This is a genomic window from Croceivirga lutea (assembly GCF_014235875.1).
In the GTDB taxonomy this organism is placed as follows: Bacteria; Bacteroidota; Bacteroidia; order Flavobacteriales; family Flavobacteriaceae; genus Croceivirga; species Croceivirga lutea.
The window spans coordinates 173,014-230,684 of sequence record NZ_JACJUK010000005.1; the positions used below are offsets into that span (position 1 = coordinate 173,014).

Annotated in this window: 48 protein-coding genes and 2 tRNA genes (2 of these 50 only partly in view); 25 read left to right on the plus strand and 25 right to left on the minus strand. The window is 34.3% G+C overall.

Going from position 1 to position 57,671, the window contains the following annotated elements:
- The 3 genes from H5V42_RS10820 to egtD all read left to right on the plus strand — a co-directional run.
- A protein-coding gene (locus H5V42_RS10820) for a sensor histidine kinase (protein WP_185783186.1) crosses the window boundary here: on the plus strand, window positions 1-1,003 show its 3' portion. The gene continues 491 nt to the left of window position 1, outside the view; only the last 1,003 of its 1,494 coding nucleotides appear in the window; the start codon falls outside the window, past its left edge; its stop codon occupies window positions 1,001-1,003.
- 63 nt (window positions 1,004-1,066) lie between these two features.
- The gene (egtB, locus tag H5V42_RS10825; protein ID WP_185783187.1) at window positions 1,067-2,227 is read left to right on the plus strand and encodes an ergothioneine biosynthesis protein EgtB; all 1,161 of its coding nucleotides are present in this window, start codon (window positions 1,067-1,069) and stop codon (window positions 2,225-2,227) included.
- Window positions 2,228-2,236: 9 nt separating this feature from the next.
- Window positions 2,237-3,208: an L-histidine N(alpha)-methyltransferase gene (gene egtD / locus H5V42_RS10830; protein ID WP_185783188.1), complete on the plus strand. Its 972-nt coding sequence runs from the start codon at window positions 2,237-2,239 to the stop codon at window positions 3,206-3,208.
- 40 nt (window positions 3,209-3,248) lie between these two features.
- Here the strand turns inward: egtD and H5V42_RS10835 are convergent, their stop codons facing one another.
- Window positions 3,249-3,545 carry an isoamylase early set domain-containing protein gene (locus H5V42_RS10835; protein ID WP_185783189.1) on the minus strand — a complete coding sequence of 99 codons (297 nt, stop codon included), beginning with the start codon at window positions 3,543-3,545 and terminating at the stop codon, window positions 3,249-3,251.
- A 140-nt stretch (window positions 3,546-3,685) separates the two neighbouring features.
- Window positions 3,686-4,783 (minus strand): aminotransferase class V-fold PLP-dependent enzyme, encoded by a 1,098-nt coding sequence (locus H5V42_RS10840; protein ID WP_185783190.1) that lies wholly within the window; start codon window positions 4,781-4,783, stop codon window positions 3,686-3,688.
- Between the two features lie 43 nt (window positions 4,784-4,826).
- Here H5V42_RS10840 and H5V42_RS10845 point away from each other — a divergent pair, with 43 nt between their 5' ends.
- Together H5V42_RS10845 and H5V42_RS10850 are read left to right on the plus strand one after the other, a co-directional pair.
- Entirely contained in the window at window positions 4,827-5,216 is a 390-nt protein-coding gene (locus H5V42_RS10845) for a 2TM domain-containing protein (RefSeq protein WP_185783191.1), read from the plus strand.
- Complete coding sequence (locus tag H5V42_RS10850) at window positions 5,213-5,707, plus strand: dihydrofolate reductase (protein ID WP_185783192.1); 495 nt, start codon at window positions 5,213-5,215, stop codon at window positions 5,705-5,707. Before H5V42_RS10845 ends, H5V42_RS10850 begins: the two co-directional genes overlap by 4 nt.
- Here H5V42_RS10850 and murI read toward each other — a convergent pair.
- The 8 genes from murI to H5V42_RS10890 all read right to left on the minus strand — a co-directional run bounded on the left by murI (window position 5,704) and on the right by H5V42_RS10890 (window position 13,746).
- A complete protein-coding gene (murI, locus tag H5V42_RS10855) occupies window positions 5,704-6,489 on the minus strand; it encodes a glutamate racemase (RefSeq protein ID WP_185783193.1) in 786 nt (261 codons plus the stop codon). The genes H5V42_RS10850 and murI overlap by 4 nt on opposite strands.
- Window positions 6,490-6,560: 71 nt before the next feature.
- The gene (locus H5V42_RS10860; RefSeq protein WP_185783194.1) at window positions 6,561-7,070 is read right to left on the minus strand and encodes an OmpH family outer membrane protein; all 510 of its coding nucleotides are present in this window, start codon (window positions 7,068-7,070) and stop codon (window positions 6,561-6,563) included.
- Between the two features lie 47 nt (window positions 7,071-7,117).
- Window positions 7,118-7,951: an OmpH family outer membrane protein gene (locus H5V42_RS10865; RefSeq protein WP_185783195.1), complete on the minus strand. Its 834-nt coding sequence runs from the start codon at window positions 7,949-7,951 to the stop codon at window positions 7,118-7,120.
- A 95-nt stretch (window positions 7,952-8,046) separates the two neighbouring features.
- Window positions 8,047-10,695 carry an outer membrane protein assembly factor BamA gene (gene bamA, locus H5V42_RS10870; protein WP_185783196.1) on the minus strand — a complete coding sequence of 883 codons (2,649 nt, stop codon included), beginning with the start codon at window positions 10,693-10,695 and terminating at the stop codon, window positions 8,047-8,049.
- On the minus strand, window positions 10,667-11,407 hold the full coding sequence (locus H5V42_RS10875) for an isoprenyl transferase (protein ID WP_185783197.1): 741 nt from the start codon (window positions 11,405-11,407) through the stop codon (window positions 10,667-10,669). Before H5V42_RS10875 ends, bamA begins: the two co-directional genes overlap by 29 nt.
- A gap of 3 nt (window positions 11,408-11,410) precedes the next feature.
- Window positions 11,411-12,100, minus strand: a complete 690-nt coding sequence (gene porG / locus H5V42_RS10880) for a type IX secretion system protein PorG (protein WP_185783198.1) — start codon at window positions 12,098-12,100, stop codon at window positions 11,411-11,413.
- 106 nt (window positions 12,101-12,206) lie between these two features.
- Window positions 12,207-13,088, minus strand: a complete 882-nt coding sequence (locus H5V42_RS10885) for an NAD kinase (RefSeq protein ID WP_185783199.1) — start codon at window positions 13,086-13,088, stop codon at window positions 12,207-12,209.
- A 1-nt stretch (window position 13,089) separates the two neighbouring features.
- Window positions 13,090-13,746 (minus strand): CBS domain-containing protein, encoded by a 657-nt coding sequence (locus H5V42_RS10890; protein WP_185783200.1) that lies wholly within the window; start codon window positions 13,744-13,746, stop codon window positions 13,090-13,092.
- A gap of 91 nt (window positions 13,747-13,837) precedes the next feature.
- On the opposite strand from H5V42_RS10890, the gene H5V42_RS10895 reads away from it, so the two are divergent.
- From H5V42_RS10895 to clpX, 7 genes are all read left to right on the plus strand, one after another.
- Window positions 13,838-14,551 carry a pyridoxine 5'-phosphate synthase gene (locus tag H5V42_RS10895; RefSeq protein ID WP_185783201.1) on the plus strand — a complete coding sequence of 238 codons (714 nt, stop codon included), beginning with the start codon at window positions 13,838-13,840 and terminating at the stop codon, window positions 14,549-14,551.
- Window positions 14,551-15,321: an alpha/beta fold hydrolase gene (locus H5V42_RS10900; protein ID WP_185783202.1), complete on the plus strand. Its 771-nt coding sequence runs from the start codon at window positions 14,551-14,553 to the stop codon at window positions 15,319-15,321. The genes H5V42_RS10895 and H5V42_RS10900 overlap by 1 nt, the downstream gene beginning before the upstream one ends.
- Before the next feature lie 126 nt (window positions 15,322-15,447).
- On the plus strand, window positions 15,448-16,968 hold the full coding sequence (locus H5V42_RS10905) for a G-D-S-L family lipolytic protein (RefSeq protein WP_185783203.1): 1,521 nt from the start codon (window positions 15,448-15,450) through the stop codon (window positions 16,966-16,968).
- A 52-nt stretch (window positions 16,969-17,020) separates the two neighbouring features.
- On the plus strand, window positions 17,021-17,371 hold the full coding sequence (locus H5V42_RS10910; RefSeq protein ID WP_185783204.1) for a phage holin family protein: 351 nt from the start codon (window positions 17,021-17,023) through the stop codon (window positions 17,369-17,371).
- A gap of 91 nt (window positions 17,372-17,462) precedes the next feature.
- Window positions 17,463-18,785, plus strand: coding sequence for a trigger factor (gene tig, locus H5V42_RS10915; protein ID WP_185783205.1), 1,323 nt, complete (start codon window positions 17,463-17,465; stop codon window positions 18,783-18,785).
- An 85-nt stretch (window positions 18,786-18,870) separates the two neighbouring features.
- Entirely contained in the window at window positions 18,871-19,551 is a 681-nt protein-coding gene (clpP, locus tag H5V42_RS10920) for an ATP-dependent Clp endopeptidase proteolytic subunit ClpP (RefSeq protein ID WP_185783206.1), read from the plus strand.
- 44 nt (window positions 19,552-19,595) lie between these two features.
- Complete coding sequence (gene clpX / locus H5V42_RS10925) at window positions 19,596-20,831, plus strand: ATP-dependent Clp protease ATP-binding subunit ClpX (RefSeq protein WP_185783207.1); 1,236 nt, start codon at window positions 19,596-19,598, stop codon at window positions 20,829-20,831.
- Between the two features lie 53 nt (window positions 20,832-20,884).
- Here clpX and H5V42_RS10930 read toward each other — a convergent pair whose 3' ends face one another.
- Both H5V42_RS10930 and H5V42_RS10935 read right to left on the minus strand, forming a co-directional pair.
- Window positions 20,885-21,424 (minus strand): hypothetical protein, encoded by a 540-nt coding sequence (locus tag H5V42_RS10930; RefSeq protein ID WP_185783208.1) that lies wholly within the window; start codon window positions 21,422-21,424, stop codon window positions 20,885-20,887.
- A gap of 141 nt (window positions 21,425-21,565) precedes the next feature.
- Window positions 21,566-23,095, minus strand: a complete 1,530-nt coding sequence (locus tag H5V42_RS10935; protein WP_185783209.1) for a GH3 auxin-responsive promoter family protein — start codon at window positions 23,093-23,095, stop codon at window positions 21,566-21,568.
- Window positions 23,096-23,160: 65 nt separating this feature from the next.
- Between H5V42_RS10935 and H5V42_RS10940 the strand changes: the two genes are divergently transcribed.
- Entirely contained in the window at window positions 23,161-23,955 is a 795-nt protein-coding gene (locus H5V42_RS10940; RefSeq protein WP_185783210.1) for a DUF2797 domain-containing protein, read from the plus strand.
- Window positions 23,956-23,976: 21 nt separating this feature from the next.
- Here H5V42_RS10940 and H5V42_RS10945 read toward each other — a convergent pair whose 3' ends face one another.
- The 3 genes from H5V42_RS10945 to sppA are packed head-to-tail and all read right to left on the minus strand — an operon-like array spanning window position 23,977 to window position 29,211.
- Window positions 23,977-26,694, minus strand: a complete 2,718-nt coding sequence (locus H5V42_RS10945; RefSeq protein ID WP_185783211.1) for an AsmA-like C-terminal region-containing protein — start codon at window positions 26,692-26,694, stop codon at window positions 23,977-23,979.
- Window positions 26,695-26,730: 36 nt separating this feature from the next.
- Window positions 26,731-27,438 (minus strand): queuosine precursor transporter, encoded by a 708-nt coding sequence (locus H5V42_RS10950; protein WP_185783212.1) that lies wholly within the window; start codon window positions 27,436-27,438, stop codon window positions 26,731-26,733.
- Window positions 27,439-27,450: 12 nt separating this feature from the next.
- A complete protein-coding gene (sppA, locus tag H5V42_RS10955; RefSeq protein WP_185783213.1) occupies window positions 27,451-29,211 on the minus strand; it encodes a signal peptide peptidase SppA in 1,761 nt (586 codons plus the stop codon).
- A 68-nt stretch (window positions 29,212-29,279) separates the two neighbouring features.
- Between sppA and folK the strand changes: the two genes are divergently transcribed.
- A complete protein-coding gene (gene folK, locus H5V42_RS10960) occupies window positions 29,280-30,431 on the plus strand; it encodes a 2-amino-4-hydroxy-6-hydroxymethyldihydropteridine diphosphokinase (protein WP_185783214.1) in 1,152 nt (383 codons plus the stop codon).
- Window positions 30,432-30,520: 89 nt separating this feature from the next.
- On the opposite strand, the gene H5V42_RS10965 is transcribed toward folK, so the two are convergent.
- Window positions 30,521-31,063, minus strand: a complete 543-nt coding sequence (locus tag H5V42_RS10965; RefSeq protein ID WP_185783215.1) for an RNA methyltransferase — start codon at window positions 31,061-31,063, stop codon at window positions 30,521-30,523.
- Between the two features lie 124 nt (window positions 31,064-31,187).
- Here H5V42_RS10965 and mutS point away from each other — a divergent pair, with 124 nt between their 5' ends.
- The 4 genes from mutS (at window position 31,188) to nhaA (ending at window position 35,948) form a co-directional block, all read left to right on the plus strand.
- Entirely contained in the window at window positions 31,188-33,770 is a 2,583-nt protein-coding gene (mutS, locus tag H5V42_RS10970; RefSeq protein ID WP_185783216.1) for a DNA mismatch repair protein MutS, read from the plus strand.
- A gap of 70 nt (window positions 33,771-33,840) precedes the next feature.
- A tRNA-Gly gene (locus tag H5V42_RS10975) sits at window positions 33,841-33,913 on the plus strand.
- A gap of 35 nt (window positions 33,914-33,948) precedes the next feature.
- Window positions 33,949-34,033, plus strand: a tRNA-Leu gene (locus H5V42_RS10980).
- 154 nt (window positions 34,034-34,187) lie between these two features.
- The gene (gene nhaA, locus H5V42_RS10985) at window positions 34,188-35,948 is read left to right on the plus strand and encodes a Na+/H+ antiporter NhaA (RefSeq protein WP_185783217.1); all 1,761 of its coding nucleotides are present in this window, start codon (window positions 34,188-34,190) and stop codon (window positions 35,946-35,948) included.
- Here nhaA and H5V42_RS10990 read toward each other — a convergent pair.
- Window positions 35,938-36,948, minus strand: coding sequence for an alpha/beta hydrolase (locus tag H5V42_RS10990; RefSeq protein WP_185783218.1), 1,011 nt, complete (start codon window positions 36,946-36,948; stop codon window positions 35,938-35,940). The two genes, nhaA and H5V42_RS10990, sit on opposite strands and share 11 nt — an antisense overlap.
- Window positions 36,949-37,080: 132 nt before the next feature.
- Here H5V42_RS10990 and H5V42_RS10995 point away from each other — a divergent pair, with 132 nt between their 5' ends.
- Both H5V42_RS10995 and H5V42_RS11000 read left to right on the plus strand, forming a co-directional pair.
- Entirely contained in the window at window positions 37,081-38,277 is a 1,197-nt protein-coding gene (locus H5V42_RS10995; RefSeq protein WP_185783219.1) for an NRAMP family divalent metal transporter, read from the plus strand.
- 69 nt (window positions 38,278-38,346) lie between these two features.
- Window positions 38,347-38,538 (plus strand): hypothetical protein, encoded by a 192-nt coding sequence (locus tag H5V42_RS11000; protein WP_185783220.1) that lies wholly within the window; start codon window positions 38,347-38,349, stop codon window positions 38,536-38,538.
- Between the two features lies 1 nt (window position 38,539).
- Here H5V42_RS11000 and H5V42_RS11005 read toward each other — a convergent pair whose 3' ends face one another.
- From H5V42_RS11005 to H5V42_RS11035, 7 genes are all read right to left on the minus strand, one after another.
- Entirely contained in the window at window positions 38,540-40,486 is a 1,947-nt protein-coding gene (locus tag H5V42_RS11005) for an OmpA family protein (protein WP_185783221.1), read from the minus strand.
- 12 nt (window positions 40,487-40,498) lie between these two features.
- Window positions 40,499-41,473 carry a PorP/SprF family type IX secretion system membrane protein gene (locus tag H5V42_RS11010; RefSeq protein WP_185783222.1) on the minus strand — a complete coding sequence of 325 codons (975 nt, stop codon included), beginning with the start codon at window positions 41,471-41,473 and terminating at the stop codon, window positions 40,499-40,501.
- Window positions 41,474-41,476: 3 nt separating this feature from the next.
- Complete coding sequence (locus tag H5V42_RS11015; RefSeq protein WP_185783223.1) at window positions 41,477-46,654, minus strand: Calx-beta domain-containing protein; 5,178 nt, start codon at window positions 46,652-46,654, stop codon at window positions 41,477-41,479.
- Window positions 46,655-46,842: 188 nt separating this feature from the next.
- On the minus strand, window positions 46,843-47,727 hold the full coding sequence (gene fabD, locus H5V42_RS11020) for an ACP S-malonyltransferase (RefSeq protein ID WP_185783224.1): 885 nt from the start codon (window positions 47,725-47,727) through the stop codon (window positions 46,843-46,845).
- A gap of 27 nt (window positions 47,728-47,754) precedes the next feature.
- A complete protein-coding gene (locus tag H5V42_RS11025; protein WP_185783225.1) occupies window positions 47,755-48,264 on the minus strand; it encodes a gamma carbonic anhydrase family protein in 510 nt (169 codons plus the stop codon).
- Between the two features lie 5 nt (window positions 48,265-48,269).
- The gene (locus tag H5V42_RS11030; RefSeq protein ID WP_185783226.1) at window positions 48,270-48,998 is read right to left on the minus strand and encodes a LytR/AlgR family response regulator transcription factor; all 729 of its coding nucleotides are present in this window, start codon (window positions 48,996-48,998) and stop codon (window positions 48,270-48,272) included.
- Between the two features lie 2 nt (window positions 48,999-49,000).
- A complete protein-coding gene (locus H5V42_RS11035) occupies window positions 49,001-51,193 on the minus strand; it encodes a tetratricopeptide repeat-containing sensor histidine kinase (protein WP_229665693.1) in 2,193 nt (730 codons plus the stop codon).
- A gap of 200 nt (window positions 51,194-51,393) precedes the next feature.
- On the opposite strand from H5V42_RS11035, the gene H5V42_RS11040 reads away from it, so the two are divergent.
- The gene (locus H5V42_RS11040) at window positions 51,394-52,578 is read left to right on the plus strand and encodes a vWA domain-containing protein (RefSeq protein ID WP_185783227.1); all 1,185 of its coding nucleotides are present in this window, start codon (window positions 51,394-51,396) and stop codon (window positions 52,576-52,578) included.
- Window positions 52,579-52,633: 55 nt separating this feature from the next.
- Complete coding sequence (locus H5V42_RS11045) at window positions 52,634-53,692, plus strand: carboxypeptidase-like regulatory domain-containing protein (RefSeq protein WP_185783228.1); 1,059 nt, start codon at window positions 52,634-52,636, stop codon at window positions 53,690-53,692.
- Here H5V42_RS11045 and H5V42_RS11050 read toward each other — a convergent pair.
- Window positions 53,689-54,687, minus strand: a complete 999-nt coding sequence (locus H5V42_RS11050; RefSeq protein WP_185783229.1) for a PorP/SprF family type IX secretion system membrane protein — start codon at window positions 54,685-54,687, stop codon at window positions 53,689-53,691. The two genes, H5V42_RS11045 and H5V42_RS11050, sit on opposite strands and share 4 nt — an antisense overlap.
- A 126-nt stretch (window positions 54,688-54,813) precedes the next feature.
- Between H5V42_RS11050 and H5V42_RS11055 the strand changes: the two genes are divergently transcribed.
- The 3 genes from H5V42_RS11055 to H5V42_RS11065 all read left to right on the plus strand — a co-directional run.
- Complete coding sequence (locus tag H5V42_RS11055) at window positions 54,814-55,707, plus strand: NifU family protein (RefSeq protein WP_185783230.1); 894 nt, start codon at window positions 54,814-54,816, stop codon at window positions 55,705-55,707.
- Between the two features lie 45 nt (window positions 55,708-55,752).
- Window positions 55,753-55,953: a dodecin family protein gene (locus H5V42_RS11060; RefSeq protein ID WP_185783231.1), complete on the plus strand. Its 201-nt coding sequence runs from the start codon at window positions 55,753-55,755 to the stop codon at window positions 55,951-55,953.
- Between the two features lie 126 nt (window positions 55,954-56,079).
- Window positions 56,080-57,671, plus strand: partial view of a thioredoxin domain-containing protein gene (locus tag H5V42_RS11065; RefSeq protein WP_185783232.1) — the 5' portion only. 439 nt of this gene lie beyond the right edge of the window; the window shows 1,592 of its 2,031 coding nt (coding positions 1-1,592); the start codon lies at window positions 56,080-56,082; its stop codon lies beyond the right edge, outside the window.

The window sequence follows — 57,671 nt, forward strand, 5'->3', positions numbered from 1 at the left end:
ATACATTTACATTGTACTAGCAGGTCAAGATTACACCAAAACCAAAAGTTTGTTATTAAATGGCTATTCTCAAAAATTGGGTTTAGGCATTTCCATGTTAACTTTGGTATTCGCTGGTATTTTGGGACTGTTTTCAATATGGTATTTAACCAAAAACTTAAGAGAAATTAATTACGCTGCAGAACGTTTTCAAGAAGGAGATTTGCAATATCGTATAAATGAAAACGAAAAAACAGATTTAACCGGTCTTGCTCAGACATTTAATAGTATGGCAGATACCATTGTGAGTGATATGGACCGTATTAAATCTTTAGAGAAATTAAGAACCGAACTTATAGCTAACATTTCTCATGATTTACGCACTCCTTTAGCTATAATTCAAGGGTATATTGAAACGTTGCAAATAAAAGATGAGCATCTTACAGAAGTTCAACGCAATAATTATTTAAATAAAATTAATTCTAGTAGTGAAAGGCTTTCTAAATTAATTGGTCAGTTGTTTGAATATTCAAAATTAGAAGCTAATCAAATTCAACCAGTAAAAGAACCATTTTTAATCTCTGAACTTGCTAACGATATTCATAGAAATTATCAAATGTTGGCTGCTAAAAAGCAAATTGATTTAAAACTAGAAATGGCTGAAAAAACGCCATTAGTGTTTGCCGATATCTCTTTAGTAGAAAGAGCTATTCAAAATTTAATGGATAATGCTTTAAAATTCACACCTGAACATGGTGAAGTAGTAGTTAGCATTAAACCTTCTGTAACAGATGTTGAAATAACAATTAAGGATTCTGGTCCGGGCATTGCTAAAGAAAATCAACATTTGGTATTTGAAAGATACCGTCAAACTAAAACTGGTAAAGAAAAAGAAGGTGCAGGTTTAGGCCTTGCTATTGTTCGAAAAATTATGGATTTACATAATGCGAGTATTAACGTTCTGAGTCAACCCAATCAAGGGACCGCATTTAGTTTTAGCCTTCCGGTGTATCAATTGGGTTAAGTTTTTATTAAGACCTGCAACTAACTTGAGGAATTAATTACCTTTAGTAAAATCTACACTTTAATGATACTAACAGCTTCTTTGTTAGACCTTTTTACCGAAACCAGACAATATACCGAACGTATTTGTGAACCCCTAGAGATTGAAGATTATGTGGTTCAACCTATTGTAGATGTTAGTCCACCTAAATGGCATTTGGGCCACACCACTTGGTTTTTTGAGGAGTTCATTTTAAAGAAATACGTAAAAAATTACAAACTATACAGTGATGATTTTGCCTTTGTCTTCAATAGCTATTATGAAACTATTGGTAAAAGAGTTGTAAGGTCTGACCGTGGTAATTTAAGTAGACCCTCTGTGAATAAAGTATACCAATACCGAAAATATGTTACCCAAGCAATTGCAGAATTATTTATGCAAGAGCAGTCAGAAGAATTAAATTATTTATTGGAAATAGGTATACATCACGAAAAACAACATCAAGAATTACTCCTCACCGATATAAAATATATTCTAGGCAACAACCCCCTATTGCCCAAATACGCAGCTACTACAAATGAATACCCAGTAGAAAATCATGATAGAAATTGGATATCAATTTCTGAAGGGCTTTATAATATAGGTCATAAAACAAACGATTTTTGTTATGACAATGAATTAGGTAGACATCAAGTCTATATTCCTTCTTTTGAAATTGCGAACAAACTTGTGACCAATGCTGAATTTGCGGCATTTATTGCCCATGGCGGCTACCAAAACTTTGAGCTATGGCATGCAGAAGGGTGGGATTGGGTTAACCAAAACAAAATAACTGCACCTTTATATTGGCATAAGATTAACGGAAAGTGGCATTATTACAGCTTAAACGGATTACAAGAAATAAAAAGTGAAGCTCCTGTTACACATATTTCTTACTACGAAGCTTTTGCTTTTGCACAATTTGCGGGCAAGCGTCTACCTACAGAATTTGAATGGGAAATAGCTCAAAAACATTTTACTTGGGGTAAGCGTTGGGAATGGTCATCATCAGCATACCTTCCCTACCCTAATTATAAAAAAGCCGATGGCGCTCTAGGTGAATACAATGGTAAATTTATGGTTAATCAGAAAGTACTCAGAGGAGGTTCCATAGCTACTCCTGGTAGACATACCAGACACACTTACCGTAATTTTTTTCATCCTCAATTAAGATGGCAATTTACCGGATTACGATTGGTAAAATAATAAAATTATATGCACGAAAACACTATACAGCTTACCCAAACAGAATTTGCAAAAGAAATAAAAGAAGGTCTTACAGCCTTTCCTAAATATTTATCATCTAAATATTTTTACGATGAAAAAGGAGATGCTCTTTTTCAAAAAATAATGGCCTTGCCAGAATATTATTTAACCAATTGCGAATTTGAAATTTTATCTACCTATACTAAGCATTTAGCAGAATTATTTTCAAAAGACGATTCAACTTTCAGTCTTTTTGAACTTGGCGCAGGAGATGGAAAAAAGACCAAAATTCTGTTAAAGTATTTAATAGATAACAATTACAATTTTGATTATAGACCCATAGATATAAGCTCAAATGCGTTATCACAATTAAAATCATCTATAAATAAAGAAATACCGTCAGTAGTAGTAAACCCAATTCAGGGCACCTATTTTGACACTTTAAAAACCATAAAAGACGAGCAACAAAATAGAAAAGTAATTCTCTTTTTAGGTTCTAATATTGGTAATTTATTGCACAAAAATGCAATAGCTTTTCTGCATCAACTTAGAGCCGCCATGCATAAAAAAGATTTGTTATTGATGGGGATGGACTTAAAAAAGAATCCACAAACAGTATTAGATGCTTACAATGACCCTACTGGAGTAACAGCTGCCTTTAATAAGAATATTTTAAACCGAATAAACAGCGAGTTAGGTGCCAAATTTGATGTAGAAAAATTTAAACATTGGGAAGTATATGACCCAGAAACCGGCACAGCTAAAAGCTATCTAGTGTCTACTTGTAAGCAGTCTATTTTTATTGAAGAATTAGAAACCGTAATAGAATTTGAAGCTTGGGAAACTATACACACTGAAATTTCACAGAAGTATGACGACCAAACTGTAGATTGGCTAGCAAAAGCGTCTGGTTTTAAAGTAATAGCAGACTTTTGTGATTCACAAAGTTACTTTAAAAACTACATTTTTCAACCCTTGTAGAAAGGTTCTGGCAGTTAAACTACCAGAACCCATAGTTTATTTATACCACAAGAACAGCATTTTCTGTACCCGCGTAGTCATTCCACTGATAACGGTCAGCGGCCTCATCGTTTACATAAGTTGAATCAACGATATATCTAAATTCATAATCGTTATCGGCAGGTAAATCAAACGTACCTTTGAAAGTTCCGTTCTTTAATTTTTTTAACTCGCTATTTTTTGGATTCCAATTATTAAAGTCTCCAACCACTGAAACAGATTTAGCTTCTTTTGCAGGAACACTGAAAGTTACTTTACAAACAGGCTTACTTTTTAAATACTTTTTTTGAATTGACATGAGAGTAATTTTTTACAAAGGTTAGTAAAATAAGTGCTAAATAAAGACAGGTAGTAATACTTATTTTTAGTCTAAACAATTAGTTGTTAAATTACTATAAAGTATTCAATAGAAGTAGGTTATAATTGAAAAATTAGAATTTAAAGAATATTAATTAAATGCTTTTTTAACCTGTCTAAATCTTCCAAAGTATTATAAAAATGAAAGCTAAAACGAACCCCTTCGCCACGTTGTGCACAAAAAATATTTTTTGCTTTTACCTTTTCAAATTGTTCAACTGATAGCTTTACATTAAAAATGGTGGAATGGCATTCACGACCTTCGGTCAAAGAATTTAAAAGGTTTAATTCAGAAAAAATAGTTTTCGCCTTTTTAGAAAGTTCATGGTTGTGGGTATCTATTACGCTGATGTTTAATTTAGACAACCATTGTATTGAAAACTTTAAGCTACCAAAATTAAAAGAATCTAGATGACCAGGTTCTAAATATTTAGTAAACCTTATAGCATCTTTTTTTGAAGGGTCTCCATTTACTGATGCACAACCAATAGACTTAAGGTTAAAAAAAGCTTTTGCATTTTCAGAAAATAAAAAGAATCCGTTACCAAATCCAGCAATTAACCACTTATAGCCGCTTACCCCCAACACATCAATACCTGAAGCACTAAAATCAAATTCATACATACCACAAAACTGAGTGCCGTCAGCAACTATTAAAAGATTCGGATACTCGGTTTTTAACCGTTTTAAAAACTTAGGAGATATATAAAATCCTGATTGCCAATGCACAAGACTTAGCACAAATATTTCTATAGAATTATTTCTGATACTTTCAATTATCCTTTCTTCAACATCAACCGAATAATCCACTAAAAACGTTTTAAAATCTCTATTAATTACAGGCCAATCAACCGAAGGGTAATCTTGATTTAACAATAAAACATTTTTATTAGGTTGTAAACCTTCTAAAAGAAAATTCCATCCAATAGAAAAGTTTGGCGTTAAGGCCACTAAAGATGCATCACAAGAAAAAAAGTCACCAAGCACCTTTTTGGTCTCACCTAATAAACCCATACTTTTCATTTTCATTTCGGCTCCTCCAATTAGATAATCTAAATCATGATGTTGCCTCCATTCAAGCAAATCCTCATAGAGCAAACCAGAAGTTGCTGTATTGGCGTAAATTCCTTTATTAAGTACCGGAAATTGTTTACGAGCAGCTTCTAAGGTTGTATTCATGGGCTTGTTTTTTAAATTATCTTTGTTTTAAAGATAGGTAATCATGTTTTTTAAAAAGAAGCAAAAGTCTGAAGTTAATATTGAGCAACATGAACTTTTAGAAAATGCGCAAAAACGAATTTCACAAAAGAAAAGACTCTTTACCCATTTTGTAATCTTTTTAATTGGTAGTGTTTTTTTAATCTTAATCAATAAGATTTTAAAATATGGTGAATCTTATGATTGGTTTATATGGGGTATTACCGCTTGGGCATTTCTCTTTTTAATTCATGTTTTTAATGTATTTGTTACGCAAAAATTTATGGGAGTTGCCTGGGAACGTGATCAACGCGAAAAACTAGTAGCCAAACAAAAACAACGAATTGCCGAAATTCAAAAAGAAATTGAAACCGAATTCCCCATCTCTAAAATCAATAAAAAAAAAGAGCTTTGAGTAAATTAATAATTATTGCTGCCGCTGCAGAAAACAACGCATTAGGAATAAACAACGATTTACCTTGGCATTTACCCGATGATTTTAAGCGATTTAAACAATTAACCAGTGGGCACAAAATACTAATGGGTCGTAAGACATTAGAAAGCTTTCCTAAAGCTTTGCCCAACAGAGAACATATTGTAATAACACGCGATAAGAATTACCAACCAAAATTTGATTGTATTGTTTTTAACACCATAGAAGAAGCTATAAAGTATGCCCAGCAAGATGATGTTAGCTTTATTATTGGTGGTGGAGAAATTTACAAACAGGCTATGGATTTAGCCACGCATATTGAACTTACAAGAATACATGCTGAATTTGAGGCAGATACATTTTTCCCTGCAATTGATTTAGGAAAATGGAAAATCGTAAAAGAAGAGCATCACCCAAAAGATGATAAGCATACGTTTGATTTTACCTATCAAACCTTTGAACGCATTAGTTAGAAATCTAAATAAGAAACTTCCGCATTTTTATTAGTATCTACTATTGTTTTGAGCAGATAGGGGTTTTTATTGCTATAAAAGTAATGGGTTACCTTCGCTGAATTAGTATTGTCAAGATTTTGTTGCTGCAAAATACTTTTTGTTTGTTTAGCCACCGCAAAACCTGAATCTATTATTTTTACCTCTGGAGGAAGTATTTTTTTTAATACAGGAATTAAATACGGATAGTGTGTACAGCCTAAAACTAAGCTATCAATACCTTTTTCTAACATTGGTGTGATGAATGTTTTAAGTAACTCGTAGGTTTTCTTTGAATTTACGCTACCTGCTTCTACTAGCTCCACAAGACCGTTTCCTTCTTGTTCTATAACTTCAATACCAGAGGCGTATATTTTACTGGTATTTTGAAATAAGCCACTAGATAATGTTCCTTTAGTAGCTAATACACCTACCTTCTTGGTTTTGGTATTTAATGCTGCGGGTTTTATAGCAGGCTCAATACCAATAAACGGAATATTATAATTAGCTCTAAGCTCTTTGATAGCATTTGTAGTTGCGGTATTACAAGCCACCACTATTAGCTTACAATTTCTAGCTAAAAGATATTCTACATTTTTGGTACTAAGTTCAATAATAGTTTTATTCGTTTTTAAACCATAGGGAGCATTAGCACTGTCTGCAAGGTAAATAGTAGATTCGTAAGGTAAGAGACGATTAATCTCTTTCCAAATGGAAGTACCACCTACTCCTGAATCAAAAATACCAATAGGGTTATTACTCATATTTCAACAAAAAACCGCTGATTTCTACTTTACGAAGATACCAGCGGTTTAAATTTATTTACTAAGGTTTTTTAGAAACCCAATTCTCTTTTAACGTCAGGTAATAAATCTTTTCCTTTGAAAACAATTAATCCTAAACCAGGGCTAGCGTCCATAACATAGTCGAAACCTTGAGCAGCAGCTACCTTTTCTATAGCTTCTTTAGCCTTAATTGAGATAGGCTCGAATAGTTCACCTTGCTTCTTTTGCATTTCTTGCATTGCAGCGTTACGTGCATCTTGAATGCTTTTTTCGTAACCTTGTAACTCTACCGCTCTTTTGTTATTTTCTTCTTCTGATTGAGAAGTAGCCTCATTAGAGTATTGTGTGTATTTGTTACGAAGTTCTGTTACAGAACTTTCAATATCTGCACTATAAGTTTCTTCTAACTTTTTAAGCTCGGCTTGCGCAGCTTTCATTTCAGGCATTTCTGAAAGTAACTGCTGTACATTAATATGAGCTACTTTACTCTGCGCGTTGGTAAACGAAGTTGCCGCAACAAACATCACCAAGGCAACTACAAGTTTGAATCCATTTTTCATAATCTGTGTAACTTTAAATTCCAGTTTTAATTAACGTTTAGTATTTATTATTGATTCGTTGAATCCTTTTTTTGTTCTTTAGCCCTTTCTACTTCCTTCTCTTTTCTCTTTGCTTCTCTTTCTTCTAGCAATTTCTTTCTTCTTTCCTCGTAGGCCTTTTTACGTTCTTCACGTAATTTTAATTGTTCTTCTCTTCTTGCTTCAATAGCTTTTTGTCTATCTTCTTTCGCAGCGGCTGCTTGCTCCTCTCTTTCTTGAAGTGCTTCATTCACCTCTTCTACATCTTGAGATTCTCTATTTTGAAAATCTTTTAGTTTATTGTCAAGATTTTGCTTCTTTTTAGAAGCACTAACTTTTCTTGTACGAGCAATTTCTCTCAAAACCAAGTCACTAACATCGTGTCTTTGTTCGGAATACAACATTACAACATCTGCTGATTTATCAAAAATAAAATCATATCTTTTATTTGCACCTATTTTCTGAACTTCATTAAAAACCTGGTCTTGTATAGGCTGTATTAATAGCTTTTTCTGAAGTACCAAGTCTCCCTGTGGTCCAAAACGGTCTTGTTGATAATCCAACATTTCCTTTTCCAAAATTTCAATTTCCTCTTCTCTTTCAGCAATTAGCTCATCTGTTAAGAGTACTTTTTCAGCCATAAGGTCTTTTTTCATTTGCTCAACCTTACTTTGCATTAACTCAATCTCTTGCTTCCATTTAGCAGCTTTGGTATTTAGCTGTTGCGTAGCATCTCTATATTCTTCTACATTTTCTAGAATATACTCCATATCTACATAACCAATACGAACACCTCTTGCTGATTGTGCGAATGTTAGCGCACTAAAAATGAACGTTGTAATTAAAGCTATACTAATCTTCATCCTAATTACGATGTTTATATAGAAAATATCGTGCCAAAAATACAACTAATTTAAAATGAATTAATTACGAATTTAAGTAACCGCTATTTTCTGTGTTAAAACTGTTGACCAATGATGAAGTGTGTTTGCCAACCACTGGGTCCATTACCCGCAGATGAAGGATTTAAGTCTTCGTCAAAACCATATCCGAAGTCAATACCCAATAGTCCAAACGCTGGCATAAATATTCTTAGCCCCACTCCAGCCGATCTCTTTAACTGAAACGGATTAAAGTCTTGAAAATTGTTGAACGAATTACCAGCCTCAAGAAAACTTAGCATATAAATAGAAGCCGAAGGTTTTAAGGTTAATGGGTAACGCAATTCCATTGAATACTTATTATAAATAGTTCCCCCATCTTGCTGTACATTGCCCGTAATTGGGTTTGTACTAAAAGGTGTTAAAGAACTGTTTTCATATCCACGTAACTGCACTACATCTCTACCATCAAGTGTAAAGTTTCCTAAACCATCACCACCCACAAAAAAACGCTCGAAAGGTACATCACCAATATCACTATTGTAGTTACCTAAAAAGCCAAATTCGGCATTTGTTCTCAAGACTAGTTTATCTACTAATCTGGTGTACCAATCACCTTTAAACTTAACTTTATAGTACTCTAACCATTTAAAACGTTCTTCTTCTATTTCTTGTAGCTCGTTAGTTTCTGCTGTAGTTAATACGGTACCATTTTGCGCAGACTCTGTTAGTTCATCACTTCGTTCTTTAAGCGCCTTAAAATCTTTATTCCCAAATAATGAATACGGTGGTGTAAACTTTGCGGTAATTTCAAAATTTGAACCTGTCATTGGAAAAATTCTACTTGGCCCTTGAGAACTTCTAGAAACTCCAATGGTATAAGCCAAAGAGTTTGAACTACCATTACCAAAATTAAAAAGACCAATGTTATAGTCATTAAATTCGTAAAGTTGGTACCCTAGAGAATGTGAAATTGTAAAGAAATCGTCTGGCCATTGCACTCGTTTTGCTAAACCGGCAGATATACCTGTTATAGAAAAACCCCTGTCTTTATTTACGTCTATTTGGCCGTTGTTACTGAAACTTGATGCAAACTGTTGTGTTCTAGAAAACGATAAGTTAAAACGAACTGGTTTTTTACCACCTAACCAAGGCTCTGCAAAATTTAAACTGTATACTCTAAATGTTCTACTGGCTTGTAAGCGTAAAGAAAAGGTTTGGCCGTCACCCATTGGCACTGGTTTATACGCTTCACCATTAAATAAGTTTTGTATTGAAAAGTTTGAAAAAGACAATCCTAATGTTCCAATGAATCCGCCACCGCCATAACCCCCTTGAAGCTCAATTTGGCTAGAACCAGACTCTACTAAACTATATTTAATATCTACCGTACCATCATTCGGATTCGGATTTTCAATATCAGGAGCAATTTGCTCAGCATCAAAGAAACCAAGTTGACCTAATTCACGCACTGTTCTAACAATATTGTCTTTACTATATTTTTGACCTGGCTTTGTACGTAATTCTCTAAAAATAACGTGGTCATTAGTTTTATCGTTACCTACAACGGTAATGTGATTTAAGAAAGTTTCTTTACCCTCAATTATTCTAATTTCAAAATCAATAGTATCATTTACGGCTGAAACCTCAACTGGATTTATTTGAGAAAACAAATAACCGTTGTTTTGGTAAAGGTTTGTAACATCTTCAGCATCTGGTTTTGTATCATCGGCAATTCGTTTTTTTAGCAATACACCATTATACGTATCTCCTTTTTTGATACCTAAAACTTGAGATAATTGCCTATCTGTGTACACCGTATTACCAACAAAATCAACTTCTCCGAAGTAATATTTGTTACCTTCTTCTAGTTTTATATTTAAAGCAATATTGTTATCATCTAACTTTACAAAAGTGTCTGATAGAATTCTTGCGTCTCTAAAGCCTCTTTCTGCGTAAGTATCAATTAGATTATCTAAATCTTCTTCGTAATCTGCTTCAATATATTTTGATTTTTTCCAGAACCTATAGAATTTTTTCTGCTTTGTCTTTTTTAAAGATTTTCGAAGTCTTTTTGAAGCAACTTGTGTGTTGCCGTCAAAAGTTATTTTCTTAATCTTTACTTTTTCACCTTTGTTTATATTAATGACCATGCTTTCAGCATTAGTCTCTGAGGTGTCAACTGCTGTGGCAATGGTTACTTTTGTATTTAAAAACCCTTGCTTTTTATATTTATTTTCTAAGTAAGACTTTGTGTTGGCAATTAAACTTTCAGTAATTTTCTTACCCTTTTTAAGGTCAGTATCATTGAGAATATCATCGACTTTTCTACCCTTTATACCATAAACGGTAACGTCTGTTAAGGTTGGTCTTTCGGTAATATTTAATTCTAGAAATATTTTATCACCTTCTATTTTAGTTACATAGAATTGAACATCACTAAACAATTCTAGTCCCCAAAGTTTTTTAATAACCGCAGCTGTTTCTTCACCAGGCACCATTAATTCTTGCCCAATACGTAAACCTGTATAGGTTTTTACAGTCTGCTCGTTATAACTTTTAACACCAGTAACTTCTATACCGCCTAAAATATATTTCTTGGCGTTTTCTAACGATAATTCTTGAGCAATAGTAAAATGCCCAATAAAAAAAGTAATAATAAATAATGGGATAAGTGGTGTAGTTCTTTTAATTCCCTTAGCTAAGTTGTTCACTTGTCTTTCCAAATCTTCGTTCCCTTTTTTGGTAACTGATAATAGCCTCAACTAGATGCTTCTCACTAAAATCGGGCCAAAATACGTCAATAAAATATAATTCTGCATATGCTATCTGCCAAAGCAAAAAATTACTTATTCGATGTTCACCACTAGTTCGTATTAAGAGGTCAACATCTGGCATGTCATGCGTGTAAAGATGCTCATTTATAAGGTTGTCATCAATATCAGTCGGCGAAATTAGGTTATTTTTAACTTTGATTGCAAGGTTTTTAACAGCAGAAACCAATTCATTTCTTGAACCGTAGCTTAAAGCAAGGGTTAAAACCATGCCTTTATTTGTTGCTGTTTTCTCAATAACCTCTTTTAATTCTTTGGCCGCTTTAGAAGGTAAAGCATCTAAATTTCCAATAGCATTAAGTCGAATATTATTCTTTTCTAAGGTCTTAAGTTCTTTACGTAATGATGAAACTAGAAGCCTCATTAGTGTTTGAACTTCTATTTGGGGTCGTTTCCAATTTTCTGTTGAAAAGGCGTAGAGTGTTAAATACTTAATGTTTAAACGCGCACAATTTTCAACGGTTTTTCTAACAGCTTTTACACCATTTTCATGGCCAAAAACCCTTAGTTTGCCTCTTTCTTTAGCCCATCTACCATTACCGTCCATAATAACGGCAATGTGTTTGGGTAAATTATTCTGATTTATTTGGGTTAGGTCTAGCATCTTTTACTCAAAACAATCCTGACAAGGCTTGCGACCAAAAGTATAGGTTAGAGTTATACCAGAAAACACGTACCAGTCATCACTGAAAAAATTTCCAAATCGAAATTGTTCAAAATTTGAACCTTCAGGATTGCTAGCATCTAGGTTATCTGTAAATGTATATCTAGCCCCAACTTCTGCTCCGAGTATAAAAAATTGACTCAGACGATATTTGGCCCCAACTGTCATTGGTATTGCAAAACTACCATCTTTTTGGCCAATATCCTGAATTTGTGCTGCATCAATATAATTAAAATCGTATCTAAAGTATGTTAACCCTGTATACAAATAGGGTGTAAAAGCAGGTCCTAGCTTGTGTAAATTGTATTCAACAAAATTTAATTCTAAGCCTAAAGAATATTCTAAAACACTGTTTTCTACCCGGTATCTTCGTTGTTGTCTAGCGGATTGACTCGACTTTGAATCATCCGCAACAAAGTTACCTTTGATAACACTAGCCCTAAATGCATATCTTTTAGCTTTATTCCATTTAAAAATACCGCCAAAAGCAATGCCAGAAGGAAGCACATAATTTGTTCTACCAACATCACCAATCATATTAGTGCCACCGCCAAAAAGACCAATTTCATAGGTTTGACTATTAGCACTAACACCTATCAAAAATGTTATTAGCAGTGCATAAAATGTTTTCATTGCTGAAAATTTACCCGATAAGTATTTTGGGATTTTACCTGTATTCACCATCATAAATGTTCTGCATTCTAAAACAAGATTTTTACCTAATTATTGTCTTAACAACTTAATTACGTTTGTCTTGACCCCACAGTAATTTATTTCTAATGGTTTTTAAGAAACTTTCAGATTTATATTCGACCATTTTAATAGAGAAATTGGCCTTTTTAATTTTAATTTCTTTTCCGTTTGGTATGGCAGCTATTCTAGAATCTAGAGAGACCAAATGATTTTCTTCTCTACCAGAAACCACTAATCTAATTTCAGTATCATCTGGAATTACTAATGGTCTTGCACTTAAATTATGTGGTGCTATTGGTGTTAAAACTATTGACTTTGTAGTTGGTGCTATTACGGGCCCTCCACAACTCAAAGAATAGCCAGTTGAACCAGTTGGTGTTGAAACAATTAAACCATCTGCCCAGTAAGAGGTTAAAAATTCGCCATTTAAATAGGTATCAACCGTAATCATAGAAGTAGTGTCTTTTCTACTTACTGTGATTTCATTTAAGGCAAAATTGAGTTCTTTAAATTCTTCGGTATGATCACTAATGCCAATTTCAACTAGACTTCTTTCTTCAATTGAAAATTTTCCGCTTTGAAATTCAGTAACCACCTTTCTAACTTCATTTTTGTCGAAAGTGGATAGAAAACCCAACCTACCCGTATTCACCCCAACAATGGGTATACCCAAATCTGCTACATAAGTTACTGCCCTCAACATAGTTCCATCACCTCCAAAACTAACAAACAAGTCAAATGAGGAATCTAAACCTTTGTGTTGCGTAAATTTTTGAAAATTACCCAGTGCAAGAGATTCAGCTAAATAATCGTAAAAATTAGCTTCAATTAAAACCTCTGCAGCTGCTTTCTTCAGTTCGTCTAGTAGGTCTAATACCGGGGCTATTTGTTGCCCTTCGTAAACCTGACCATATATAGCTACTTTCATTCTAGACATTCAAATACTTCTCTAAATAAGCTGACCGTTGTTTTAAGTCTTCCAAGAATTGGTCATCAGTATTTCCAAATTCTATATTGTAGTTGTAGCGTCTAAAAGTTTGCGTTACCTCATTTAAATTAGAAGCTCCTATTTTTAGGGTAATATGTACTACATCATTTTGACTATCAGAAATAAAAGCGCCTAAAACTTTAGTATTATTACTTTCTACAATTTGAGCCACCTCACTAAAAGAATAGTCTTTTATACCCTTTGACACTACTAAAATACCTCCAGGTTCGGTAAAGAAAGGAGTTCCTATAAACTCAGAAACCACATGGTTTAAATCATAATAACCTTTAACTAAACTATCTTCATCTAAAATGGGTAAAATGTTAGCTTCATTTCTTGCAAACTTTTCCAAAACATCTAACCAAGACGTTTCTGCTGTTACAAAAAACGACTCTAAATCATATCTAAATTGCTCTATTTTTTGATGAGACTCAAAACAAGCAAGGTCATTTTCAGATAATAACCCAATAAAGATATTATTCTCTGTTACCGCAACATGTGAGTATGTAGTTTCAACAAAAAAGTCGATTACCTTAGAAATTGAATCATTCAATTCAAATACCGGAAGCGTTGTTAATATGTGGTTTTGGATGTTCATAGCGCCAAATATTCTGCAAATTACAAATTAACCGTATCAAAAGCTGTGCCCAGTTCGTATTTTTGTGAACTGTTATCCCATAAAAATAGCTATGACCAAACTGAGCGTTAACATCAATAAATTGGCTACGTTGCGAAATTCTAGAGGAGGAAACGTTCCAAATCTTTTAAAATCAGTTCAAGACATTGAATCTTTTGGTGCGCAAGGCATCACTATTCACCCAAGACCAGATGAACGACATATTAAATACCAAGACGCTTTAGACTTAAAAAATGTTGTAACCACAGAATACAATATTGAAGGTAACCCTATACCCAAGTTTATAGATTTGGTTTTAAAGATTAAGCCCACACAAGTTACTTTAGTGCCAGATGCAGAAGACGCTATTACTTCTAATGCGGGTTGGAACACTGAAAAGCATTTAGATTTTCTAAAGGAAGTAATTGAAACTTTTAAATCTAACGGAATTCGCACCTCTATTTTCGTAGACCCCGACACCAAAATGGTTGAATGCGCTGCTAAAACTGGTACAGACCGCATTGAATTATATACTGAAAGTTTTGCCCATGCTTTTGCAATGGGGAATAAAGAAGGCATAATTCCATTTACAAAAGCCGCCGAAGTTGCCAACAAATTAAAATTGGGCATCAACGCAGGGCACGATTTAAACTTAGATAACATTAAATTTTTCAAAGAAAATATACCTAACCTATTAGAAGTATCTATAGGCCATGCATTAATATGTGAGTCTATCTATTTGGGACTAGAAAATGTGGTTAACATGTATATACATCGATTAAAATAATGGAGATTTTACATTCAAACATACTAGGCACAGGTGAACCATTATTAATTCTTCATGGTTTTCTTGGCATGTCTGATAATTGGAAAACATTAGGCTCTCAATATGCAGAAAACGGTTATCAGGTTCACTTAATAGACCAACGTAACCATGGTAAAAGCTTTTGGTCAAATGAATTTGACTATCAAATTCTGGCAGATGATATGAAAAACTACTTGGATTATCATCAATTAGAAAAAGTTTGTTTGATTGGCCATTCTATGGGCGGTAAAGCTGCCATGCAGTTTGCCTGTTCTTATTCAGATAAAGTTAAAAAACTAATTATCGCAGATATTGCCCCTAAGTTTTACCCCCCTCACCATCAACAAATTGTAAATGCTTTAGCCGTATTAGATTTATCTCAACTTAATTCCAGAAAAGAAGCTGATGAAGCCTTAGCAAAAAATCTTAAAGACTTTGGGATTAGACAATTCTTACTTAAAAATTTGTATTGGGTTGAAAAAGGAAAGTTGGGGTTTAGATTTAATCTAGATGTTTTAAAAGAAAAGATGGAAGAAGTTGGTGAAAATTTAATCAACTCAGAAATATATAGAGGGGACACTTTATTTTTACGAGGAGATAAATCAGAATACATTTCTAATAGTGATTTGAGCACCATAAAAAATTACTTTCCAGATGCGTTATTAGAAACCATTGACAATGCAGGACATTGGCTGCATGCAGAAAATCCAAAACAATTCTTTGAACGTACCATAAATTTCCTAAAAAGTTAAATTTGGTTATTATTTATTATGCATGCATAATTTTTTTACCGTAAAAATTGCGGGTATCGCAATTTTCACATAGATTTGGTTACAAAGGATTAACATAGAATTTAACTTAAACTAAACTCAGAATAAATGAAAAAAATGTTCTCCCTGCTAGCACTTAGCAGTCTAGTGTTGATTTCATGCCAAGAAGACGATGTAGTGGCAGATGACCCAATAGTGCAGGAAGACCCAGTAAATTATACCAGTGGTTCAGCAGATTTCTCTAATTATGTATCCATAGGTAATTCTTTAACAGCCGGTTTTTCTGACAATGCTCTTTTTATATCTGGGCAAGAAGCATCTTTTCCTAATATGCTAGCAAGCAATTTTGCACTAGCTGGAGGTGGAGCGTTTACCCAGCCATTAATGGCAGACAATCTTGGTGGACTTACTCTTGGTGGTAATCCCATATCTGGAAATCGTTTAATATTATCTTTTGCTTCTGGCAGTCCAACTCCAGTTCCAGTAAGTGGACAAGGTTCAACAGAGGTATCAAACAATGTAGGAGGGCCTTTCAATAATATGGGCGTTCCGGGAGCTAAAAGTTATCATTTATTAGCTCCTGGTTATGGCAATGTTGCAGGTGTTGCGGCTGGGTTAGCTAATCCGTATTACGCTAGAATGGCGACAGCAGCTGACGCCACTGTTTTAGGAGATGCAGCAAGCGTTGGCGCAACTTTCTTTTCACTTTGGATTGGTAATAATGATGTTTTAGGTTATGTAGTTTCAGGTGGTTCTGGGGTTGACCAAATTGGCAATCTAGACCCAAGCACATATGGTGGTTCAGATATTTCAGACCCAAATGTTGTAGCTGGTTCCATAGATGCCATTATTCAAACAATGAAGGCTAATGGAGCAGATGGTGTTATAGCCAATATTCCAGATGTCTTAACTATACCTTATTTAAATACGGTACCTCACAACCCAGTACCTTTAGATGCCGCGACCGCTACATTGTTAAACGGAGCCTATGCAAGCTACAATCAAGCATTATTAGCATTTGCCACAGATCAAAACCCTTTAGGAACGCCATTAATTTCTATGGAAGAAGCACAACAACGCACCATAAGTTTTGAGGCAGGTGAAACCAATGCTGTAGTAATTATTGATGAAGATTTAACAGATTTAACCGCAATAAGTCCTGCATTAATAAACATGCGTCAGGCTACTGCAGAAGACAAATTAGTTTTACCATCAAGCGCATTTATAGGAACGCTAGCTAATGAAGCTGATCCAACATCTATAAATGGTGTAGCCATTCCTTTAGCTGATAATTGGGTACTTACGCCTCAAGAGCAAGAAACAGCAGCTTCAGCAGTAATAGCTTTTAATGCAGTTATAAGTAATTTAGCAACAGCTTATGATTTGGCATTAGTAGATGCTAACAGTCTGTTATTAGAATTAAACAGCACTGGCTTTGTTCTAGCAGATGGTAGTGTGGTTACTGGCACATTTGGTACTGGTGGTGGATTTTCATTAGATGGTGTTCACCCATCACCCAGAGGTTATGCAATTATAGCTAATGCCTTTGTTGAGGCTATTAACGCAAAATTTCAATCTAATTTACCCGGCGTTAATCCGTTAGATTATACGGGATTATATCTAGAATAAATTAAAGAAAATACTATATTTACAGGGCATCCTAACGATGCCCTTTTTTTTTATGAAATTTCTTTTAAGAATATTATTAAGTGCGGGAGCCGTTTTAATACTAGCTAACGTTCTACCCGGAGTAACAGTAACTTCTTTTACAGTAGCTTTAATTGTTGCTATTGTATTAGGGTTATTAAACTTTATTGTTAAGCCTATTTTGGTCATCCTCACCTTACCAATTACCATTTTAACTTTAGGTATATTCTTATTGTTCATAAACGCGATAATAATTCTGCTTGCAGATGCTTTTATTGATGGCTTTGCCGTAAGCAATATTTGGTGGGCAATTATTTTTAGCCTTTTGCTTTCATTCTTACAATCTATATTCTTCTCACTTTTAAAAGAGGACAAAAAATCATAGTTTCTTTATTGATTTTCAGGAGCATAAAAACTTGCTGCATCAAAGAAAATGCACTACTTTTGCCATCCTTTTTTAAAATCAATTTGTAACGATGAATATCACCAAAGAGCAGTTAGATGATTTAAACGCAATTGTAAAAGTTGCTATTACCAAAGATGACTATGAAGACAAGGTGAACAAAATCCTTAACGACTATAGAAAGCAGGCAAATATTCCTGGTTTCAGAAAAGGACAAGTTCCAATGGGTTTAATCAAAAAACAATATGGTAGGGCTGTATTAGTAGATGAGGTAAATAAGCTTTTACAAGACAATTTAAACAAATACCTTACCGAAGAAAAATTAGATGTTCTTGGTAACCCGTTACCTAAACCACAAGATGATTTTGATTGGAGTGATGAAAATTTTGATTTTGAGTTTGAATTAGGTTTAGCACCTGATATTGATGTAAACTTAAAAACAAAAAAAGCAATAGTTAGCTATAAAATAGTTGCTGATAAAAAAATGGTAGACGAACAAGTAGAGCGTTTACAAAAGCAATATGGTAAGTTAGTAAACCACAATAAAATTGCTAAAAACTTTGAAGTTACTGGTACCTTCAAAAACGAGGCTGAAGAAATAGACAACAAAACAACTATTGAATTAGCAAAAGTAAAAAGCAAGAAAGCCATAGATGCTTTAGTAGGAAAAACTGTAGGCGAAACAGTGAGTTTAAAAACTAAAGGTTTATTTACTGAAGATTATTTACTTGCTTCTACATTAGGTATTGCATCAGATAAAGCAGAAAAATTAAATATTGACGTTGATTTTACAATTGAAGAAATTAACGAAAGAGAGTTAGCAGAATTAAATCAGGAATTTTTTGATAAACTATTTGGTGAAGGCAATGTTTCTTCTTTGGAAGAAATGAAAACTAAAATCAAAGAAGACTCAGAAAAACAATTTGAACAGCAAGCTGACCAAAAATTATTGAATGATATTACTGAAAAACTAATAGAAGACACAAAGTTTGAGCTTCCTGCTGCTTTTCTTAAAAAATGGATTCAGGTAAGTGGAGAAAATCCACTAACAGACCAAGAAGCTTCAGAAGAATATGAAAAATCAGAAAAAGGTTTACGTTATCAGCTAATTGAAGCACAACTAATAAAAGACAACGATATAAAAGTTGAATTTGATGAGTTAAAGGAATTTTCTAAAGGTTTCATCAAATCTCAGATGGCTCAATATGGCCACACTAACCCAACAGAAGAGGAGTTAGAAAATGTTGCTATGAGAATCATGAGTAATCAAGAAGAAGTTAAGCGTATTTCTGAACAATTAATGAGTCAAAAATTATTAGACCTCTATAAAGAAAAAGCAAATCTTAAAACTAAAGAGGTTTCTTATGAGAACTTTATAAAAGAGGCTTACAAATAGCATTATAAATAATGAGTATCTTTACGGTTCTGAAAAATAATATTTTCAGAACCGTTTTTTTATTTAAGAACTGCTTAAAATAGCTATGGATTACGCAAAGGAATTTGAAAAATTTGCCACTAAGGACCAAGGGGTAAACAGTATGTACTACGATAAATTAATCAGTAGCATGTACCCTGTAAGTATGACACCGAACATTATTGAAGAACGACAAATGAACATTGCCGTTTTTGATGTATTCTCAAGATTAATGATGGATCGTATCATTTTTATGGGAACTGGTATTAATGATCAAGTGGCTAATATTATACAAGCACAGCTTTTATTTTTAGAAAGTACAGATGCTAACAAGGATATTTCTATCTACATTAACTCACCCGGAGGAGGTGTTTATGCCGGTTTAGGCATCTATGACACCATGCAATTTATTAAACCAGATGTTGCCACAATTTGCACTGGTATAGCCGCATCTATGGCAGCGGTATTATTATGCGCAGGACAAAAAGGCAAAAGAAGTGGATTGCCACACTCTAGAGTTATGATACATCAACCTTTATCAGGTGCTCAAGGCCAAGCTAGTGATATTGAAATTGCAGCCAAGGAGGTTTTAAAAATTAAAGACGAATTGTACCATATTATCTCAGAACATTCGGGGCAAACTTTTGATAAAGTTTATGAAGATAGTGACAGAGATTATTGGATGAAAGCGCCAGACGCCAAGGAATATGGCATGATTGACGAAATTTTACAGCGAGAAAGAAATTAATTAAGATCTTGCAGGTTTAATTATATCCCCCGAAAAACATAAATATGGCTAAAGAGAATTTAGAGTGTTCCTTTTGTGGTAGAAAAAAACCAGAAACCAATTTGTTGATTGCTGGTTTAGATGCACATATATGTGATCGCTGTATTGAACAAGCCTATAGTATTGTTGCTGAAGAGTCAAAACAATCTAAAAGTAATGACCTTTCATCAGAGTTGGTACTAAAGAAACCAATTGAAATAAAGGAGTTTTTAGACACATTTGTAATTGGCCAAGAACGCACAAAAAAGGTAATGTCTGTTGCCGTTTACAATCACTACAAAAGATTATTACAACCAAAAGGTAAAGACCAAGATGTAGAAATACAAAAGAGTAATATTGTAATGGTTGGTCAAACGGGTACAGGTAAAACATTAATAGCCAAAACTATTGCAAGAATGCTTAATGTACCTTTAGCTATTGTAGATGCTACGGTACTAACAGAAGCTGGATACGTTGGAGAAGATGTTGAAAGCATTTTAACTCGTTTATTACAAGCAGCAGATTACAATCTAGAAAAAGCCGAGCGTGGTATTGTTTTTATAGACGAAATAGACAAGATTGCTCGTAAAAGTGACAACCCTTCTATAACAAGAGACGTATCAGGTGAAGGTGTTCAGCAAGGTTTATTAAAATTATTAGAAGGAACCACGGTTAATGTTCCACCTAAAGGCGGAAGAAAGCATCCAGACCAAAAATTCATAGAAGTTAATACTGAAAACATTCTCTTTGTTGCTGGCGGTGCTTTTGATGGTATTGATAGAATTATTACTAAACGTTTGAATATGCAAGCCATTGGTTATAGTGCTTCTAAAGCAGAAGATAACTTAGACCAAGAAAACTTGTTACAATACATTATTCCGAAAGATTTAAAGGAGTTTGGTTTGATTCCAGAAATAATTGGACGTTTGCCAGTATTAACACATATGAATCCTTTAGACAAGAAGACCTTACGTGCTATTTTAACTGAACCTAAAAATGCAATAATAAAGCAGTACGAAAAGTTGTTTGCTATGGACAATATTTCTTTTAGCATTACAGACCAAGCTTTAGACTATATTGTAGATAAAGCCATAGAGTACAAACTTGGCGCACGTGGTTTACGATCTTTATGCGAGGCAATTTTTACAGATGCCATGTTTGAATTACCAAGTACAGAAGACCAAGAATTTAAGGTTAGTAAAGCATATGCAGAAGAAAAACTCTCCATGGAGACGATTAAAAAATTAAAAGCTGTATCATAAAAAAAAGAGGCCAATAGCCTCTTTTTTATTTTTTTATCTAAAGAACTGTTACGTTAAACAGCTTTCTTAACAGCTTTGCTTAGTAGTTGACCACAAACCATATCAATAATTTTCTCATCAGTATACATTTCATGGCCAAAATTAGATACGTAGTCTAGCTCAATTCCTAATTTATCAGCCCATTCATTATTGGGAGCAAATTCATCATTACCACCATATAACAGGTTAATCTGGCAATTTGGCTTTTCATTTTCTAAGCGAATTCTTGTAGCCGAAACAAGATTTAAAGACTTTACTGGCAAACCTTCTAAAGCAGCTTTATAAGCAATGGTGCCACCAGTGCTAAACGCTAAAATGTGAGTGTCCTCAGTTACCTTTTTACGTAAATGCGCTACGGCGGTATCAATACCTCCGTTAACAAATGCCTTGTGTAAATTCTCTTTTGAACCCACTAACTCATTAATACCAGCCAATTGTTGACAGTCAAAAAACTCGATATCATAATATTGCTGAAGGTATCCAAAATAAGAGGTAATCCAGAGGCCTTTCTTAACCCCCCACATATCTGAAAGTATTACTAGTTTTTCTGTCATAATGATTAGAATTGTAAGATTTGAGTGACAAACATGACACACAAACGAGGCTTTTCACAAAATATTGGTTTAACTCTTTATTATTTCGATAAAATACCAATATTTAACGAAAACGTTTTCGAAAAACACCATTACCTCTTGTTAAACTAGAGTTTTACTTTGGTTTAACAGCAGTAATTCTTCAAGGTGGGTACGCTCATTAGATAGTCGTGGAATTTTATGTTGACCTCCTAATTTATTTTTAGACTTTAGCCAGTCATAAAATAATCGTTCTCTTGCTACATGAACTTTAGGCATACGCAAAGTTATGTTGTTATACCGTTTAGCTTCATAATCAGAATTTAAGGCTTTAAGTGCATTATCTAGAAGTTCTATAAAGTAATTAAGATTATCTGGGTGCTTGCGAAATTCAATAATCCATTCGTGTGCTCCTTTTTCATTGTCACGCATAAAAATTGGAGCCACGGTATAATCTTTTATCTGAGCACCTGTTTTTTGACAAACCTGTTCTAAGGCTTCTTCGGTATTTTCGATGATTAGCTCTTCACCAAAAGCGTTAATAAAATGTTTGGTTCTTCCTGTAATTTTTATTCGGTAAGGCCTTAATGAAGTAAAGCGAATAGTGTCTCCAATTTTATAACGCCAAAGCCCTGCGTTAGTGCTTATAACCATAGCGTAATTCACTCCAGTTTCTACCTCCCAAATAGGAATTGCCTCCCCATTTTGATGGCCTATTCCACTTAACGGAATAAATTCATAAAAAATTCCGTAATCAAGCATTAACAACAATTCATCAGAATGGTTGCAGTCTTGCATAGCAAAGAAGCCTTCTGAGGCATTATAAATTTCGTAATAATTAAATTTTTTTCTTGGCAACAACTTTTTATACTGCTCTCGATAAGGAACAAAACTTACACCGCCATGAAAATAGACTTCAAGATTTTCCCATATTTCAAAAAGATGATTTTTACCTGTAGTCTCTAAAACTTGATTTAATAAAACCAACATCCATGAAGGCACTCCAGCCAAGCTAGTTACATTTTCTTTTATACTTTCTTCTATTATAGCTGTAAGCTTTTCTTCCCACTCACTCATTAAAGAAACCTTATTACTTGGCGTACTGCTAAACTCTGCCCAAAGTGGCATATTATCAATTAAAATTGCCGACAAGTCTCCAAAAAAGGTACCATTGTGCTGGTATAGTTCTTTACTCCCCCCTAAGCGCAAACTTTTACCTGTAAACAGCTGAGAGTTTTCATTATTGTTAAGATACAAACACAATAAATCTTTGCTTGACTTGTAATGACAATCTTCTAAAGCCTCAGAACTTACAGGAATGAATTTACTTTTGGCATTAGTGGTTCCACTACTTTTTGCAAACCACTTAATTGGTGTGGGCCAAAAAATGTTATGCTCACCTCTACGTGAACGTTCAATCATTGGAGCTACAGTTTCATAATCTACAATTGGTATTTGTTCTTTAAATCGTTGATATGAAGAAATATCTGAAAACCCATATTGCTTACCTAGCTCAGTGTCAGTAGCAAATTTGACCAATTGCTGCATAACCTCTTGTTGCACATTGTCTGGGTATTTCAAAAAAAGTTCTATTTGATGGTACCTTTTTTTGAGAAGCCATGAGGCAATACTATTAAACAATGGTATGGGCATTTTAGGTATCTTTAGCTGGTACTAGCTAAAATAACCATATTTTTTTTCTTCAATACTAAAATACTATGCTTTACGAAGGCGTTTTACGCAAGATGAGGACCGAAATGGGTTCACCAATACAATATTACCTCATATTTGAATCTGATTTTTTAAACGTAAATCAGGCATTAGACAAAAATTTAAAAATCAATTTTATTAAATATCAATGCCTTAACTGCGGATTAGATAAAAAAATCTATCGTCAAGGCTTTTGCCAAAGTTGCTTTTTTGAAACCCCGCTGGCAGGAGATTGGATAATGAAACCAGAATTAAGCACGGCGCATTTAGATAAAGAGGACCGAGATTTGGCCTACGAAAAAAAAATGCAATTGCAACCACATATTGTTTATTTAGCAAATAGTAGTAATGTAAAGGTTGGAGTAACGCGTAAAAGCCAAGTTCCTACAAGGTGGATTGACCAAGGTGCTCATGAAGCTATTGAAATTGTGGAAGTTCCTAATAGATACTTAGCCGGAATTACTGAGGTTGCCTTAAAAGCGCATGTAAGTGACAAAACCAGTTGGCAAAAAATGCTCAAAAATGATATTAAAGATTTAGATTTAATTGAATGGAGAGCCAAACTAAAACCTTATATCCCTGAAGAAGCTTCTGAATATTTTATAGAGAATAACACAGAAACTAACATAGAATTTCCAGTTCTACAATATCCTGAAAAAGTAAAAAGTTTAAATCTCGAAAAAACACCAAGTTACCAAGGATTATTAAAAGGTATTAAAGGACAATATCTAATTTTTGAAGACCAGACCGTGTTTAATGTGAGAAGTAACGAAGGATATTATGTTGGTATCAACATTAGTTAATACCGTAAAAGACTAGTATTCTTAATTAGTAGAATCTTTTTTCTTTTTACCTAATAAACCACCTAAAATACTGGTAGCAGCATCTTTTACCTTATTATCCTTTTTACTAACAGAATCTTTTTGGATAGTATCGTTTTTAGTTCCATTTAATATTCCACCCACGACGTCTTCTATTTTAGTATCTGAGGTTTCTGCGCTTGTAAATGTGCTGTCTTTATCTGCTTTAATTAAATTATTCAATAAATCTTGGGCTTTTTCTTTACCCTTATCTTTTAGTTTTTGCTTTTGTATTTCTACAAGTTGATTGGTTAACTGCTTAACCCCAGAAGTTAAATCAGTGCTAACACTTGGGCTCGTATAATTGCCACCTATAGCCGCTGTAATTGGCACTGTTAAATTCTCAATAGTTTCATCATCTATCTGCCCTATAAGTTTATTTACCTCAGCACCCAAGTATTTTGCTGGCACATCTAAAACAGCTTCATATTGCAATTGAGCATCAAATGTATGACTCCCAGAAACATTAATAATAATGTCTTTATACTTTAAAGAAAAGGGCTTTACATTGACTTTACCATCATTAAATTGAAGAACTGTTTTTATATCCTTTAAATCTAGCTTCGTAAAATCTATGAAATCCAATTTGCTATCTAAAGCGTTTAACATTGGCTTATTTGCTGCGGTAATTTCTGTGCTTAATAACTCCGCCAACAAATCTCCAGATAGCGAAGCTAAATTAACCGTTAAATCATCTTTTAAATTACCAGAAAATTTTACGGTTGAGTTTAACTTACCTTCAAGTGCATTGGCCACGGGAGCTAAAACTTTAAACATTTCTATGGCTTTAAAAGATTCTGATATTTTAAAACCATCGATACCCAAATTTAAATCGAATGTAGAAGTAGCCTCTTTGGTAGAAACTGCACCATTGACACTCATTTTACCATCAAATAGTTCCGAAGTAAGATTTTCTAAAGTTGCCACTTGGTCTTTAATTCGTAATCGGCCATTTACATTCTTTAAATTTAAATTGTCATACACCACATTTTGGGCTGTTGCATCTACTGTAGCATTCAAAAAAGATGGTATGGTAATACGTTCATTAGCAACTGTAGTATCTTCTTCTTCATTTGAAGACGGTAAATTTTCTTCCGATTCAGTTACCATAAAATCGTTAATTGAAAAGGTATTGGATTGTAATTTAAAATTTCCTTCAATGTCCTCATTATTAAACATATACCCCAACAGATTGGTTATAGTACCATTAGCTTTAAAATCTGAATTACCTGTTTTGCCAGTAAATGAATTTAATGTTACCGTTTTAGGATTAAAACTCAGGTTAGCGTCTTCAATATCTAAAGGTTGTTTTAGTTCAGCAGACTCATAATGAAAATTCTGCAGACGAGCACTACCGCTAGTTTGGGTATTTTCATATTTTTTATTTTCTACAGAAGCCATATCAAAAGCGGTAGTTAAATCTGCTGTTAATAAACCAGATAAGTCTAAATCAGCCGGTACCGGGTAAGCTTTAGATAAATTGTTCAAATTAATGCTACCATCAGCATGTAAATTAACTTTAGTGTTGCCTAAGAGGTCTCTAATTTTTGATGTAAGATTAAACTTGTCATTATCTATTTGAAAACTTAATCTGTCTACATTTACATAAGTGTCTTCTGTGATACCAGTTTCATTATTAACTTTTACATCAATAAATACATTTTTAACTGCTTTAGGTAAATCAGGATATTTAAATGATGCGTTTGTTGAATTCAATTTAATAGTAAACGTAGGAATATGGGTGTCATCAACAATACCTTTAAAAGTACCATCAACTTCAAAATTTCCTGAAGTTTCTACATTTTCAATATTCTTAGCATATGCTTCAGGAATTACTGCTAAAAAGTTTTTAAAATCAGAAGACGGGGTTTTAAATGAAATGTCAACTTCTTGACTGTTCTCATTAACTTTTACAAAGCCATCAAAAACCAAAGGCAACTGATTAACCAAAGCTTCATTTTCTAAGAACGAATATTTGTTTTGATTTAAATCTATTCCCAATAAAGCTTTTAAGGCAACCTTGTTTTTGTTTAAATACTTTACACTGTCTAATTCAAAAGACACTAAAGCATTAGTCTGTGTCTGTAGCTTAGAATCTTCTAAAGATAAGTCTCCTGTACCCGTGTGATTCATTTCAGAAACGACTAAATGCATACCCGTAGAAAAATCATCATAAACAACTGATGAGTTAGTGATTGAATAAGATTGTAGGTCTAAGTTAAAATTAGTGGATTCTTCATTAGTTTGAGAAGTTGCCATTTCTTCTTCAATGGCTATATCATAATTAGCATTAGCTTCTTCATCAACCTTTATGTGAATTTTTGCCTTATCAAGAGAAAGTTTTTTTATTGCAATGGGTTCTTCTGCCGATTTAAACAATTCTTTAATAGACATATCTAGCTCAATATGGCCAGCTGAGAATAGTGTATCACCTGTAAATGGTGCTTTGTTCACCAAAGAGACAGCTTTTAAATCTACGTTAGCATTTGGGAAACTTTTTAATAAGCTCAAATTGGCATCGTCAAAATCTAGTGTGGCATTAATATTCTGGTTTACTTTATTCTTAATAATATCAGCAATCTTGCCTTCCAAAAAAAGAGGAAGAGCAATAAGTAAACCCAACAATACTAAAAACGTAAAACCAACTATTTTAAGAATCTTATTCTTTTTTTTCTTAGCCATAAAATATCTTATTGAAGAGCAAGGTAATGCCAGTAATTAATCTAACTGTATTTCTTCTCCTATTTTTAAGTTAAATCTAGTTCTTAATAGATATACGAAAAGATATAGAAAAGGGGTGTCTATAAATGCAATAAAAATCTTAAAAAGAAATCCGCTGATAACTAAACCATAGAATTTGTCCCAAGGTAAAACTTCAAAAATGCATAGTAAACCAACCACGGTAACTGTATCTACGAATTGAGAAGTAAAAGTTGAAAAATTATTACGTAACCAAAGCATCCTGCCTTTGGTAACTTTTTTCCAAAAATGGTAAATAGTAATATCTATATATTGTGCAAAAAGATACGCAAGCATTGAAGCTAGCACTCCTAAAGGAGACAATCCAAAAACAGTCGTAAAGGTTTCATCGTCTATTGGCGACGTAGGTATAGCCGGTGCTGCATTCGCTAAAAAAATGATACCCATAGAAAAAAACGAAGCAAAAATACCAGCAGTTACCACTTGGTTTGCCTTTTTTTGACCAAAAATTTCTGAAATCAAATCTGTAATTAAAAACGTAATTGGGTAGGGCAATATACCCACTGATATTTCGAATAATGGCGCACCAAAAATGGTAATATCACCAAAGGGCTGCCAATAGAAGAACTTTTGAAATATTAGATTTGACACCACTAAAGAAGTGATGAACAATGCACCTAAATACAGGTATATTTTAAATGCTTGTTTTTGGTCTTTCTGATTCATGGAGTAAACCGCTTACCTAATATTTAAATTGTAAGGTAGCCTAACTTGAACTCCTTGATTTTGGCTCATTCTTTTAAGGGAGTTTAAGGTTTGATAAGCTTCTTCTCCGATTTCATCTTTAACCATTGAAGAAATAAGCTTTGATTTTGATGCACTAAAATCATCCATAAACATTTCAAATTCTGACTTATATCTAGGATACTTTCGAATACTGTACTCAGATGTTTCTGCAAGTTCCGCAGCAATTTGAATAGCTTTCTCTAAACCACCAAGTTCATCGACCAATCCATTTTTTTGTGCTTCTACCCCACTCCAGACACGGCCGCTTGCAATTGCATCAACTTCTGCAAATGTCATTCCTCTTCCGTCTGCCACTAGCGTGACAAAGGTTTTATACGTTTCCTCTATACTTTCTTCTATTGTTGCTCTAAAAGTATTACTCATGGGTTCAAATACCGAATAATCAGCAGAGTTAGCATTAGTGCCTACTTGCTCTGCATTAACGCCTATATCACTAGCTAACTCACTTACATTAGGTATTGTACCAAAAACTCCAATTGATCCCGTAATAGTTGTTGGCTCAGCAACAATTTTGTCAGCTCCTGCAGCAATATAGTAACCCCCTGAAGCGGCTACATCACCAAAAGAAACTACTACAGGTTTTATAGCCTTTGTAAGTTCAACTTCTCTCCAAATAATATCTGATACCAAAGAACTACCACCTGGCGAATTTACTCTTAGCACAACCGCCTTTATGTCATCATTCTCACGAATTTTTTCTAGTGTAGAAAGCATTGCACCTTGACCTATAAAATCTTTTGAACCTTCACCATAAAAAATTTCGCCTTGAGCGTAAATCACAGCTATCTTGTTTTTGGAAGTCTTTTTGCCTTTAGTTTTAGCATATCGGGTATAATCAAACAGGTCAATGGTGTTAAGTTTATTCTCCTCGGCTATACCTACTTTTTCTCGTAAAATAGTCTGATATTCATCATGATATAAAGTGCCATCTAATAAACCAACATTTACTGCATAAGCCGGTAATCTAGCTCCAAGCGTGTCTGCAATTTTATTTAAATTGGTCTTTGATAGGTTTCTAGATTCAGAAATATCTTCTAGCATACTATCCCAAATAGAAGAAATCAATTCTTGAATCTGTTCTCTATTTTTATCACTCATGGTATTTGACAAAAAAGGTTCCACAGCGCTCTTATAATCTCCGTGCCTAATAACCTCCATTTTAATACCAGACTTCTCTTGTAAATCTTTATAATACAAGACTTCAGAAAGCAAGCCTTTAAAATCCATAACCCCTTGTGGGTTAATGTATATTTTATCAGCAATACTAGCTAAATAATAATCTTTTTGAGAATAGAAATCAGCGTGTGCAAACACAAATTTTCCTTCAGATTTAAAATCAGCAAGTGCTCTTCTTATCTCTTGGGTTTGTGCCATACCCGACTGTGAGAAACTTGTACCAATGCTAATACCCTTAATTCTAGAATCTGTTTTGGCTACCCTAATTGTATGTAAAATATCATCTAAACCAACACCTTCACTAAACAACGAGGCAAAAGGGTCACTATCTGTGTTACCTACATAATCGTAGATAGGCTCTGCCAAACTTAATTCTAGTATAGAATTGTCTTTTACAGAAATACTGTCTTCTGAGCTACCTATTAAGGCGGCAAACACAAAGAACATCACTAATAAAATACCAAAGGCAATCAAACAACCTAAAATGGCGGCAAGCAAGTTTCTTAAAAACTTCATTCAAATAAATTTATTGGCGATAAAGATAACTAAAGTGCCATTGTTTTAATTATTTTGTCAATTGGTTTATGAAGACAAAGCATTTAGTTTATCTATCGTTAGGGAGTAACCTTGGTAAAAGGCTTGCACATTTACAAAAAGCAATTTTTCAATTAAATTCTAGAGCCGGAAAAGTACTAGCTGTATCTCCTGTGTATCAAAATCCGGCCATTGGTTTTAAAGGAGATGACTTTTTAAACTTGTGCTTATCTATTCTCACCCCATTTTCACCAAATGAATTATTAGATTGTATACTACAATTAGAAAAAGAATTTGGTAGAGAACGTAATTTAGATGGCACCTATAGTTCGCGTGCTTTAGATATTGATATCATTTATTTTGATAGGCTAATTATTAACACCCCAGAATTAACTATACCTCACCCTAAAATGCATGAGCGAAAGTTTGTGTTAAAACCCTTATCAGACTTTGTTCCACAACTGTATCATCCTATTTTACAAAAAGATACGCGCAATCTTTTACAAGAATGTAGAGACAAATCTCCGTTAAAGCGATTAGACTTTAAACTTTTTAAAAGTAGACGAGAACTATTTGCTCAATTTCAATTTTTAACCATAGAAGGAACAATTGGTGCAGGTAAAACTACCCTAACACAACAGTTAGCTGCAGATTTTAATGGTAAGCTAATCTTAGAGAGGTTTGCAGACAATGCATTTTTACCCAAATTTTATGAAGACCAAGCTAGATATGCTTTTCCTTTAGAAATGTCTTTTTTGGCCGACAGGTATCAGCAATTTTCAGAAGATATTGCGCAATTTGATTTGTTCAAAGATTTTGTGATAAGCGATTATGATGTTTCAAAGTCTCTAATATTTGCCAACGTTACTTTGCAAAAAGATGAGTTTGAACTCTACAGGAAGATGTTTAATTTGATGTACAAAGAGATAAAAAAACCAGACTTGTATGTTTACTTATATCAGAGCACAGAACGTTTATTAGCTAATATTACTAAAAGAGGTAGATCCTACGAGCAAAACATTGAAGTCACTTATTTGGAAAAAATAAACGAAGGATATTTTAATTTTATAAAAACCTTACCAAACCGCAATAAGCTTATTATCAATTTAGAGGATTTAGATTTTGTGGGCAATGCTGAAGATTATGAAACTATATTAACCCAGCTGGAAACAAAGTTAATTGATAACAATTTCTTTACCTAATTTTACAAAATATTTGCATTTACCAAATGGATTTACTTTATTGCGACAGCTTTTTACAAGCTAACTAACTCAAACTATATATACCGCCCCTAACTTTTTTGTTTAGGGGCTATTTTTTTCCACATACTCCAAACCACTATCCCTACACTTACAGCTATATTTAAAGAGTGTTTAGTACCAAATTGAGGAATTTCAATAACACCATCACTTGCCGACACTACTTCTTGCGAAACACCTTTAACTTCATTGCCAAAAATAACTGCGATTGGTTGTGGTGTAGTAGGATTAAAATCATTTAGAAATTGAGCACCTTCTGCTTGTTCAATAGCATAAACAAGAACATTTTCTTTTTGTAGTTCTTTAACCAAGTCTAAGGTGCTTTCTCTATACGCCCAGTCAACACTTTCGGTTGCCCCTAAGGCTGTTTTATGGATATCTTTATGAGGAGGCGTAGCTGTAATACCGCATAAATATATTTTTTCAATTAAAAATGCATCAGAAGTTCTGAAGACTGAGCCTATATTATTTAAACTTCGAATATTATCTAAAATTAAAATTAAAGGGGTCTTTTTAGTAGCTTTAAATTCATTAACATTTAGCCTCTCTAACTCTGCATTTTTGAGTTTTCGCATAACTTATCCACTTTTAGCCTGTAAATATCAACAAGAATATTAAATCTCGTAGACATCTAATATTTTCGGTAAAATTAAACTAATAGCATTGGCTAATTCTAAAAGCAAAAAGGAAACTCCTTTAATGAAACAGTATAATACCATCAAGGCAAAACACCCTGATGCATTATTATTATTTAGAGTAGGAGATTTTTATGAAACCTTTGGAGAAGATGCGGTTAAAGCAGCCCAAATTTTAGGTATTGTTTTAACCCATAGAAATAATGGTGGTGACAAAACAGAATTAGCAGGTTTTCCTCATCATTCATTAAACACCTATTTACCAAAATTAGTTAGAGCAGGTCAACGTGTAGCTATTTGTGACCAATTAGAAGACCCCAAACAAACCAAGAGCATTGTAAAAAGAGGCGTTACTGAATTGGTAACTCCAGGTGTTGCTTTAAATGATGATATTTTAAATGCTAAGAGTAACAACTTTTTAGCTGCAATTCACTTTGGCCGCAAAAAGATAGGCGTGTCTTTTCTCGATATTTCAACCGGGGAGTTTTTGATTTCTCAAGGTAGTGTTGAACAGGTAGATAAATTACTTCAAAACTTTACTCCTAATGAAGTTTTAGTTTCTAAGAAACATAAAAAAGATTTTCAGCTTTCATTCGGAAACCATTTACATACATTTTTTCTAGAAGATTGGATATATCAAGAAGATTATGCCAATGAAAGTTTAACCAATCATTTTAAAACCAATTCGTTAAACGGGTTCGGAGTATCAAATTTAGATGAGGGTATTATAGCTTCTGGAGCTATACTTCATTATCTATCAGAAACTCAACATCGACAATTACAACACATTTCTAATTTACAGCGTATTGCAGAAGAAGAATATGTTTGGATGGACCGCTTTACCATACGCAATTTAGAACTTCAACATAGCACTAATTTAGATGCAGTTACCTTATTGCAAGTAATCGACCATACAATTTCTCCTATGGGAGGTAGATTATTAAAGAGATGGCTCGCGTTACCGCTTAAAAGTCAAGAAAAAATTAATCGCCGACTAGAGATTGTTGATTTTCTAAAAAACAATGTGCGAGTCTTAGAAAAAATAAGGCACTGGATAAAACAAATGGGTGATTTAGAGCGCCTAATTTCAAAAGTTGCCACAGGAAAAATAAGTCCGAAAGAAGTTGTGCAACTAAAGAATTCTTTAGAGGCTGTATTACCAATTAAAACGTTGACTGCCAATGTAAATCATTCAGAAATAAACAATTTTAGCTCTCAGTTACACAGTTGTGAAAAGCTAAGAATTAAGATAAAAGAAATGCTTAATGAAGAAGCGCCAACAGTTATTTCTAAAGGTAAAACTATAGCTGATGGGTATTCTACTGAGTTAGATGAGCTTAGAAATATGGCATTTTCTGGTAAAGATTATTTAGATAAAATGCTAGAGCGCGAAACAGAAGCAACTGGTATTACTTCTTTAAAAATAGCTTCTAACAATGTTTTTGGCTATTACATAGAAGTTCGAAATACTCATAAAGATAAAGTACCAGAAAATTGGATTAGAAAACAAACTCTGGTCAGCGCCGAGCGCTATATCACTGAAGAATTAAAGGAATACGAAGCAAAAATATTAGGCGCAGAAGAACGTATTCAAATTTTAGAGCAAAAGTTGTTTGAGCAACTACTGGTCTGGATGCAAGAATACATAACGCAAGTACAACAAAATGCACATTTAATTGCCCAATTAGATTGTCTTTGTGGCTTTGCGCAACTTGCCATTACTAATACGTATTCAAAACCATTAATTACCAAAGACACCTCATTAGAAATTACAGAAGGTAGGCATCCGGTAATTGAAAAGCAGCTACCTCTTGGTGAATCTTATATCACCAATGATGTTATTTTAAATAGAGATGAGCAACAGTTAATAATGATTACGGGCCCTAATATGAGCGGTAAATCGGCCATATTAAGACAAACTGCATTAATAGTATTGTTAGCGCAAATGGGTAGTTTTGTTCCTGCAAAAGAGGCTAAAATTGGCCTAGTTGACAAAATATTTACCCGAGTAGGTGCTAGTGATAACATTTCTATGGGAGAATCTACCTTTATGGTAGAAATGAATGAAACCGCCTCTATATTAAACAATCTATCTGAGCGCAGTTTAGTTTTACTAGATGAGATAGGCAGAGGAACCAGCACCTATGATGGTATAAGTATTGCCTGGGCTATAGCAGAATATTTACACGAACATCCTTCTAGAGCAAAGACACTCTTTGCTACCCATTATCATGAGCTAAATGAAATGATCAATACGTTTAATCGTATAAAAAATTATAATGTAGCAGTTAAAGAACTCAAAGATAATGTGCTATTTCTGAGAAAATTAATAGCAGGGGGTAGTGAACATAGCTTTGGTATACACGTAGCTAAAATGGCAGGTATGCCTCAACAAGTGATTGCAAAGGCTAATAAAGTGCTTAAAAAATTAGAAAAATCACATTCTCAAGAAGAACAAAAAGAAAAATTAAATACTCTTGAAAATGAAATGCAACTAAGTTTCTTTAATCTAGACGACCCTTTACTCGAAGAAATTAAAGAGGAAATACTTCATTTAGATATAGATACGCTCACTCCTGTAGAAGCATTGATGAAACTGAATGAAATAAAACGACTTTTATCAAAAAAGAAATCAGCATCTTCTTAAAAAATTCTTTTGTTTTTCAATAATTGTATTAAATTTGCATCCGCTTCTAGAGAAGCACGCTCTGATACATGCGAAAATAGCTCAGTTGGTAGAGCATCACCTTGCCAAGGTGGAGGTCGCGGGTTCGAATCCCGTTTTTCGCTCAAAGCACTTTAGATAGTGTTTTAATTTAAGTCCTGCTCGAGTGGTGGAATTGGTAGACACGCCGGACTTAAAATCCTGTGGGCATCTTGCCCGTGCGGGTTCAAGTCCCGCCTCGAGTACTGAAAAGCCGAGACCTATTGGTCTTGGCTTTTTTATTTTGTCTTAATCTATACTGATTTTTTAATCACTAGTATTTAAACCAAAAAATACTTCGCGTAGGACTTAGTATTCATTATATTTTAGCATCAAAAAAATGAATCCTATCAATCAAAAATGGCTAAAGAACCTAAAATTGAACTAGTTGCTTACAGAAATTTAAAACAAAAAATTTCAGTAGAAGCTTCAGCATCTTTAAGAGAGTCTTTAAAAGATTATGGTGAGCAACTTCAATTTAGTTATAAATATGCCCCAGACATAAAAAAGGACCCTACCACCCTTTTAGCAGCAAAAGCAATTTTAGCAGCAGAAAATCAAAACAAAGGAGAAGAATTATACCAACATTTAAACGGAAAAAACCGTTTTACCAAAGAAAAAATATTTGCTCTAGCTCAACAGTTAGGTTTAGAAATGGTAAGCTTTGAAGAAGCATATAATTCCAAGGAACTAGAACTGACTGTTCATGAACATATTGAAGACGCAAAAAAATCTGGTTTACACGTTTTACCTGGTATTACAATTGATGGCATAGCCTATAACGGTGCTTGGGACAACAAATCTTTGTTTAAAGCAATTGATAAGAGAGGTGCAAAAAGAGCTCACGTTGCCATGGAACGTTTTTTTGAATGGGGTGCATCCGCAGCAATTGTTTTAATTGTTGCCACCATTGCTGCGTTACTATTGGTAAATATTGGTTTTAGTGATTTATATGAAGGTTGGAGACATACTCCATTTGGTTTTTTACTAGGAGAAAATTCTTTTTCGTTATCTACGGAAATATGGATTAACGATTTTCTGATGGCCATCTTTTTTCTTTTAATAGGATTAGAAATTAAAAAAGAAGTTCTCGATGGCGAGCTTTCTGATGCTAAGAGTGCTGCCATGCCTGTAATTGGTGCCGTGGGAGGAATGCTAATTCCTGCCTTGTTATATGTACTACTAAATATTGGAAGCTCAACAAGTAACGGTTGGGGAATACCTATGGCTACTGATATTGCCTTTACATTGGGTTTAATGGCGCTTTTAGGAAGTAAAGTTCCTGTATCGCTAAAGATTTTTATTTCTGCCCTAGCCATAGCTGATGATTTAGGAGCTATTTTAGTTATAGCACTTTTCTACGGTCATGGATTTCACATCTGGCCTTTTATTGGTGCTTTGAGTATTGCGCTGTTAATGTTTTTTTTAAATAGAAGAAAAGTATTTACGGTTTCAATCTATGTTGTTCTAGGTATTTTTTTATGGGCTTTTATTTATCAAAGTGGTTTACACGCTACACTAGCTGGTGTTGTTACTGCATTATTTATTCCTATAAAAGGAAAGGCTGATTTAACCTTACTAGCACAACAAACATCTATCATATTTGACAAAGAAATTACTAAAAGTAATAATGCTAATCACGGCAAAATTAGTCATGGTTCGTTAGCCATATTAAACAAAGCTATTAATCGATTACGAGAGCCTAGTGATGATTTAATGCATTCTTTAGAAAATGTTGTGAACTATTTAATTCTACCATTATTTGCTTTTTTTAATACTGGTATTCTCATAGCCGGAGGTGATTATAATCTAGTACAACCTGGCAACCTAGGTATACTACTTGGTTTATGTATTGGTAAACCTTTAGGCATTGTTGGCGCTTGTTGGTTAGCATCTAAATTTAAAATAGCGCAGCTTTCTAATGAAATTAGTTGGAAATCTTTACTGGGTGGTGCGTGTTTAGCTGGAGTTGGGTTTACAATGAGCATTGTAGTGGCCTCTAGTGCCTATGAAGGCGCTCAATTAACAGGTGCAAAAATTAGTATTCTATTAGCTTCTACCCTATCTGCCGTCATTGGTTTAGCCATACTAAATTGGAGTTTAAAAAGTACTAAAGACTAGAAATTGGTTTAATATTTAATACTTCTTCAAAAAAAGCAAAAGTTTCCATTTTAACAGATTCTAAGTCTTTAGAAGTTATGTATGAAGTCATTACATGGTCTCCAACATTTTCAAATTTTACTTTTCTTTTTTCAGCATCTGGCGTACCTAATTCTTCAAACATTTCTAACATAGCTGCAACAGATACAGTACTATCTTGGTGAATTTCATCTTTATAGTAATAACCCAAAAAAACAGGCTGTTTAACGTTTTCAAATGTTTCTGCTACCATGGTTTCATCCATTAGAACCTGTAGCTGGGTAAGCGCCTCTAATCTGTATTTGCTAGTCCAATATTGGTCAATTATTTTAGTTCTATCATCGAACTCATGATAATCATTACCTGTTACAAATTTAGCAATTTGTAAACCCCATGGTTTAGAGAGTAATTTTGCTGTTGGGTCAAATATTTCAATATTAGGCGAGTATAATAGCAAGCCGGCAACAGTAGTATCACTAGCCGAAAAATGTAACCCAAGTGTACCTCCTGTAGATGTTCCCATGATAATGACTTTTTCACCTAATTGTTTACCAATTGCTATTGCCTTTTCAGCAGAATCTAAATATTCATCTGCTGTTAAATTAAGCATGGGTTCCTCTTCTTCAAGACCATGCCCGGCCAACCTTGGTAAAAATAAATTGAAACCATAGCGGTTAGCCGTCTGTATATGAATTGGGTCTCCTTCTTCTTGACTTGCAGACCAACCATGCAGATATACTATACTATAGGGTGTCTTCTTTGGAATACTATCTGCCCAAACTATTCTAGCCTCATTATCTGGTTTAATGTTAGGTACAGCAGCTTCACTATCATTAATTTGTTTTTCTAATTGCATCAAATTAGAGGATACCACTGGTTTTGTTCTACGCAAACTTGGCTTAGTAACTTTCGGACCCGCAAAATAAACTGCTATTAATAGTACAACGAGCAGAAGTAGAACTTTAAGCATTATCTTAACCATGATTCAAATTTGACAATGACTTAAAGATAGTTCTCTTTTATCGCGATAAAAAAACTATTTTAGAAAAACTAACTTTTTAAATCGCTGAAAACACTACTAAAAAACTTAGGCCCTGGAATATTATTCGCTAGCATGTCTATCGGTACTTCTCACCTAGTGTTATCTACTAAGGCAGGAGCACAATACGGATGGATTATGGTTATACCTATAATTTTAGCCAATCTATTAAAATATCCGTTTTTTGAATTTGGTATTCGATTTACAGCATTAACTGGAAAAAGTTTAATTGAAGGCTATAAACAGCTGGGTAAAAAATACTTATGGATTTATGCTTTCGTAACTCTTATTAGCACATTTACCATTTTAGCAGCGCTATACATAGTTACCGCAGGGCTATTAATCAATCTAATTGGGTTACCTTCAAAACACATTAATTTAATTGCGCTTTTACTCTTTCTAACTATTTCTATTATACTGATTATAGGAAGGTATAAATTATTAGAACTTTCTTTAAAATTCATAGTTTCCATCCTTTTTATTGCATTGTTAATTACCACCATTTTAGTACTAATTAAAGGGCCAGTAGCTGAAGTAGTAACCTTTACCAAACCCGATATTTTAAATGAAGTTGGAGTACTTTTCTTAATTGGTCTTATTGGTTGGATGCCAACTGCGGTGGAAGCCTCAGGTTGGGTAAGTATGTGGAGTGTTGAAAAAAATAAAACAAAGAAAATTAAACCTAACTATAAAGAAGCCAAACAAGAATTTGATTTTGGCTATTTCATAACTGCCTTGCTAGCCATTTTTTTTATGATTATCGGTGTTAATACACTCTATGGCACGGGAACAGCATTAAGTGACAATTCAGTACAATTTGCAGACCAGATTATTAATTTATTCACCTCTCATTTAGGCAATTGGGGCTACACCCTTATTGCAGTTGCCGCTTTTGCCACAATGTTTAGTACTTGTATGACCGCCCATGATGCTATTTCAAGAGTGAGTTTAGATGTCTTAGTAAAATTAAGACCAGAGAAAGTAGTTTTTGCTAGTAAAAGAGCTTATTCTGTGACCATTCTTTTGCTAATGCTAGTTAACTGGTTGGTGATTGTAGCCTTTAAAGGTCATATGGGAAATTTGGTTGCCTTAGCAACATTTGTCTCATTTGTTTTTGCTCCATTATTAGGATGGATGAATTTAAAAACAGTGAATTCTCAACGTATACCAGATAACTACAAACCTAAAAACACAATGCTATGGTTAGCTTATTTAGGCATAATTTTCTTAAGCATATTTGCATTGTATTACTTCTGGCTTATTATTAAATAAGGAATCTTTAACATCTTTTAATTGACATTGGCTTAGCTTTTAGAGAGTTTTGTATACTTAAAGCCAATTATGAATTTGATTTACATCAAAAGATTTACAAAAAAAGAAAGAAGATACACCCCTGAAATGGGTATGTTTTTAGCAAAAGTAACTTACATTAAAAAATTCTTTCTAGGAGTACCATTAAAAACTTTACACAAGTATAGAGAGACATATTATGGTAAAACCAAAGATTGTATAGAATGTGTAATAGCTAATTAAATTATTCAAAAAGAATATTATCATTTAGCACTACAATCAAAGAACGTTGATTTTCTTTGTGGAGCAAATCAATACAGTATACCCCATTCTTACAAGCATTTAACAGTTTGGTTTCACCATAACCAATAGTGTACAATACATTAGATTCTTTAACACCATTTTGTAATAGGTACTTTTTAATATTGTCTGAACGTTGCTGCGTAAGTCTAAAGTTTGTACTTCCTCCTCCTCTACTGTCTGTATGCGTTTCAATACGTAATTCAATTTTTGGAAAACGTCTAACAGCATCAACAACTTTATCTAATTCAGTAGCAATATTCTCGGTTATTTGTGATTGACCTTTAGGAAAATAGAACTTCTTAAGCTTAAGAACGGTTTGTCCTTCTTTCTTTTCAACCAAATCATCATAACATGCTAAGCCCATATTGAGATTGTTATTTTGAGCCAATTTCATTTCCTCGCCTTCGTAGGCTATAGAAAAGGTTGAAAATCTATTTTTTGAAGCGAATAAACGAACTCCTTCTTGCCATGGCACCTCAACACTATAATTACCATTAGCATCTGTTTTTACACTTTGCAATAATTCACCCGCGGAATTATAAATAGCAACATCTGCCCCTTCTACGCCGCCTAAGCCATCTAATTTTACCACTTTTCCTTTAACCGAGAAGGTTTGGAAACCTGGCTTTTCATCTACTAAAAACCCGTAGATATCATCTTTACCTTTACCTCCAGCACGGTTCGAAGCAAAATAACCTAAAAGACCTTCTTTATAATTCTTGATAATAAAACCAAAATCATCAGCCTCAGAATTTACTTGTGGCCCTAAATTCACGGGAATAGAATATTTATCATCTCTAATGTTAGATTTATAAATATCCATACCGCCGATACCGTAAAAAATATCAGAAGAAAAATACAAGCTGTTCTCAAAAATGTAGGGTGCTATTTCATTACCAGGCGAATTTATTCTTGGTCCTAAATTTATTGGAGCAGACATAACCTGTCCTTTATTAGTATAAACAAAATAAATATCTGTACCACCGTAACCATTTTCAAAATTGGCAGCGAAATACAACTTCTCAGATTCTTTATCGTAAAAAGGATAGTAAAACGAAGTGCTTAAATCTTTTAGCAAATACCAAAAACCACCTTCACCTTTCTTCTGTTGACCAATTGCCAAGCTATTTTTACCCTCATTATTGTAAGCAAGATTACCATCTTCATCTGTATTTGATAGAATAAAGAAAAAACTGCCCAATTCCTCAGCAAAAAAAGGTGTTGCCTTATGGTAATCAGAACTTTTTATTCCTTTGAAAGTTGCTGCTGATTTAACTTGACCAAATTCATCAACCTCACCGCTATAAATATTTAAATAGGCTTCACCAGCAGGAGCATAATCTTCTCTTTTCTCGCTAGGTCTTCCACTTGTAAATAGTAACTGGTCGTTATAAAATGCTGCTGAAAAATCTGATTGAGGCGTATTTGCTTCTAGATTAAACACATTGAATGTTAACTCATTTTGGTCTCCATTCTTAAACATTTTAGCGTTAAACTCTGCATTTTCAATTAATTCAGTAGATAGGTTTCCCATTTTCTTTACAATGAGACTATCTAAAGCATTTTCTTGTGAACTATGGGTTAAACTTTGAAGCATGCGATTGAACTGCAAATTGTTCATTATGCTGTCATTGGTAAACAAATCAACATATAAATCACCAGCCTTTTCATAGGCATCTGTATTGTAATAAGAATCTGCCAGATTAAGGCGTTGTTTCGGTGTTAAATCAATACCTTCTGCTAAGTGTTGTTCATAAGCTGTAACTGCCTTGCCATAGTCATAAGAAAAAAAATAACCATCTGCTTTGGCAGCGTTTTTCTGAGCTGTAGCTATGTTAACTACGCTAAAGACACCGATAAATAAAAGAATACATTGTTTTAGCTGCATAGAAAAATACCGTTAGAAAAATCTTGGAGAATCAATTTGCTTTGGTTTCCCCTTTAAGTTTTTATTACGTTTATTACTATTAGAAGAGCCCCCTGACCAGCCCTTACCTATATAAAATTTTAGAATAGCCTCGTGTGAGCCAGAATTAAATTGCGCTAATCCGTTAGTGTTATAATCATATGAATAGCCAATAAACATACTTGGAGCTACTTGAAATCCTGCTAACGCGCTTACTGCATTATCAAATCTATAAGATGCTCCAAGTGTTAACGAATCAAAAAGTAAAAAGTTTGCAGATAGGTTAGCATTTAACGGAGCACCACTTAAATAGTTGACCAAAAAGGCTGGTTTGAATTTAGCACTATCTGAAAGTTCAAACACATAACCCCCAATAAAGTTTAATTGCATTTTGTCTTCAACAATTGTAGCTACTTCATCATTATAAATACCATTGGTTAAAAAGTTTGGTGCCGAAATGCCCAAATACCAATCATCACTATACGCAAAAACCCCCGCACCAATAATTGGATAAAAATTGTTTTGTTCGTTAAGTGCTAATGTTGGTTCACTTGGATTTTGAAAATTACCCCGGCTAAAATCTACATTAAGAATAGACCCCCCTGCATTAATTCCAAAAGAAAGTAGTGATTCATCCCCAATATTAATCTGGTATGAATAACTGGCGTCAATATATGTTTGTGCTATTGGACCTAACTCTTCATTAACCGCGTTAAAACCAAGGCCCATTTTTTCATTTTCTAAGGGAAAGTTAGCTCCTAACCTAATTGTTCTTGGTGCGCCCGGAATATCTATCCATTGCGCTCTGTACAACGCAGCAATATCTGTTGATTCTACCGTACCAACATAAGCCGGATTAAAACTACCTATGTTATACATGTATTGTGTATACTGTGGTTCTTTTTGACCAGAAACAGTAGAAAGCTTCAATACAGCTAATACTAAAATGAAGGTTATTTTAATTCGCATTTTTTATCTAATAATTTGAAGCCAGCCTTTTCTTACCGCAGTTCCATCACCTAAATCTAAGATATAGAAATAAGTTCCTTTAGGTAAATCTCCATTTTGACCAGTACCATCCCATGTACTATTGTATGCTCTCATTTCAAAAACGCTATTACCATACTGGTCATAAATTTGAAGTAAGCTGTTTGGATAGTCTTGATGGCAATTTAAGATTAATACATCATTAACCCCATCTCCATTTGGTGAATAGATATTACAAATAGTACCGCAAGTAACACAATCTGAGATTACACCAGTAACTGTAACTGTTTCGCTATTATTTTCGATGTTTTCATCTACAGGTAATGAACTTATTAAAGTCGCCGTATTTTGGTTTGGACCTTCTCTAAGAACCCTTACTGTAATCTCTAGTGAAACTAACTCTTCACCAAATATTTGAGGTATATACCATTCACCGGTACCAAGGTCATAAGTCCCACTTAAGGTATTATGAGAAACATACTCAAAGCCTGAAGTATCTAAAACATCTGAAACCACTACATCAATGGCTCTATCCATTGTTGCATTTTCTACGGCAATAGTAAATACTACTTGTTCACCAACTAAAGGGTTATTAATATCTACTATTTTGGTAACAATTAAATCAATTGGAAATGGATTACAATCTTCTGTCAAGAATGGGTCACAAGCATCCAATGGGTCAGTAGCCGTTTCAGGAATTGCTTCTGTATCTGGATTGTCTTCAATTAGTACTTCTTCCCCATCAGTTAATCCGTCACCATCACTATCTGCATCATTTGGATTAGTTCCTAAGTCTTCTTCTTCAGCAGTTGTTAAACCATCATTATCACAATCACTATCTGGTAATGCTGTACCACCATTAGAATCACAATCATCTAAAGGGTCTGTACCATCAGCCACTTCTTGTCCATCTAATATTCCGTCGTCATCAGAATCTGGGTCATTTGGGTCTGTACCCAGCTCTTCTTCGATATCATCATCTAGTCCATCTTCGTCAGCATCGGTTAAACAATCAATTACTGTAACTGTTACATCTACAAATTGATTTGTACAAGGAGCTTCAGCACCGAGAGTAGTAAATCTAAAAACGTAATCACCTTCTGGTAAACCTGCGAAATCAACTGTGCCGTCAGAATTAATAACAACTGCTCCATTAGAAGGGTCATTATCTGTATTTATACTCCAAACTCCATTGCCTTCACCTTCTAAAGTATCATCTAAATCTAAAATAGTAGTATTATCAGCACCTGCTTCATTGCAAGCTACAGCATCTGTTGGTATACCTACTGATGGTTGCTCCAATACCGTGGCAACAACGGCAACTCTTTCCGTAGGACAACCATTTGCGGTAGCCAAAACAAAGTAAGTAGTAGTTTCTGTTACTGTAGGCACAAAAGTTGGTCCAGTAGCTAATATTGTAGTGGACGTTTCTGTTTCAAACCAGTTAATAGTTGCACCAGTAGTAGCTGTGGCGGTTAATTCAACTTCACCAGGCCCACAAATGGTTTCACCTTGAGTTTCTATTAATTCTGGAGAATCATTTAACTCTAGGGTTACTACTAACACAGGGCTTGCACAATCTGTTGGGTTCTCACCATCAGCATCATCAAAATAAAAACCGTAATACGCACCAGGCGCAGATACATTTGGACTTCTATGTGCAGAGGTAACCAAAGGGTCTGAGTTTGTACTCCAAGTTAATACGGAACCATTTGGTGCATTACCCAGAACATAATCATTAAGATTAGCATTAAGGGTATCGCAAAAGTTGGTTGGTTGGTCTGGATTTAGCACCGGAGCTGTTGAGCCGGCATCACAAGGTATTGAACAATCATTTACCGTAATGCTAACCGTATTTGTTTGATTAGTACAAGGTGCAACAGCAGTAGTTGTTGTAAATCTGTAAACATAAGTACCATCAGATACACCCTGAAAATTAACTACGTTGTTTCCATCTGGATTTAACGCAATTGGTCCCGAAACGTATTCCCAGATTCCTGCATCTATAGTACCAGTAAGTTGTTCGTCTAAATCAATTATGGTATTACCATTAGCTGCTACGCTACATGCACTAGTATTAGGATTAGTTGTTGTACCAACAGAAGGTGTTTCTGAAGCCGTAATAATTACCTCGATTGACGGACTCACACATTGATTTATTTCATCATAGTAAAAACCATAATACGTACCTGGAGCACTTATTACGCTTGAAGACAAATGATTGGCACTATTCTGACGACCAGTATTTTGAGTACTCCATTTTAATCTAGAATCGGTTGGTGTGGTAGTATAATTATCTAAATCTTGACTAAAATCATCACAAAAAGCAGTAGGTTCAGAATTCTGTCTTACCGGAGCTTGTGTTCCAGCTAAACAATCATCATCATCCTCGATGGTAACTACACCTATACCATCTGTAACTGTTACTGAAGGATTGGAAGGAACCCCAAGATTAACAAAAAATGATTCTTCTGGCTCAATTTGAGTATCAGATAGAATATTGATAGTTATATTTCTGGTTTGACCATCAGAACCATTAAAAGATAGTACCGCACTTGCATTGGTTGCCGTATAATCTTCACCAGCAGTAGCCGTATTATTTGCAGTCGTATAAGGCACCGTAAAGCTAGTAGACACGCTACCGTTTAAGGTTACTGAAAGAATTGCTTGAATAGGGTCACCAGCGTCACCTTCGGTTACAGTAACATCGTCTATGGAGATTGCTGCTTGGTCTGTATCACCATTAGTAATACTAACGTCGTCTACATCAGCATCACCAAAAGCATCATATTTAGCATCGTCTGAAGATACTTCAGTGGTTCTGATGCTAAAAGTATCAGGCCCATCAACTAAACCGTCATCAATAATAGTAACCGTAACCAAAATATTGGTATAATTTGCTGGAGTAAGCACAACTGATGAGTTTACAGTTCCTTCTTCGGTATCTGATGAAACTAACGTAATATTAACGTCATCTGTAGGTTCACTTAAAAGACTAACAGTAAATGATACCGTACCCGCATCTTCATTAGTTGCAATCGTCGTTGGTGCCACTACAATACCTACTTCATCATCATCTACATTAGTTACGCTAACAAATTGATTTGGTAGGCCGTCAAACTCATCATCACTATTAGCATTATTAATTCGTATTCTTACATTGGCAGTTTGGTCATCATCATCTATATTATCATCAACACCTGTAACAGTTACCGTCTGTGGCACATTCCAATTTGTGGGAGTAAAATTTAATGCCGCAGTTGAAACAGTAAACTCATTTGTATTTTGGGAATTAACGTTCAAACGAACATTACTTGCTGGTTCAGCATCTAATACTACTGTAAATGTATCTGTGGTACCATCTTCACCTGTTACCGTTCCAGGACCAGATTCTACAACAGTAAATCCGGCAACATCATTATCAGAATTGGTTAGTTCTATTTCTTCATCAGCAATAGCATCATACTCATCTGCACTTGCTGCTTGGTTAACACTAACGACTACATTATAATCAACAGGACCGTCAACAATATCATCATCTTGACCTGTAACATCAACGGTTTGAGGAGTATTCCAATTTGTAGGTGTAAAGGTTAAACTAGCTGGTGCGGCAACACCCTCTGTAGGGTCATCTGAAGCAACAGTTAAAACTACATTTGAAGTAGGTTCCACATCTAAAACTACTGTAAAAGAAGCTTGTGCACCACCTTCGGTGGTATTTAATGAACCATTAATAGCAATGGAAATTCCTGTAACATCATTATCAATATCTGTACCAGACCCTTGGCCTACAACACCATCATAATTTGTATCAGTTGATGAAGACGTAAATGTAACCGAATACGGTGTATCACCTTCTGCAATGGTATTATCTACACTTTCAACAACAAATCTTTGAGCAATATCCCAATTTGATGGTGTAAATGTTTGAACATCGTCAACAACAAAAACTTGGTCAGGGTTATCAGAAGTCATGGTTACCACCACATTTGCAGTTGGTTGAGAATTCAACTTTACTTCAAAACTTTGTTGATGTTGTGTATTAGAAGGATCTTCGTAAGTATCATTATCTGCACCCACACTTGCAACGTCAATACCCGCTGCATCATCATCTGCAATGGTTACCGTTGCTGAAGCACTTACACCTGAACTATAACCTGTTCCGGCTGCTAAAGTAAGCTGAACATCTTCTGGACCTTCGGAAACAGAATCGTCTACTGGAGTAATGGTAATTACAGCACTATCTTGACCATTTGGAATAGAAACACTAGTGCCTATGGTATTGTAATCGGTGGTATTGGTTGCAGAACCACCAATAGTATAATTTACAGTTACCGGACTACCCGTAGTATTTGTTTGATTTAAACTAATAGTAAAATCACCCGTTTGCTGGCCATCTTCAGCTGCTGTAGCATCTGTAGCTGTTATTTGAGCAACAAATTCATCATCATTTAAGAAATCTGCGGTGCCTATGGCATTCGTAATATTAGTACCATTACTTGAAGAGCTAATTGCTACACTAATGGTCTCATTAGGTTCTACTAAAGTGTCTCCATTAGTAGCTACCGAAATAGTTTGTGTTAGCGTTCCTGTATTCGCAAGAAAGGTTAATGAACTACTGGTACCATCTTCATTTCCACCAGTTATGGTGTAGTCTATAATAACGTCATTCAGAGGATTTGTTTCACTTAAAGTAACTTCAAACAACATTGTTGTGGTGCCTACATTACCTTCATTTAAATCTGTAGGATTGTTAATAGCCACATCAACTTCCTCATCATCTTCAATAAAAAGAGACGCTGAACCTTCTCCAGGTTCAATATCATAATCAGGACCGTCAACCAAGGTGATAACAACTTCTTCTGTTAATTCAAAATCATTATCATTTAATACATCAATATCTATAGTTTCAGTTGCACCCAACAACCCAGCAGGAATCGTAACCGAATTTGAGATTAAAGCATAATCTACACCATTATCTGCAGTACCTGAAATAATGTAGGTAACCGTGACTGAAGAAGCAAACAGGCCTGTAGTACCCACTGTAAATTGTCCATCATTACTTGGTTCAGCAGCAAGGGCATCGTTTGCTTGAATGTAAACGTCTTGCGCGAAACTATTAAAAGATAATAAGAGAAGTGGTATTAAAACATACTTAAGCATGCCTCTCAGGGGATTTAAAATAAAAGCGCAAGTAACTCTTTTAAAGCAGGGTACCATGTTTGTTTGTTTACCTAAAGGTGTTGATTTTTGGGGAGGTCAATATTACTAAAAATATAATGATGCCTCTTAACTTTACGTTTTAAATATCGGTTTTTCGGTTAAAATGCATTTGATTGGTTTACGGTTACTTACGAAGCTGAACCAGACATAGTTTCCATATTTCTATCTATTTTTTTAACCAACCCTTGGAGCACCTTTCCAGGTCCTACTTCTACAAAGGTTGTAGCACCATCTTTAATCATATTTTGAACGCTTTGTGTCCATTTAACCGGTGCAGTAAGTTGCGCAATTAAGTTTTCTTTTATCTCTTTAGAAACGGTTACTGCGGTTGTGGTCACATTTTGATAAATAGGACAACTAGGTTCATTAAAAATAGTATTATCAATAGCCGCAGCTAACTCTTCTCTTGCAGGTTCCATTAAGGGAGAATGAAAAGCACCACCAACTGGAAGCACCAACGCTCTTTTAGCACCAGCTTCTTTCATTTTTTCACACGCAACGTTAATAGCTTCTACCTCACCTGAAATTACAAGCTGACCCGGACAATTGTAATTTGCAGGAACTACAATACCATCAACTTCGCTGCAAATTTTTTCTACTACCTCATCTTCTAATGCCAAAACAGCAGCCATGGTACTGGGCTTAAGCTCACATGCTTTTTGCATAGCAAGTGCACGCTGAGAAACCAACTTAAGACCATCTTCAAAACTTAAAGTTCCATTAGCAACCAATGCTGAAAATTCACCTAGTGAATGACCAGCTACCATATTTGGCTGAAAAGCTTCACCCATAACTTTACTTAAAATTACAGAGTGAAGAAATATAGCTGGCTGAGTTACTTTGGTTTGTTTTAATTCTTCTGGAGTTCCTTCGAACATAATATCGGTTATAGAAAAACCTAATATTTCGTTTGCTTGTTCGAACATTGCCTGAGCTTCTGCAGTACTTTCATAAAGGTCTAGACCCATGCCTACAAACTGAGCTCCTTGCCCTGGAAATACAAATGCTTTCATTCTAGTGTTTTGCGCAAAAGTAGGTAATTATTTAAACCAGCTAGAGTACTTAACATAGTTGTTTGCTATGCGGTCAATTTCACCTTTACTCAAAGCTACACTTACCTCTTTTAACTTTTTTGCTGGCATACCAGCAAAGATGGTGCCAGAAGGCACTCTCGTACCTTTAACTACCACTGCGCCGGCAGCAATTATGGAATTACTCTCTATTACACAATCATCCATTACAATTGCGCCCATCCCAATTAAAACATTGTCATGAATTGTACAACCATGAACAATGGCGTTATGACCTATGGAAACATTGTTACCAATTGTGGTTGGTGATTTTTGATACGTACAATGAATTACCGCTCCATCTTGCACATTAACTTTATTACCCATTTTTATAAAATGCACATCACCCCTTAGCACTGCATTAAACCAAATGCTACATTTTTTACCCATGCTCACTTCTCCGACAATAGTGGCATTTTCAGCAATAAAACAATCCTCTCCTATTTTTGGCGCATGACCATTAACTTCTTTTACAATCATATATTTTACTTAAAAAAAGAAAGGAATTTGGCTTTCTTTGATGCTGAGACAGCTAATTCTTTACCGTTTTTTAATTGCACACTACCGCCTTTTCCTTTTATGTATTTTTCAACTTCATTAATATTTACAAGATACGATTTGTGAATTCGGCAGAATGAAAATTCTCGTAATGCTTCTTCAAAATATTTTAGTGTCTTACTTACCACAATTTTTTTGTTATCAATAAAAATTTCAGTGTAGTTATCATCGGCCTTGCAATACTTTATCTTTTCAACTTCCAAAACTTGAAACCCGTTTTGTTGGGGAATTGTTATTTTTCCTGCACTTTGTGGTAATTGCGTACTAAGTACTTTGCCTTCTAAATTGGCTTCTCCCTCTTTAACTTCCTTAACATAAGCTACCGCTTTAACCAATTCATCTATATTAATAGGTTTCATTAAATAGTATGCGGCATGGTTATTTAAAGCATCAATTGCATAATGGTTATATGCGGTAACAAAAACAGTTTCAAAAGTTCTATTTGGTACTTGGTCTAGTAAGTCAAAAGCGTTTCCAAAAGGCATTTCTACATCTAAAAACACCAAATCCAAATCGAATTTAGAAATTAGAGCTAACCCATCTTTAATGTTAGCGGCCTCTCCAAGCAATTCAACGTCAGCACAATATTTAGTTATATAGCTTCTTAAAATATCTCGGCTATTAGCCTCATCTTCAATTAGAATAGTTTTGAGCATGGTTAGTCCTTTTTAAGTATTAATGTCACTTTTGTACCAGTTTCGTCTTCATTTAAATCCGCAATAGAAACGTCAACTTTATTCTTATACATATCATTTAAAATGGCAACCCTTTTTTTAATGTTACCCATACCTTTTGACCGTTGTTTTAACTGGTTTTTGGTTTTAAGTTCTTTGGATTTTTTTCTTCCAATGCCATTATCTGAAACTTCAATTAAAAGCGATTCTTCTGATAATTTCTTTACTTCAATTCTTAAATATCCTTTTTGTTCTTTATACCGTAGTCCATGCCAAATGGCATTTTCAATATACGGCTGAAGAAGCATTGGTGGAATCTCAAAATTTTCTACAGCCACATTTTCTGCAACAGAAACTTCATAATCAAACTTATCTGAAAAACGTGAATGTTCTAATTTCACATAAAGCTTTAGGAGTTCTAACTCTTTAGCAAGAGGAATGAAATCTTGTTCAGAATTTTCTAAAACTGTACGCATTAAAACAGAAAACTCACTTAGAAATCTATTGGCACTACGTTCATCATTCGTAGCTATGTAGGTGTTAACAGAGTTTAAGGCATTAAAAATAAAATGCGGATTCATCTGAGAACGCAGAGATTTTAAGGCTAGTAAGTTATTGTTGAGCTTTTGCTGTTTGTTACTACGATAGAAGAAAAAGGCAGTTAAGGCCAACAAAATCATTCCAAAAACTAAGGAATAGATTAACCCTTTTTGCCATTTAGTTCTGGTTTCAAAAAGTTGTTGTTCAGTTTTAGCTAGGGAATATTTGCTTTGCGATAATTCTCGTTCTTGTTCTAAACTAGAAATTCTATTTTGTTTGTTAGCAATTTCTCTATTAAGCCTTGACAAACGGCCAATTTCTTGTTCTTTTCTAGAATATAAGGTATCTACAAGAGCAACGTATTCTTGATAGGTTTCATAGGCTTTGGTAAAATCACCCTTGTACTCATACACCTCAGAAAGTTTTCGTGTTGCTTCTTTTTTAATAAGTAAATCATTTTCATTATTTGCCTCAACAATACTCCGTTGCAAATAAGGTATGGCTTCGTTTAATTTGTTTTGCGCAGCGTATGCTCTACCAATTTTATAGTTAATTTTTTGGGTGGTTATCGTATCTGGAGCTAAAATTCCATTTTCTTTAGCAACTACTTTATCCTCTAGCTTTTGAAGTTCATTCAAGCTGTTTTTACGCTGTTGAATTTCTTCTGTAAACCTATTGCTTCCACTATAAAAATCAGCTACTTTCTCACTTTCTTGTATGGCTCTTTTAGGGTTTTCTTTTTTAGAAAGCTCTAAAGAACTATCAAAATAGCCTTCTGCTTCAATCTGTTTATTAGAATCGGCATAAGTCTCTCCGATTTTTGAGGTAAGGTCTGTTACTTTTGGAGTTACTTGATTTTTTTTAGCTATGCGCAATCCCTCTTCAAAATACTCCAAGGCTGTTTTAGTATTACCTTGAGCTCGTTTTACATTACCCAATAACTCATAAAGGGTAATTTTTTGGTAGGGTACTAAAGTTTTAACCTTTTCTAATTCTTTAAGTTCTTTTTCTGCTCCTTCAAAATCATTATCCGCTAAAAGTGCTTCTCCTAATAGCAGTTGTGCTTTACTGGTCTTATTAGCATTGAGAGCATCTTTTAAATTAGTTATAGCAAGGTCGTTTTGTTGGTAATGCAAATAAACTTCACTTAAAGAAGTTAACGACTGCGACAATAGTCTTTTATTTGGATTCTTACCTAATACCTCAATAGACTTAGTTATGTAATCGATACTACGTTCTAATGAAGTGTTTATAGTATTTTGAGCAGAATCTAGATACTGTATATGTAATTGGTCTTTAGAGGAGCGTCCTTTTTGAACAGGGCCATCATAGTCTTTCACCACCAAACGTACATCTTCATTAGAAGTAATCCGATGTCTAACAGCTGTAAAATCTGGACTTTGAAAAATTAATACATCCCCTTTAAAAGTTTCTATACTAAACTCGCCTAAACCGTTTGTTTTAGCATATTCACCACCCTCAGTAATAATATCTACCCCCGAAATTGGCGCATAGTTTTCTTCCTCAACAACTGAACCTTTAAGCAAAAATGTTTGCTGTTGGTTAAGGCCTTGTGCTTGCACAAACGACAGCCCCATACATAAGAAAACAATACTAAAATTGAAGAAATGCTTCATACCGTAAACTTACTTCTTTTACAGTCTAATGAAAAATAGCGAAAGTCTTAATAGTCATCATTTCACACCTAAAATAGCCTACTTGCTCAATTGAATCATCTGTTCACTAATTCAACATAGCATTTACCTAAAAGTCAATTTTTTTCGAAAAATCTTGGTCATACTTTCACATCATAATCGTCTTAAAAAATCGAATAATTATGACAACTCTAAAAAAGATTATACTGTCGTTAACGCTAATTTTTAGCTTAACAAGCACCTATGGTTGTAATTTAAAAGTTAAACCAGAAGAAAAAGAAACCTTGGTCGCTGAGGCCTATTTACCAGAAAACAATACACCTAACAAGCACTACGTAAAAATTGCACTTTTGTTAGATACTAGTAATAGTATGGATGGACTTATAAATCAAGCAAAAGCTCAGCTTTGGGATATTATAAATGAATTCACTTATGCTAGATGCGGTAATGAAACTCGACCAGAAATACAAATAGCCCTTTATGAATACGGGAACGACAATCTGTCTTCTAGAGAAGGGTACATAAGGCAAGTTCTTGGTTTTAGTTCCGATTTAGATGCTATTTCTGAACGCTTATTTTCACTCACTACAAATGGCGGCGAAGAGTTTTGCGGTACCGTGATTAACACCTCATTAAATCAACTGAATTGGGGTAAAAATGCAGACGACCTAAAACTAATTTTTATTGCAGGTAACGAACCATTTAATCAAGGCCGATTAGATTACAGAGATGCCACCGCTCAAGCCAAAGAAAAAGATATTGTGGTTAATACAATTTTCTGCGGAAACTTTGAGCAGGGTATTAGCACCAATTGGAAAGATGGCGCAGTAAGAACCGGTGGTGACTACATGGCAATTGACCATAATCAAGAGTTGGTTTATGTAGAAACTCCTTACGATGATGCCATTATCATTTTAAATAAAAAACTCAACAACACTTATGTTGGTTATGGTAGCCAAGGACAGTCAAAAATTACCATGCAAAGAGAACAAGACAGAAATGCAGAAATTTTAAATGATGAAGTTGCAGTTAAACGTGCGGTAAGTAAAAGTTCTAGAATGTATAAAAACTCGACCTGGGATTTAGTAGATGCTGTTGAAGAAAATGAAGCTGTTCTTGAAACAATGGAAACATCAGAATCATTACCAGAAGAATTAAAAGGAAAAACAAAAGAAGAGCTAAAAAAATACATAGCTGAGAAAAAAGAAGAACGAGAAAAAATTAAAAATGAGATAAAAGAATTAAACGCTAAAAGAGAAGCTTTTATAGCAAAAAGTCAGACAGAGAATACTGGCGGCTTAGAAAATGCTATGCTATCTGCAATTAAGAAACAAGCTTCACGCAAAAACTATACCTGGAAAAACTAACAAACTTGTATTCGTTGGGGTACAAACTCCAACGAATATTTTTAAAGCCAACCATATGAAATTTAAAGTTACTATACCTGAGCCATGTCATGAAGATTGGAATACCATGACACCAACCCAAAAAGGTAGATTTTGTGAATTGTGTAGCAAAGAAGTTCAAGATTTCACCTTTAAAAGTAATACCCAAATAGCCGCAATACTAGCCAATAATGATTCTATTTGTGGAAGATTTAGAAAGAGTCAATTAAACCATCATGTTAGTACCGCTAGTTCTAATCGCTTACAACATTTGGGTCTCGCTTTTAGTTTTACTTCATTATTGACTTTGTGTGCTCCAGCTGAAGCACAAGAACAAAAGGCAACTATAGAACAAGTACATTTTTTAGGGGCACCTGCTTTAGTTCAAGAGCAACCATCAATCATACCATTAAATATTAAAGGAACTGTTTTAGATGAAACCAATGTGCCATTACCTGGGGCTAACATAGTTTTAAAGGGTACAACCTATGCTACGGTAACTGACTTTGATGGCAATTTTGAACTTGAAATTCCAGAAGAGCTTAAAAATCTCAATTCAATCATTGAAATAAATTATATTGGGTTTATTACCAAATCTGTTAATATAGAAACCATTAATAAGAATAATTCTGTTCAACTAGTTATGTCCGAGGATATGTTGGGAGAAGTAATAGTGGTAGGTTATGCCGTTAAAAAACCAAATATTTTTCGTCGCTTTCTTAACCTTTTTAAAAGAAAGGATTATTTAAAAGAAGAAGAAATTTGTGAGTTACCACCTATAGAGGTTGCTACTGATTTACCGAATCAGAAAGTTGAAAACAATTTTGAAAAGTCAAAAATGGCTGTTTGGCCAAATCCGGTTTCAAAACAAATAAATTTAGAGTATGATTTGCCTAATGCTGGTGAATATACCCTTTCACTTTTGCCAATAAATCAACCCTTCTCAACAGAAATTATGCTTGCAAAAAGCTATAAAAAAGCTGGAACTCAATCTGAAATTTTAGAAATACCAAATGTAGCCAACGGAGTGTATGTACTAAAGCTTAAAGCCAATGGTTTTGAAGAGCAACATAAAATTATAGTAGAGAAAAACTAGTAATTAGCCGCTGGGCAATAACAATCAAATCGTTGACTTCGCTGCTCGCCAAAGTCATAACCCAAAGTAATTTGATGAAAACCACCATTATCAAATCTTATATCACCAGATTGATAAGAGTAATTATAAGAGAACATGAACCGGTTTATGTTAACCCCAACAATTGGAGTAAATAACTGTAATCTTTGTTCACCAAATGTTCCGTTTTGTTGAAACTGTGCACCATCGAAACTTCTTCTATAAGACAATCCTCCCCATATAGTTGTAGTAGGGTTTAAATCGTGATATACTTTAGCATTAAAATCTATGGTTTTTTCTTTGGTAAAATCTGTCATTTGAAAAAGTACAGATGGTTCTAATCGTGTTACGCCCCTACCAAAAACATAACCTGCTGAAAGCAAGTATCTTCTCAAATTATCAAATTCCGCAGCGGTATATAAATCTCGTCCACTACCCAAGATATTTAGAATAGCTGCATGAGCGTAAAATTCTAAATAGCTATAGGAAGCACCTAAATCAACATTAAAATAACTAGTTGTATTCTTTACACCAGTAACAATTGGGTCTGGATTCACTGACCTAAATTCAGTTTCATCTAAACTACTAATTATAGCACCAGCACTTAATCCAAAAGAAAGCTGGTTTAAAGTTCTAAAATCACCACCAAGATTAAGGTGGTGTGCATACGTTCCTTTAAAACCTGTTTGTGAATGGTAGCCATTAGAATCATTAAATAAAATAGCGCCAACACCACTTTTCTCGCCCACTCTAAAATGACCATTTAAAGTCTGTAAAGCAGGGGCTTCTTGCACATCAAACCATTGCTTGCGTGCTGTCAACCTTACTTTACCCCCACCGCCAATACCAGCCATAGAAGGATAAACTAAATAATAATTGTCTGATAAGTAATCAAAATACACTGGTATACCTTCCTGAGAATTCCCTTGTTGAAAGGCAATAAGCAGCAGTATTAGTGGTAATAGTAGCTTTTTCATATTAGTGATTCGAGATGGGGTTAAGCTGCAAATTAGTTGAATATTCCCATTTATAACGATATTACTCTGGCAATATTATGAATTATTCGACCAATTTAACTTCGTATTTTTGTCAAAAATAAATTTATGAAAGAGTTCAACATAACAACGGTTGAAACAAACAACCCTGCCATTTTAAAATTTGAGGCGAATCATTTTTTAGCTAAGGGTAACTATGAGTTCAAGAATATAGATGACGCCAAGAACTCACCTTTAGCACAGCAGCTTTTTCATTTACCCTTTATAAAAACCGTATACATATCTGGCAATTTTATAGGAATTGAAAGGTATGATATTGTACAATGGAATGATGTAAAAGATGAAGTAGCTCAAAATTTAGTAGAGTATCTTAATGCTGGAGAACCTGTTGTGATTGAAGAGTCAGACGCTAAAACACCAACCACTGTTTACGCAGAAGTTACTCCAAACCCTGCAGTAATGAAGTTTGTTGCCAATAGAATGATAGTTCCACAAACGCTAGAATTTAAAAATATAGATGACGCTAAAAATTCTGATTTAGCAACAGAATTATTTCATTTTCCTTTTATAAAAGAGTTGTTTTTTGACACCAATTATATTTCTGTAACCAAATACGAAAGAGCCAACTGGGAAGAAATTTCTATGGAATTACGAGAATTTATTCGTGAATATCTAAATTCTGGTAAATCTGTAATTGATGAAGCTTACGCAACAGAAGCAACAAATTCTTCTAGTGCAACCGTTCCCGTTGAAGAGTTAGACGAAACATCGCAACAAATTATTTCAATCTTAGATGAATATGTAAAACCAGCTGTTGCCTCTGATGGTGGTAACATTGTTTTTCAATCTTATGAAGAAGAAAGTAAAACAGTAAATGTGGTTTTACAAGGGGCGTGTAGTGGTTGTCCATCTTCAACCTTTACGCTAAAAAACGGCATTGAAACCATGCTAAAAAACATGTTGGGTGAGAAAGTAAATGAGGTGGTAGCCATTAATGGATAATCTTATAAAATTGCTTATATTCAAGCAATTATAAAAACACTACTAATGGCAGTTTTAAAAGTAATAGAGATTTTAGCCAACTCTAATAAGAGTTGGGAAGAAGCTACAGAAAAAGCAGTTGCAGAAGCAGCTAAATCTGTGAAAAATATACGTTCAGTTTACGTTAACGAACAAAGTGCAACTGTTAACGATGGTAAAATTGATGAGTATAGAGTAAACGTTAAAATAACCTTTGAGGTAAAATAACTTTTACAAATAATTGTAAACTAGCGTCTTATTTGTAAGACGCTTTTTTTGTTTTAAATGAGATTAAAACCCTATTTCATAGTATTTGTATTGTTCCTTCTTAGTTGTGAGCAAAAACCAAAACAAATGACACATAAATACACCAATGCATTAATTGAAGAAACTAGTCCGTACCTACTTCAACATGCCCACAATCCTGTAAATTGGGAAGCTTGGAAACCAGAAGTATTAGCACGTGCTCAAAAAGAAAATAAACCGCTGTTAATTAGTATAGGTTATGCGTCTTGCCACTGGTGCCATGTTATGGAGCATGAATGTTTTGAAGACGAGGAAGTTGCTCAATACATGAATGAACATTTTGTAAATATTAAAATTGACAGGGAAGAAAGACCAGACGTTGACCAAATTTATATGGATGCCTTACAAATGATGACAGGCAGTGGTGGTTGGCCATTAAACGTGGTAACAACGCCAGATGGTAGACCATTTTGGGGTGCTACGTATTTACCAAAAGATAACTGGTTAAAATCTTTAGAAGGAATTGTAGATTTATATACCAGCAACCCAGAACGTGTTGAGGAATATGCTACAAACCTAGAAAAAGGTATTAAGGATATTAATCTTTATGAACTTCAAGAAAATCAATCTTCTTTTTCTTTAGATTCATTGGATGTTACCGTTGCTACTTGGTCACAACAATTTGACACTTTTTTAGGAGGGTACAAAAGAGCCCCAAAGTTTATGATGCCAAACAATCTTGACTTTCTACTACATTATGCAGTATCAGAAAACAAAAAAGACATTCAAGAATACGTAGACACTACACTTACACGCATGGCATATGGTGGTATTTACGACCACATAGGTGGTGGATTTTCTAGATATTCAGTAGACACTAAATGGCATGTTCCGCATTTTGAAAAAATGCTTTATGATAATGGTCAATTGGTTAGCCTTTACGCCAAGGCCTATGCCCAAACTAAAAACCCTTTATATAAGAAAATAGTTGATGAGACTATAGCATTTGTTAAAGAAGAATTATTGGATGAAAACGGTGGATTTTACTCCTCATTAGATGCTGACAGTACTAATGACATGGGTGAATTAGAAGAAGGAGCCTATTATGTATGGAAAGAAAATGAATTAGACGCTATTCTAGGTAGCGAAGCTGAACCCTTCAAAGCCTATTTTAATATCAATTCCTATGGATTGTGGGAAAATGAAAACTATGTTTTAATTCGAGATAAAGCCGAAGAAGAAGTTGCAAAAGAATTTAATACCACAGTTAAACAATTGAATGCATCAATTTCTTCATCTTTAAAAAAATTGAAAGCCATAAGAAATGAACGCCCTAAACCAAGATTAGATGACAAAATTCTAACCTCTTGGAACGCATTAATGTTAAAAGGTCTTACAGATGCTTATAAGTATACAGGCAATGAAGATTACTTAACCTTAGCACTTACCAATGCAAATTTTCTAAAATCAGTAATGCTACGAAATAATGGTGGTTTGTACCGAAATCATAAGAACGGGAAAAGTACAATCAATGCATTTTTAGAAGATTATGCTACACTTATTGAAGCGTATATCGGCTTATACGAAGTAACTTTTGATGAAAATTGGTTGTTGACTGCAAAAGAACTAACCGCCTATACCTTTAAGCACTTTTTAGACCCAAAAACCTTATTGTTTTTTTATACATCAGATGAAGACGA

Coding starts and splice junctions, on each gene's coding strand:
- H5V42_RS10990 (WP_185783218.1), bottom strand. CDS start 36,948: ATGGTTAAGATAATGCTTAAAGTTCTACTTCTGCTCGTTGTACTATTA.
- murI (WP_185783193.1), bottom strand. CDS start 6,489: ATGAGTAATAACCCTATTGGTATTTTTGATTCAGGAGTAGGTGGTACT.
- H5V42_RS10895 (WP_185783201.1), top strand. CDS start 13,838: ATGACCAAACTGAGCGTTAACATCAATAAATTGGCTACGTTGCGAAAT.
- H5V42_RS10945 (WP_185783211.1), bottom strand. CDS start 26,694: ATGGCTAAGAAAAAAAAGAATAAGATTCTTAAAATAGTTGGTTTTACG.
- H5V42_RS11045 (WP_185783228.1), top strand. CDS start 52,634: ATGAAATTTAAAGTTACTATACCTGAGCCATGTCATGAAGATTGGAAT.
- H5V42_RS11035 (WP_229665693.1), bottom strand. CDS start 51,193: ATGAAGCATTTCTTCAATTTTAGTATTGTTTTCTTATGTATGGGGCTG.
- H5V42_RS11050 (WP_185783229.1), bottom strand. CDS start 54,687: ATGAAAAAGCTACTATTACCACTAATACTGCTGCTTATTGCCTTTCAA.
- H5V42_RS11040 (WP_185783227.1), top strand. CDS start 51,394: ATGACAACTCTAAAAAAGATTATACTGTCGTTAACGCTAATTTTTAGC.
- H5V42_RS10910 (WP_185783204.1), top strand. CDS start 17,021: ATGAAATTTCTTTTAAGAATATTATTAAGTGCGGGAGCCGTTTTAATA.
- H5V42_RS11060 (WP_185783231.1), top strand. CDS start 55,753: ATGGCAGTTTTAAAAGTAATAGAGATTTTAGCCAACTCTAATAAGAGT.
- H5V42_RS10865 (WP_185783195.1), bottom strand. CDS start 7,951: ATGAAGATTAGTATAGCTTTAATTACAACGTTCATTTTTAGTGCGCTA.
- H5V42_RS11015 (WP_185783223.1), bottom strand. CDS start 46,654: ATGCTTAAGTATGTTTTAATACCACTTCTCTTATTATCTTTTAATAGT.
- nhaA (WP_185783217.1), top strand. CDS start 34,188: ATGGCTAAAGAACCTAAAATTGAACTAGTTGCTTACAGAAATTTAAAA.
- H5V42_RS10890 (WP_185783200.1), bottom strand. CDS start 13,746: ATGAACATCCAAAACCACATATTAACAACGCTTCCGGTATTTGAATTG.
- porG (WP_185783198.1), bottom strand. CDS start 12,100: ATGAAAACATTTTATGCACTGCTAATAACATTTTTGATAGGTGTTAGT.
- H5V42_RS11005 (WP_185783221.1), bottom strand. CDS start 40,486: ATGCAGCTAAAACAATGTATTCTTTTATTTATCGGTGTCTTTAGCGTA.
- tig (WP_185783205.1), top strand. CDS start 17,463: ATGAATATCACCAAAGAGCAGTTAGATGATTTAAACGCAATTGTAAAA.
- H5V42_RS10835 (WP_185783189.1), bottom strand. CDS start 3,545: ATGTCAATTCAAAAAAAGTATTTAAAAAGTAAGCCTGTTTGTAAAGTA.
- H5V42_RS10935 (WP_185783209.1), bottom strand. CDS start 23,095: ATGCCCATACCATTGTTTAATAGTATTGCCTCATGGCTTCTCAAAAAA.
- folK (WP_185783214.1), top strand. CDS start 29,280: ATGAAGACAAAGCATTTAGTTTATCTATCGTTAGGGAGTAACCTTGGT.
- H5V42_RS11030 (WP_185783226.1), bottom strand. CDS start 48,998: ATGCTCAAAACTATTCTAATTGAAGATGAGGCTAATAGCCGAGATATT.
- H5V42_RS11055 (WP_185783230.1), top strand. CDS start 54,814: ATGAAAGAGTTCAACATAACAACGGTTGAAACAAACAACCCTGCCATT.
- H5V42_RS10940 (WP_185783210.1), top strand. CDS start 23,161: ATGCTTTACGAAGGCGTTTTACGCAAGATGAGGACCGAAATGGGTTCA.
- sppA (WP_185783213.1), bottom strand. CDS start 29,211: ATGAAGTTTTTAAGAAACTTGCTTGCCGCCATTTTAGGTTGTTTGATT.
- H5V42_RS10885 (WP_185783199.1), bottom strand. CDS start 13,088: ATGAAAGTAGCTATATATGGTCAGGTTTACGAAGGGCAACAAATAGCC.
- H5V42_RS10905 (WP_185783203.1), top strand. CDS start 15,448: ATGAAAAAAATGTTCTCCCTGCTAGCACTTAGCAGTCTAGTGTTGATT.
- mutS (WP_185783216.1), top strand. CDS start 31,188: ATGAAACAGTATAATACCATCAAGGCAAAACACCCTGATGCATTATTA.
- H5V42_RS10965 (WP_185783215.1), bottom strand. CDS start 31,063: ATGCGAAAACTCAAAAATGCAGAGTTAGAGAGGCTAAATGTTAATGAA.
- H5V42_RS10930 (WP_185783208.1), bottom strand. CDS start 21,424: ATGACAGAAAAACTAGTAATACTTTCAGATATGTGGGGGGTTAAGAAA.
- H5V42_RS11000 (WP_185783220.1), top strand. CDS start 38,347: ATGAATTTGATTTACATCAAAAGATTTACAAAAAAAGAAAGAAGATAC.
- H5V42_RS10950 (WP_185783212.1), bottom strand. CDS start 27,438: ATGAATCAGAAAGACCAAAAACAAGCATTTAAAATATACCTGTATTTA.
- egtD (WP_185783188.1), top strand. CDS start 2,237: ATGCACGAAAACACTATACAGCTTACCCAAACAGAATTTGCAAAAGAA.
- clpX (WP_185783207.1), top strand. CDS start 19,596: ATGGCTAAAGAGAATTTAGAGTGTTCCTTTTGTGGTAGAAAAAAACCA.
- H5V42_RS10860 (WP_185783194.1), bottom strand. CDS start 7,070: ATGAAAAATGGATTCAAACTTGTAGTTGCCTTGGTGATGTTTGTTGCG.
- H5V42_RS11010 (WP_185783222.1), bottom strand. CDS start 41,473: ATGCGAATTAAAATAACCTTCATTTTAGTATTAGCTGTATTGAAGCTT.
- H5V42_RS10845 (WP_185783191.1), top strand. CDS start 4,827: ATGTTTTTTAAAAAGAAGCAAAAGTCTGAAGTTAATATTGAGCAACAT.
- H5V42_RS10900 (WP_185783202.1), top strand. CDS start 14,551: ATGGAGATTTTACATTCAAACATACTAGGCACAGGTGAACCATTATTA.
- clpP (WP_185783206.1), top strand. CDS start 18,871: ATGGATTACGCAAAGGAATTTGAAAAATTTGCCACTAAGGACCAAGGG.
- fabD (WP_185783224.1), bottom strand. CDS start 47,727: ATGAAAGCATTTGTATTTCCAGGGCAAGGAGCTCAGTTTGTAGGCATG.
- H5V42_RS11025 (WP_185783225.1), bottom strand. CDS start 48,264: ATGATTGTAAAAGAAGTTAATGGTCATGCGCCAAAAATAGGAGAGGAT.
- H5V42_RS10875 (WP_185783197.1), bottom strand. CDS start 11,407: ATGCTAGACCTAACCCAAATAAATCAGAATAATTTACCCAAACACATT.
- H5V42_RS10995 (WP_185783219.1), top strand. CDS start 37,081: ATGTCTATCGGTACTTCTCACCTAGTGTTATCTACTAAGGCAGGAGCA.
- H5V42_RS10840 (WP_185783190.1), bottom strand. CDS start 4,783: ATGAATACAACCTTAGAAGCTGCTCGTAAACAATTTCCGGTACTTAAT.
- egtB (WP_185783187.1), top strand. CDS start 1,067: ATGATACTAACAGCTTCTTTGTTAGACCTTTTTACCGAAACCAGACAA.